The 57671-nt window shown below is 60.2% G+C and carries 52 protein-coding genes and 1 tRNA gene (2 of these 53 cut by a window edge); 26 read left to right on the top strand and 27 right to left on the bottom strand.

Translation table 11 applies throughout. The features are described from left to right. Positions 1-750: the 5' portion of a ShlB/FhaC/HecB family hemolysin secretion/activation protein gene (locus tag A0251_RS10510; protein WP_062816793.1), read on the bottom strand. Its footprint begins 930 nt before the window's first position; the window shows 750 of its 1680 coding nt (coding positions 1-750); it begins with the start codon at positions 748-750; its stop codon lies beyond the left edge, outside the window. A 247-nt stretch (positions 751-997) separates the two neighbouring features. Here A0251_RS10510 and A0251_RS10505 point away from each other — a divergent pair, with 247 nt between their 5' ends. After that, entirely contained in the window at positions 998-2047 is a 1050-nt protein-coding gene (locus tag A0251_RS10505) for a hypothetical protein (protein ID WP_062816792.1), read from the top strand. Between the two features lie 57 nt (positions 2048-2104). Next, positions 2105-2914: a putative RNA methyltransferase gene (locus A0251_RS10500; protein ID WP_062816791.1), complete on the top strand. Its 810-nt coding sequence runs from the start codon at positions 2105-2107 to the stop codon at positions 2912-2914. A gap of 135 nt (positions 2915-3049) precedes the next feature. Here A0251_RS10500 and A0251_RS10495 read toward each other — a convergent pair whose 3' ends face one another. Further along, complete coding sequence (locus tag A0251_RS10495; RefSeq protein WP_255357631.1) at positions 3050-4660, bottom strand: FAD-dependent monooxygenase; 1611 nt, start codon at positions 4658-4660, stop codon at positions 3050-3052. 115 nt (positions 4661-4775) lie between these two features. On the opposite strand from A0251_RS10495, the gene dinB reads away from it, so the two are divergent. After that, the gene (dinB, locus tag A0251_RS10490; protein ID WP_062816789.1) at positions 4776-5879 is read left to right on the top strand and encodes a DNA polymerase IV; all 1104 of its coding nucleotides are present in this window, start codon (positions 4776-4778) and stop codon (positions 5877-5879) included. Between the two features lie 148 nt (positions 5880-6027). On the opposite strand, the gene A0251_RS10485 is transcribed toward dinB, so the two are convergent. Then, positions 6028-6243, bottom strand: coding sequence for a hypothetical protein (locus A0251_RS10485; protein WP_062816788.1), 216 nt, complete (start codon positions 6241-6243; stop codon positions 6028-6030). 418 nt (positions 6244-6661) lie between these two features. On the opposite strand from A0251_RS10485, the gene ppnN reads away from it, so the two are divergent. Then, positions 6662-8029, top strand: a complete 1368-nt coding sequence (gene ppnN, locus A0251_RS10480; protein ID WP_062816787.1) for a nucleotide 5'-monophosphate nucleosidase PpnN — start codon at positions 6662-6664, stop codon at positions 8027-8029. A gap of 253 nt (positions 8030-8282) precedes the next feature. Here ppnN and A0251_RS10475 read toward each other — a convergent pair whose 3' ends face one another. Then, the gene (locus tag A0251_RS10475) at positions 8283-9053 is read right to left on the bottom strand and encodes a 3-hydroxyacyl-CoA dehydrogenase (RefSeq protein WP_062816786.1); all 771 of its coding nucleotides are present in this window, start codon (positions 9051-9053) and stop codon (positions 8283-8285) included. Positions 9054-9253: 200 nt separating this feature from the next. Here A0251_RS10475 and egtB point away from each other — a divergent pair, with 200 nt between their 5' ends. The 3 genes from egtB to A0251_RS10460 all read left to right on the top strand — a co-directional run bounded on the left by egtB (position 9254) and on the right by A0251_RS10460 (position 12159). After that, positions 9254-10459 carry an ergothioneine biosynthesis protein EgtB gene (gene egtB, locus A0251_RS10470; protein WP_062816785.1) on the top strand — a complete coding sequence of 402 codons (1206 nt, stop codon included), beginning with the start codon at positions 9254-9256 and terminating at the stop codon, positions 10457-10459. After that, the gene (gene egtD / locus A0251_RS10465) at positions 10456-11424 is read left to right on the top strand and encodes an L-histidine N(alpha)-methyltransferase (protein ID WP_062816784.1); all 969 of its coding nucleotides are present in this window, start codon (positions 10456-10458) and stop codon (positions 11422-11424) included. The genes egtB and egtD overlap by 4 nt, the downstream gene beginning before the upstream one ends. Before the next feature lie 210 nt (positions 11425-11634). After that, a complete protein-coding gene (locus A0251_RS10460) occupies positions 11635-12159 on the top strand; it encodes a thioesterase family protein (protein ID WP_035249412.1) in 525 nt (174 codons plus the stop codon). Between the two features lie 301 nt (positions 12160-12460). Here A0251_RS10460 and A0251_RS10455 read toward each other — a convergent pair whose 3' ends face one another. Next, a complete protein-coding gene (locus tag A0251_RS10455) occupies positions 12461-13054 on the bottom strand; it encodes a DUF2846 domain-containing protein (protein WP_082810836.1) in 594 nt (197 codons plus the stop codon). 374 nt (positions 13055-13428) lie between these two features. Between A0251_RS10455 and A0251_RS10450 the strand changes: the two genes are divergently transcribed. The 5 genes from A0251_RS10450 (at position 13429) to A0251_RS10430 (ending at position 18045) form a co-directional block, all read left to right on the top strand. Next, the gene (locus A0251_RS10450; RefSeq protein ID WP_062816783.1) at positions 13429-13929 is read left to right on the top strand and encodes a DUF1289 domain-containing protein; all 501 of its coding nucleotides are present in this window, start codon (positions 13429-13431) and stop codon (positions 13927-13929) included. A 263-nt stretch (positions 13930-14192) separates the two neighbouring features. Next, positions 14193-14819, top strand: a complete 627-nt coding sequence (locus tag A0251_RS10445) for a TetR/AcrR family transcriptional regulator (protein WP_062816782.1) — start codon at positions 14193-14195, stop codon at positions 14817-14819. Further along, positions 14816-15589: an SDR family oxidoreductase gene (locus A0251_RS10440; protein WP_062816781.1), complete on the top strand. Its 774-nt coding sequence runs from the start codon at positions 14816-14818 to the stop codon at positions 15587-15589. The genes A0251_RS10445 and A0251_RS10440 overlap by 4 nt, the downstream gene beginning before the upstream one ends. 14 nt (positions 15590-15603) lie before the next feature. Continuing rightward, a complete protein-coding gene (locus A0251_RS10435; protein ID WP_062816780.1) occupies positions 15604-17088 on the top strand; it encodes an NAD(P)/FAD-dependent oxidoreductase in 1485 nt (494 codons plus the stop codon). Positions 17089-17106: 18 nt separating this feature from the next. After that, a complete protein-coding gene (locus A0251_RS10430; protein ID WP_062816779.1) occupies positions 17107-18045 on the top strand; it encodes a patatin-like phospholipase family protein in 939 nt (312 codons plus the stop codon). Positions 18046-18088: 43 nt separating this feature from the next. Here the strand turns inward: A0251_RS10430 and A0251_RS10425 are convergent, their stop codons facing one another. The 7 genes from A0251_RS10425 to A0251_RS10395 all read right to left on the bottom strand — a co-directional run bounded on the left by A0251_RS10425 (position 18089) and on the right by A0251_RS10395 (position 21923). Continuing rightward, entirely contained in the window at positions 18089-18301 is a 213-nt protein-coding gene (locus A0251_RS10425; protein ID WP_062816778.1) for a hypothetical protein, read from the bottom strand. Between the two features lie 53 nt (positions 18302-18354). Beyond that, a complete protein-coding gene (locus A0251_RS10420) occupies positions 18355-18552 on the bottom strand; it encodes a hypothetical protein (protein ID WP_062816777.1) in 198 nt (65 codons plus the stop codon). 184 nt (positions 18553-18736) lie between these two features. Continuing rightward, positions 18737-18821 (bottom strand) — tRNA-Leu (locus A0251_RS10415). A gap of 45 nt (positions 18822-18866) precedes the next feature. Then, complete coding sequence (locus A0251_RS10410; protein ID WP_062816776.1) at positions 18867-19532, bottom strand: hypothetical protein; 666 nt, start codon at positions 19530-19532, stop codon at positions 18867-18869. A 57-nt stretch (positions 19533-19589) separates the two neighbouring features. Further along, a complete protein-coding gene (locus A0251_RS10405) occupies positions 19590-20465 on the bottom strand; it encodes a hypothetical protein (RefSeq protein WP_062816775.1) in 876 nt (291 codons plus the stop codon). Between the two features lie 163 nt (positions 20466-20628). Continuing rightward, positions 20629-21162 carry a hypothetical protein gene (locus tag A0251_RS10400; protein ID WP_062816774.1) on the bottom strand — a complete coding sequence of 178 codons (534 nt, stop codon included), beginning with the start codon at positions 21160-21162 and terminating at the stop codon, positions 20629-20631. A gap of 173 nt (positions 21163-21335) precedes the next feature. After that, on the bottom strand, positions 21336-21923 hold the full coding sequence (locus A0251_RS10395; RefSeq protein ID WP_062816773.1) for a superoxide dismutase: 588 nt from the start codon (positions 21921-21923) through the stop codon (positions 21336-21338). A gap of 290 nt (positions 21924-22213) precedes the next feature. On the opposite strand from A0251_RS10395, the gene A0251_RS10390 reads away from it, so the two are divergent. Together A0251_RS10390 and A0251_RS10385 are read left to right on the top strand one after the other, a co-directional pair. Then, positions 22214-23395, top strand: a complete 1182-nt coding sequence (locus A0251_RS10390) for an acetyl-CoA C-acyltransferase (RefSeq protein ID WP_062816772.1) — start codon at positions 22214-22216, stop codon at positions 23393-23395. Between the two features lie 346 nt (positions 23396-23741). Next, entirely contained in the window at positions 23742-25550 is a 1809-nt protein-coding gene (locus tag A0251_RS10385; protein ID WP_062816771.1) for a beta-ketoacyl synthase, read from the top strand. Positions 25551-25655: 105 nt separating this feature from the next. Here the strand turns inward: A0251_RS10385 and A0251_RS10380 are convergent, their stop codons facing one another. After that, complete coding sequence (locus A0251_RS10380; RefSeq protein ID WP_062816770.1) at positions 25656-28277, bottom strand: DUF6351 family protein; 2622 nt, start codon at positions 28275-28277, stop codon at positions 25656-25658. 228 nt (positions 28278-28505) lie between these two features. Here A0251_RS10380 and A0251_RS10375 point away from each other — a divergent pair, with 228 nt between their 5' ends. Further along, a complete protein-coding gene (locus tag A0251_RS10375; protein WP_062816769.1) occupies positions 28506-29933 on the top strand; it encodes a phospholipase D family protein in 1428 nt (475 codons plus the stop codon). Positions 29934-30095: 162 nt separating this feature from the next. On the opposite strand, the gene A0251_RS10370 is transcribed toward A0251_RS10375, so the two are convergent. The 4 genes from A0251_RS10370 to A0251_RS10355 form a co-directional block, all read right to left on the bottom strand. Beyond that, positions 30096-30398 (bottom strand): hypothetical protein, encoded by a 303-nt coding sequence (locus A0251_RS10370; RefSeq protein ID WP_062816768.1) that lies wholly within the window; start codon positions 30396-30398, stop codon positions 30096-30098. 2 nt (positions 30399-30400) lie between these two features. Next, positions 30401-30799 carry an MmcQ/YjbR family DNA-binding protein gene (locus tag A0251_RS10365; protein WP_062816767.1) on the bottom strand — a complete coding sequence of 133 codons (399 nt, stop codon included), beginning with the start codon at positions 30797-30799 and terminating at the stop codon, positions 30401-30403. A gap of 451 nt (positions 30800-31250) precedes the next feature. Beyond that, complete coding sequence (prfC, locus tag A0251_RS10360; RefSeq protein WP_062816766.1) at positions 31251-32834, bottom strand: peptide chain release factor 3; 1584 nt, start codon at positions 32832-32834, stop codon at positions 31251-31253. Positions 32835-32916: 82 nt separating this feature from the next. Next, the gene (locus tag A0251_RS10355) at positions 32917-33252 is read right to left on the bottom strand and encodes a DUF2834 domain-containing protein (protein WP_062816840.1); all 336 of its coding nucleotides are present in this window, start codon (positions 33250-33252) and stop codon (positions 32917-32919) included. Positions 33253-33399: 147 nt separating this feature from the next. Between A0251_RS10355 and A0251_RS10350 the strand changes: the two genes are divergently transcribed. Continuing rightward, positions 33400-33819, top strand: a complete 420-nt coding sequence (locus A0251_RS10350; RefSeq protein WP_062816765.1) for a hypothetical protein — start codon at positions 33400-33402, stop codon at positions 33817-33819. A 221-nt stretch (positions 33820-34040) separates the two neighbouring features. Here the strand turns inward: A0251_RS10350 and rimI are convergent, their stop codons facing one another. From rimI to groES, 7 genes are all read right to left on the bottom strand, one after another. Beyond that, positions 34041-34520 (bottom strand): ribosomal protein S18-alanine N-acetyltransferase, encoded by a 480-nt coding sequence (gene rimI, locus A0251_RS10345; RefSeq protein ID WP_231874210.1) that lies wholly within the window; start codon positions 34518-34520, stop codon positions 34041-34043. Beyond that, complete coding sequence (locus A0251_RS10340; protein WP_062816763.1) at positions 34510-35253, bottom strand: hypothetical protein; 744 nt, start codon at positions 35251-35253, stop codon at positions 34510-34512. The genes rimI and A0251_RS10340 overlap by 11 nt, the downstream gene beginning before the upstream one ends. A 37-nt stretch (positions 35254-35290) precedes the next feature. Continuing rightward, positions 35291-36838: a 2-isopropylmalate synthase gene (locus tag A0251_RS10335; RefSeq protein WP_062816762.1), complete on the bottom strand. Its 1548-nt coding sequence runs from the start codon at positions 36836-36838 to the stop codon at positions 35291-35293. A gap of 169 nt (positions 36839-37007) precedes the next feature. After that, positions 37008-38672: a DUF3592 domain-containing protein gene (locus A0251_RS10330; protein ID WP_062816761.1), complete on the bottom strand. Its 1665-nt coding sequence runs from the start codon at positions 38670-38672 to the stop codon at positions 37008-37010. 13 nt (positions 38673-38685) lie between these two features. Continuing rightward, the gene (gene rrtA, locus A0251_RS10325; protein ID WP_062816760.1) at positions 38686-39297 is read right to left on the bottom strand and encodes a rhombosortase; all 612 of its coding nucleotides are present in this window, start codon (positions 39295-39297) and stop codon (positions 38686-38688) included. A 340-nt stretch (positions 39298-39637) separates the two neighbouring features. Beyond that, positions 39638-41281: a chaperonin GroEL gene (groL, locus tag A0251_RS10320; protein WP_062816759.1), complete on the bottom strand. Its 1644-nt coding sequence runs from the start codon at positions 41279-41281 to the stop codon at positions 39638-39640. A gap of 96 nt (positions 41282-41377) precedes the next feature. Then, complete coding sequence (gene groES, locus A0251_RS10315; protein ID WP_062816758.1) at positions 41378-41668, bottom strand: co-chaperone GroES; 291 nt, start codon at positions 41666-41668, stop codon at positions 41378-41380. A 360-nt stretch (positions 41669-42028) separates the two neighbouring features. Here groES and A0251_RS10310 point away from each other — a divergent pair, with 360 nt between their 5' ends. The 10 genes from A0251_RS10310 (at position 42029) to A0251_RS10265 (ending at position 52475) form a co-directional block, all read left to right on the top strand. After that, positions 42029-42790, top strand: a complete 762-nt coding sequence (locus tag A0251_RS10310; RefSeq protein WP_062816757.1) for an SDR family oxidoreductase — start codon at positions 42029-42031, stop codon at positions 42788-42790. A gap of 163 nt (positions 42791-42953) precedes the next feature. Continuing rightward, positions 42954-43256, top strand: coding sequence for an MGMT family protein (locus A0251_RS10305; protein WP_062816756.1), 303 nt, complete (start codon positions 42954-42956; stop codon positions 43254-43256). Positions 43257-43333: 77 nt separating this feature from the next. Beyond that, positions 43334-44878: an AmpG family muropeptide MFS transporter gene (locus tag A0251_RS10300; RefSeq protein ID WP_062816755.1), complete on the top strand. Its 1545-nt coding sequence runs from the start codon at positions 43334-43336 to the stop codon at positions 44876-44878. 99 nt (positions 44879-44977) lie between these two features. Further along, positions 44978-45928, top strand: a complete 951-nt coding sequence (locus A0251_RS10295) for a response regulator (RefSeq protein WP_062816754.1) — start codon at positions 44978-44980, stop codon at positions 45926-45928. Between the two features lie 160 nt (positions 45929-46088). Beyond that, positions 46089-46967 carry a ketopantoate reductase family protein gene (locus A0251_RS10290; protein ID WP_062816753.1) on the top strand — a complete coding sequence of 293 codons (879 nt, stop codon included), beginning with the start codon at positions 46089-46091 and terminating at the stop codon, positions 46965-46967. Positions 46968-47187: 220 nt separating this feature from the next. After that, on the top strand, positions 47188-49092 hold the full coding sequence (locus A0251_RS10285; RefSeq protein ID WP_062816752.1) for a TonB-dependent siderophore receptor: 1905 nt from the start codon (positions 47188-47190) through the stop codon (positions 49090-49092). A 116-nt stretch (positions 49093-49208) separates the two neighbouring features. After that, positions 49209-49772: a cob(I)yrinic acid a,c-diamide adenosyltransferase gene (locus tag A0251_RS10280; RefSeq protein ID WP_062816751.1), complete on the top strand. Its 564-nt coding sequence runs from the start codon at positions 49209-49211 to the stop codon at positions 49770-49772. A 99-nt stretch (positions 49773-49871) separates the two neighbouring features. Further along, positions 49872-51224, top strand: a complete 1353-nt coding sequence (locus tag A0251_RS10275) for an ATP-binding protein (protein ID WP_062816750.1) — start codon at positions 49872-49874, stop codon at positions 51222-51224. Further along, the gene (locus A0251_RS10270; RefSeq protein ID WP_062816749.1) at positions 51221-51892 is read left to right on the top strand and encodes a response regulator; all 672 of its coding nucleotides are present in this window, start codon (positions 51221-51223) and stop codon (positions 51890-51892) included. Before A0251_RS10275 ends, A0251_RS10270 begins: the two co-directional genes overlap by 4 nt. Positions 51893-52148: 256 nt before the next feature. Continuing rightward, positions 52149-52475 carry a Spy/CpxP family protein refolding chaperone gene (locus A0251_RS10265; protein WP_062816748.1) on the top strand — a complete coding sequence of 109 codons (327 nt, stop codon included), beginning with the start codon at positions 52149-52151 and terminating at the stop codon, positions 52473-52475. 135 nt (positions 52476-52610) lie between these two features. Here the strand turns inward: A0251_RS10265 and aceF are convergent, their stop codons facing one another. The 3 genes from aceF to A0251_RS10250 form a co-directional block, all read right to left on the bottom strand. Continuing rightward, positions 52611-54275 carry a dihydrolipoyllysine-residue acetyltransferase gene (gene aceF, locus A0251_RS10260; protein ID WP_082810835.1) on the bottom strand — a complete coding sequence of 555 codons (1665 nt, stop codon included), beginning with the start codon at positions 54273-54275 and terminating at the stop codon, positions 52611-52613. 36 nt (positions 54276-54311) lie between these two features. Then, a complete protein-coding gene (gene aceE / locus A0251_RS10255; protein WP_062816747.1) occupies positions 54312-56981 on the bottom strand; it encodes a pyruvate dehydrogenase (acetyl-transferring), homodimeric type in 2670 nt (889 codons plus the stop codon). Between the two features lie 317 nt (positions 56982-57298). Further along, a protein-coding gene (locus A0251_RS10250; protein ID WP_062816746.1) for a hypothetical protein crosses the window boundary here: on the bottom strand, positions 57299-57671 show its 3' portion. It continues 464 nt past the right edge of the window; 373 of the gene's 837 nt are visible here — the last part of the coding sequence; the start codon falls outside the window, past its right edge; it ends in the stop codon at positions 57299-57301.

The following is a 57671-nucleotide window of genomic DNA, read 5'->3' as shown; positions in this document are numbered from 1 at the left end:
CCAGTCCAGCCCGGCCTGGGCAGTACCGTGGTTGATATCCCCGTAATGCTCCTGGTCTACCACCAGGGTGCCGCGATAGCGGCGCGGCCAGTCGGCCTGGCCGAGCACTACGGTACCGCCCTGCTCTTCCCCCGGCGCCAGATCCATCTTGGCGTCCAAATGCGGCAGCCGGGCGAGGGTTTCCACCGCATGCTCCAGATCACGTAGGTTGACCCGGTCACCGGGCTGCGCCGGCACGGCCCATTCCAGCACCCGCAACGGCATGCCGACGGCCTCGAAGCCTTCCACCTGGCCGGCAACCACTAGCAGCACCAGCTTGCCGGAGGACACATCCTGCTCGGGGATCAGCACCCGGCTGGTCACATACCCCTTGTCGATCAATCGGTTGGAAAGCTTCGCCTGCAAAGCCTTGATGCCGGTCATATCCAGGCAGGCACCTTCCGCCTCGCGCACTGGTTTTTCGAACCAGCGGCCAAAAGGCACAGGGGCATCGTTGAGGGTTTTCAGCTCAATGGCATCAATCTGGAAACAACGGACCGACGGTGTGGAGGTATCGGGCACGGGCAAGCGTAGCCCTGGCCGGTCACCGGGTAGCTGCATCTCTTCCAGCTGCTGCTGCTGACGCTCGCGCTCCTGCTCCTGCAGTCGATCGAACATGCGTTGCTGTGCATCCGGCGACGCCCACACGGCATTGGCCGCCAGCCCCAGCACCATGGCGCCACAGCGTAAAACAAACTTTTCCCCTAACATGGCTTTCCTTGCCCGTCATTCATCCAACGCACAGTGGTGCGACTTCATCGCCACCGAATATTTGTGTAATGTGCTGCGCTGATTAAAAAGAAAGCGGGATTCTACACTTTTATGTCTGTTAATGGCGCCAGGAGACAACGCTGACGTGAACTCCATCACATCTCTCCCACAGCGGAAAGCCGTTGTTTTTCTGGTACTTTTGTTCCTTTTTCTCCCTTTGCCAGTGCACGCGAGCCTGGCAGGAGCCATGGCCCCGCTGACGGACACCACACCGGAGAAGACGCCGAATTACAATGCTGCGTTGCGTGACGCCAATAGACTGGACCCCGCCGCCAGTTTTGTACTGAGAAACCATCTGCTACTTCGTCAGGGCGCACAAAAATTGGCTGCGGGAGATTACTCTCAGGGTCGACAACAACTGACACAGGTGGAGACCGACAGTCCTTCCGCGGTACAAGCCAGTCTGCTGATTGCAGAAAGCTACCGCCTTGAACAACAACCCGAGCAGGCCAAGGACTGGTTCTTACGCACAGCCCTTCATTACCCCTACCGCACAGAGACACTCTTCGGACTGCTCAGTGCAGCCAATGATCAACCTCCGGAAAAAACCGGCCTGGCGTTGGCACTTTATGACAAAGCCCGTGAGCAGGCTGATTTTGCTCTGACACAATTGCAGCAGCTTAAGCAAAACGACCTGATTGACCCGCTGGCGGTGATTTTCCCCTCCAGTCTGGACGAACAGGTGCGCCAGGCTTTTTTGCAACGCTGCCTGCACAATCCGGACGAAGATTTGCTCAGCGAATCCAGCCGTCTGCAGGAAGCGGTCTCCAGCCTGTTGCATTTGCAACAACAGCGGCAAGCCTTGGCCGGTCAACTTCAATCCCTGCAAGCCCAGCTGGAGGAGTACCAGCGTCAGCGGCAACATTTACAGAACCAGCTATCCCGCCTGGCCGCTCAGCAGAACGCACTGGAATCACAACTGATACCCAACAACCTGGACGATGATCAGGTCAGGATTCGCCGTCAACTTGGCCAGCTTCGTAACCAAGTCATTCGAATGGAAAACCAGATAGCCTTTATTGATCGCACTCGCCAGCAGTTACCTGCCATGGTCGACAATCTCAACGCCGAAATACGGCAACTCCATGAGCAAGCCATGACGCAGTTGAAAAGCAGTAATAAGGCGGTACAAGCCGTACTGGAAAACACTTACCAAGCCTATTATGGCGAATTGAGAAATCTGGCCGCTGAAGCCAGGCTGCAGCTGGCCGAGCGACAGGCGATGCGGAAACCATAGCCCTATATCACCGCCTGTGTTTCACTGCCTGTCTTAACGGATGCTCCATCTCTGCTTATGCCCACTCTCAAATGTCCCAGTTGCGACCTCCCCCTGCTTCTTTCCGGCAACAGCTGGCAGTGCGACAACGGTCATCGTTTTGATCGCGCCAAACGGGGTTATACCAACCTGCTGCTGGCTCAGCACCGCCGCTCCCGGGCGCCCGGCGACGACAAAGCCATGGTGCAGGCGCGCACCGCGTTTCTGGAGCTGGGGCGTTATCAACCGCTAGCCGATGCCCTGCTGGATAACCTGGACGACGAGGACCAGCCCTGGCTGGATATCGGCTGCGGCGAAGGCTGGTATACCTGCCAATTCGCCCGCCGGCTTGGCAGCGCCAATGGCGTGGGCGTGGATATTTCCAAGTTTGCCGTGGACGCGGCGGCCAAACGGGACAAGGCGCTGACTTGGCTGGTGGCCAGCGGCGCCCGCTTGCCGTTGTTTGACAGCAGTCAGCAGCGGGTCTTTGTGCTGTTCACCCGCTTGTTCACCGACGACATTGCCCGGGTTCTGAAGCCCGGAGGGGAACTGATTGTGGTCGGCACCGGTGAGCAGCATTTGCTGCCTCTGCGCGAGGCGCTCTATGAAGAAGTGCGTCAATCCGGGTTCGATGCAGGCAAGTTTCTCGATGCCCGATTCACGCAGATCGACAATCAGCATATCCACCTGGAATGGGTGCCGGATGACGAGCAGGAACTGCAGAATCTCCTGGCCATGACCCCACACCACTGGCGCGCCAAACCGGAAGCCAAGGCCGGTATTGGCAAGCTGGCGGGCCAGACCATGAATGCGCATTTTGTGATTCAGCGGTGGGGGAAAATCAATTAATAGTTAATAATGAATAGTTTCGCGGTTGGATGATTGTGGAATCCGCAAGCAAAGAGGCCGCGCCCAAAGCATGGGCGCGGCCTCTTGCGTTGCAGAACAGACAACCCATTCCGCGACGTTATTAATTATTCATTATTAACTATTAATTGCCTTCCCCAAGGCCGTATCCAGGTACTCCAGCAGGTGATTGGCATTGCTCACCGGGGCCCGGTAGGCCAGGTGGCCATCCGGGCGCATCAGCCACATTCTCGGCCCCTCCCCAAATGCCTCGCCAAACTCACCCTGGTGATCCTGCCAGATTCGCGTGGTGCCCTCCCGGGGAATCGCTTCAGTGGGAGTCCCGCTGGCCACGATAACGGTCAGATGAACCCGCTCGCGATATTCCTGCCCCAGACGGTCACTGAGCGCATACAGCACCAGCCGTTCGTTATGCTCCGGGGTCTCACCCAGTTGCAGCAACAGGTGATGGACCGGTTTCCGGAGCAGACCATGAAGCTGGTGCAGGTGCCCGGTACGTACAGAGCGCAGGGCCGCATCGGGGAGTCGGTCCCCGGGCAACGGCCCCCGATTGCGCCAACCCAGATCCGCTTCCGGACCACAGCTCACCAGCGGCGAGGATCGATAGTGCACGTCCAGCTGGCTGGCCGTGCGCAGTAAACGCCGGGACAAACCGGCACGCCCCCCCGCCATTTTCAGCAACGAATCGCGGGTACGGCGCAACATGGGCAACTTCACCAGTGAAGCCCGCGACAACAAATCCACACCGTGCAGCATTTTGTCCGCCACCGGTTTTCGCTCCTGCTCGTAACTGTCGAGCAGGGTACCGCTGCCATACCCCTTGAGATAGAACGCCAGTTTCCAGCTCAGGTTGAAGGCATCTGCCAGGCCGGTGTTCATGCCTTGTGCGCCCAGCGGGCTTTGCACATGGGCCGCATCGCCCGCCAGAAAAACACGATTGCGACGGTAGTGATGGGCCAGCCGACGTTGCACCGAAAAGCGGCTGATCCAGCGTGGTTCACCCAGGTCAGGCGTATCACCCAGTATCGGAGTGAGCCGATCCGCAAAAGGCTGTAGATCTATCTCCCCTTCCCAGGGCTCGTCCCGGGCCATGATCAACCGCCAGCCCGTGGGCAGAGGCAAGGCTATGAGCAACCCCTCTTCCTGCAAAAAACCGTGGGAGCTGTCATTGCGCCAGGGCCCCTGCCAGTCCACATCAGCCAGCAGGAAATGTTCATCGTAATCGACGCCGTTGAAGCCGATACCCAGCTGCTCACGCACGGTGGAACCCACGCCGTCGGCGCCCACCAGCAGATCGCAGCTGACAGTTTCCACGTCCGCCCCCTGGCGCAGCCGGGCGCGAACCCCTGCCCCATCCTGGGTAAAATCGAGCAATTCCGTGCCACGGACCAGTTCGCCTCCCAGGCTGCGGTAGCGCTCGGTGAGGACGCTTTCCACATCGGACTGGGGGCAGCTCAGCACCCAGGGGTACGGGGCATCCAGGCTGGTCAGATCCAGCTCGAACAGGAATCCCTTGTCGCCATAGACAGACACTGCGCTCAGGGTGCGCGAAGCCTTGCGGATCGGAGCCAGCACTTCCAGGGCGGCAAAGATTTCCAGGGTGCGGGCATGCAGCCCCAGCGCTCGGGACCAGGGAGACGGCTCGGCGAGCCGGTCGATAATGCAGCAGTGAATGCCGTGTCGACGCAGGCCTATGCCCAGGGCCAGGCCGGTGGGCCCGGCACCGATAATCAGGACCTGCGGTGTGCGGTTTGCGGTAATGCCGATGTTACACTCTCCTCAGGGCGGCCCAAGCGACACAGGCAACCCGATTGTCAATCCTGCCACATCCCAGAGTTCATTCATGGCACAGGCCTCACGCAAGATTATCCACGTGGACTGCGACTGCTTCTATGCCGCCGTGGAAATCCGTGATGATCCGTCCCTGCGCAATCGGCCCGTGGCAGTGGGGGGCGACCCCAACCGCCGTGGCGTTATCGCCACCTGCAATTACCCGGCCCGGCATTTCGGGGTGCATTCCGCCATGGCCTCATCCCACGCCCTGCGCCTGTGCCCGGAACTGGTCATTGTACCCGCCAACTTTGACAAGTATCGCAAGGTCTCGGCCCAGATCCACGATATCTTTCGCCGTTACACCAGCCTGATCGAACCCTTGTCCCTGGACGAGGCCTTTCTGGACGTGACCGACAGCGAACAGTTCGATAATAGCGCAACCCGTATTGCCGAGGCGTTAAGACAGGATGTTCGCCGGGAGCTGGGCATTACCGTATCCGCCGGCGTGGCGCCCAACAAGTTTCTTGCCAAGGTGGCCAGCGACTGGCGCAAGCCCGACGGCCTGTTTGTGATTCCGCCGGACCAGGTGGACGCCTTCGTGGCCGCCCTGCCGGTAAAAAAGATTTCCGGGGTGGGCCGGGTGACGGCCGAACGCATGGCCGGTCTCAACCTGCATACCTGTGGCGACCTGCAAGGCATGAGCCGACTGGAGCTGTCACAGCACTTCGGCAGTTTCGGCGAGCGGCTCTATCACCTGAGCCGCGGACATGATGATCGGCCCATACAAACCGGCCGCCGACGTAAATCCGTGTCCGTAGAGCGCACCTACGACCAGGACCAGCCGGACCTGAATGCCTGGCTGCGGGAACTGGATGGTCTGCTGGAAAAGCTCAAGGCCCGTTTCGCCAAACTCGATCAGCACTATTTGATCAGTGGGCTCACCGCCAAGGTGAAATACCAGGATTTTGTCAGCCTGAGCTGCGACAAGGCCGGCAACGATCTGGATCCGGCCCATTTCGAGGCACTGCTGCGACAATTGTGGGAACGCCGCCAGGGCCCTGCCCGCCTGATCGGCATCGGCGCCCGCCTGCGCGACCTGAAAGCTCCGCAGCAGCCGGATTTGTTTCCGGAAGAGAGGGAAAAGGCGTTGCGGCAGCAGCGGAACCGGCTGTAGCACCATTGGGCGGTGCTATCACCCAGTTTCGAGGTACGAGTTGCGAAAAACGAGAAGCTATCTGCCATGAATTGCAGGTTTTGATCTTCGCAACTCGCAACTGATTAATCGCGCCGCCAGCGACGCTCCTACGGGACGCGAGGCGGGGTCAATGGACCCGCTGACAGACGCGGCTGTGCAACTCGGAGGGAATCATTCCGTCCATCAGCTCCCGTCCCCGACGTTGTACCGGCTCCATCTGCGCGTCCAGGTAAGCGTCCAGGGTGGCCACGCAATCCGCGCAGCGGTTGACGGTATCCGTATCCGGGTGATCGCAAGCCGCCTTGACTGCCTGTTCCAGCTGATTCAGATATTTGAGCAACATGTTTTGCTCCTGATAAACCTCATTAACGGGACGGCCTTATGCCGGTTCCCAATCGATCAAGTATGGCCGCTGCTGAAGACAGCCAGATGACACAGATCAACCATGCAGTCAGTGTGCCAGATCTGATAAAGGATGTGACGCTTGCGGCGACAAGGCGTTCCCGGGAAATTGTAAAAGAGTCTGTCGCCACCCCGGGAACAAGGGCTTGCAACTCTTCACTCACCGGGAGTGTCATCTGGGGTACTCTTGGGAGTTGTAGCTGCTTTTGGGATGAACTGCGACGGCTTGGCCGCCCTGCGGGGGCTTCCTTGCTCAAGCAAGGTTCGCGCCTCAAGCGGCGCTCCTACAGCGGCTTCGTAGCCGCACGGGCTGGCCTGCAGCCTCTGAGTAACGATTATTTTGCGACGGACCCGACCCTATGACCGAAACGGTATCCACCATTGTTGCCCCGGAAGGCAGCCTGGAAGTTCTCAGCCAACACGAAGTTGAACGTCTGCGTGACACCTCCGGCAGCGGCCTGCATGAGCTGCTACGCCGATGCGCGCTGGCCGTACTCAACTGTGGCACCCCCACCGATGACAGCCGCCAGGTACTGGAGACCTACAAGGATTTTGATATCGAGGTGATTCAGGAAGACCGTGGGCTGCGGCTCAAGGTGGACAATGCCCCCGCCGGCGCCTTCGTGGACGGACGCATGATCCGCGGCATCCGCGAGCATTTATCGGCGGTGTTGCGCGATATCGTCTATGTGGCCAATGAGATCCAGAATAACGACAGCTTCAACCTCAATAGCAGCCAGGGCATCAGCAATGCGGTCTTCCACATTCTGCGCAACGCCGGCGTGCTCAAGGCAGGAGCCTCGCCAAACCTGGTGGTCTGCTGGGGCGGCCACAGTATTTCCCGGGAGGAATACGACTACAGCAAGAGCGTGGGCTATCAACTCGGCCTGCGTCACAAGGATATCTGCACCGGCTGTGGCCCTGGTGCCATGAAGGGTCCCATGAAAGGCGCCCATGTGGCCCATGCCAAACAACGTTTCAAGGGCGGCCGCTATCTGGGCATCTCCGAGCCCGGCATCATCGCCGCCGAGGCCCCTAACCCCATCGTCAACGAGCTGGTGATCATGCCGGACATCGAAAAGCGGCTGGAGGCGTTTCTGCGGGTCGGCCATGGCATCATCGTCTTTCCTGGCGGGGTGGGCACCACCGAGGAAATCCTCTACCTGCTTGGCGTGCTGCTGCACCCGGACAATGCGGACATGCCCTTGCCAGTCGTGTTCACCGGCCCGGCCAGCAGTGCGGACTACTTCCGCCAGGTGGATGCCTTTATTCGCGCAACACTGGGAGACCAGGCGGCGCAACGTTACCAGATCATCATCGATGACCCGGAAGCCGTGGCCCTGGCAATGTGCGTGGGCATCGACCGTCTGACCCTGTTCCGCCGCGACAATGATGACGCCTTCTACTTTAACTGGCGGCTGAACATTCCCCTGGAATTCCAGCAACCCTTCGAGCCTACCCACGAGGCCATGGCCAGCCTGGATCTGAGCCCCAATCAACCGGTCCACCAGCTGGCTGCCAACCTGCGCCGGGCATTCTCCGGCATTGTGGCCGGCAATGTGAAAGAGCAAGGCATCCATGCCATCGAACAGCACGGTCCCTATCGGCTGCATGCGCCGGGTGAACTGATGACCCACCTGGACGAACTGCTCAAGGCGTTTGTGGAGCAACATCGCATGAAACTCCCCGGGAGCCATTACGAGCCGTGTTATGCGTTGGTGGGGTGAAGGAAAGGACCTAGCAGCCAGGCAAGACTTCCGTAGGAGCGTCGCTGGCGGCGCGATTACAGGAGTCACGAGTTGCGAGAAGCGGGTTTCGAAAATCAAACCCCGAAATTCATGAAAGGTAGGCTCTCGCTTTTCGAAACTCGAAACTGATGCATCGCCCGCCAGCGCCGCATCTGCAAAAAAGAAAAAGCCCCGGAAATCCGGGGCTTTTTCTTTTCACTAGTAGCTAGCAGCTAGTCGCTCACAGCGGCTATTACCGCGGCTGCATACGGATACCACCATCGATGCGGATGGTCTCACCGTTAAGGAAGCTGTTCTCGATCATGTGGCAGACCAGCTGCGCGTATTCCGCCGGGTTCCCCAGACGCTTGGGGAACTGGGTCATTTCGATCAGCGGCATTTTCACCTTGTCCGGAGCCGCATTCATCAACGGGGTGTTGAAGATGCCCGGGGCGATGGTGTTGCAGCGAATGCCCAGCGGCGCCAGGTCACGGGCGATGGGCAGGGTCATGCCGACAACACCGCCTTTGGTGGCCGCGTAAGCCACCTGGCCAACCTGACCATCAAAGGCCGCCACAGAAGCCGTGTTCACAATCAGACCACGCTCGTTGTCTTCACCCGGCTCGTTCTCGGCCATGGCGGCGGCGGCCAGACGGGCCACGTTGAAGGTACCGATCAGGTTGATCTTGACCACCATGTTGAACACGCCCAGATCATGGGGCTTGTTCTCGCGACCCACGGTCTTCATGGCAGAGCCCACCCCGGCACAGTTCACACACACATGAATGGCACCGAATTTTTCCACGGTGGCGTCGATGGCCGCCTTAACGGATTCCTCGTCGGTCACGTCGGTCTGCACAAACGCCGCATTGGCACCCAGCTCCGCCGCCACTTCCGGGCCGCGCTTGTCGTCACGATCCAGAATCATCACCTTGCCGCCCTTGGCGATAATGGCTTCGGCCGTGGCCTGGCCCAGACCGGATGCAGCGCCGGTGATCACGGCAACTTTATCGGTAATATTCATATGCTCTCCTTGTGGTGAAAGGGCATGGGCTGTCACTGCGTCGCAGCAACAACCCACTACAAATGCTGCCCCGCAGTATACCCACACCGTTCACGCGTCACATTGTTGCTTTCGCTCAAAGTGGGTGCCACTCTTTGACAACCGGATTGGGAGGGAAAACCTTGCCAGATACCGCCAGACAAGACGTCAGCGCTACCTTGATGGCGCACTACCAGCGTATCCGGGCCTTCAGCGAACAACTCTGTGAGCCGTTACTCACCGAGGACATGGGGTTGCAGGCCTGCGCTGACGTGAGCCCACCCCGCTGGCATCTGGCCCACACCACCTGGTTCTTCGAAACCTTCCTCCTCAAGCCCCACCTGCCCGGTTACCGGGTGTTCGAACCGCAATTCGGGTATCTCTTCAACAGCTACTACAACGGCATTGGCGAACAGTTTGCCCGCCCGCAACGCCACCTGTTGTCACGCCCCACCGGCGCAGATGTCTATGCATGGCGACAGCAGGTGGATGAGGCCATGACACGGCTTATCGCGCGATATCCGGGTCTGGCGGACCTGGTGACACTGGGGCTCAATCATGAGCAGCAACATCAGGAATTGTTGCTGACCGATCTGAAATACAGCCTCTCATTCAATCCGCTGGCGCCAACCCTCGGCCAACCCCTCGACCCGTCGGGCCCGGCTGCCCCATTGCGCTTTCAAACGTTCAGTGGCGGCCTGGTGGATATGGGCGCCAGCAGCAATGGCTTTGCCTTCGATAATGAAACGCCCCGGCATCGAGTCTGGCTGGAGCCGTTCTCCCTGGCCAACCGGCCTGTCACCCAGGGTGAGTTTCGCGCCTTCATCCAGGACGGCGGCTATCGGCGTGCGGATTTATGGCTGTCTGACGGCTGGGCCTGGGTTCAGTCAAACGCTGTCCAGCGCCCTCTTTACTGGCATGAGGACCTTGACCAGCACTTCACCCTGGCAGGGCTACAACCGTTGCACCCTGGTCAGATTCTGGCCCATGTGAATTATTATGAAGCCGACGCCTATGCCCGCTGGGCGGGCAAGCGTCTGCCCACGGAACAGGAATGGGAGCACGTGGCCACCACGCAACCGCAGCAAGGCAACTTTGTGGACAACGGTCTCTACCAACCCGGCCCGGCCATTGATACCGGCATGGCACACCTGTTCGGGGATGTATGGGAATGGACCGCCAGCGCCTATTTGCCCTACCCGGGATTCCAGCCTGATGCCGGTGCCGTGGGTGAGTACAACGGTAAATTCATGTGCAACCAGATGGTGCTGCGCGGCGGCTCCTGTGTCAGTAGCCGGGACCATCTTCGCGCCAGCTACCGTAATTTCTTCTATCCTCACCATCGCTGGCAATTCAGTGGTATCCGGCTTGCGGGAGAGCCATCGTGAATCAACAACAGCTCGGCCCCAACCTGACCTTCTTCGACCTCCACCCGCCGACCACCGACATGCTTGCCGAGGTCAGTGAATCCTTGCGAGCAACCACGCCGACGCTGCACCCCAAGTTCTTCTACGACGAAACCGGCTCCACCCTGTTCGACCGCATCACCCGCACTCCGGAGTACTATCCCACTCGCACGGAAGCCCGTTTGTTGCGTCGCTATGCCGGGGATATTCAGTCGCGCCTGGAGAACACCCACACCATCGCCGAACCTGGTGCAGGCAGCTGCGAAAAAGTGCGGGTGTTGCTGGATGCCTGGCAACCGGCCCATTACATGCCGCTGGAAATCTCCCGGGAGTGTCTGCTTGGCGCCTCACGGCGCCTGGCCGACGACTTTCCGCAGATTCACATCAGTGCGGTCTGCGCGGATTATTGCCAGGCCATGGCCATGCCCGAGGGATTACAACAGCCGGGCCGTCTGGTTTTTTTCCCCGGCTCCACCATTGGCAACTTTGAACCGGCCCAGCGAGCCAGCTTTCTGCGCGGGCTGCGGGAACTGGCCGGACCCGGTGGCGCCCTGCTGATTGGCGCGGACCTGCAGAAACCCTCTGAGCAGCTCCATGCCGCCTACAATGACTCGCAAGGACTGACCGCCGCCTTCAACCTGAATGCCCTGCACCATCTGAACCGGGAACTGGATTGCGGCTTCGATACCGATACCGTGCGCCATCTGGCGTTCTACAACAGCACGCAAAGCCGTATCGAAATGCACCTGGAGTGCCTGCAGGATCAGCACATCCGCCTTGGCGACGACAGTCTGACACTTACTGCCGGCACCCGTATTCACACAGAAAACTCCTACAAATTCACCATCGAAGGGTTCTCCGCCGAACTGGTTGCCGCCGGTTTTTCCCCATCCGGGTGCTGGACGGATAGCGACAGCCTGTTCAGTCTGCATCTGGCCTGTGCGTAACCGTTGCAGCCCCCTGCACACAGGGCATCACGCGCCGAAACCCACGCCTGGCGCGGGACAGGATTGCAAAGACTGTAAAACTGAGCACTTTGATATCAGCGAATAGTGTGAACTGGCACTGGTACCGTTATACTGAATCGCGTTTTTTTGCCGATTCAGTCTTCGAAAGAATAAAAGGGGTCACGGACCACCGTGCCATAGGGAGATCGGATGCTCGAACTGATCAGCGCGGCTCGCCGTCGTAAACGGCCGCCCACACACCAGCTATTTGATGTTGTCACCCAGGAATACCGGGTGGGGTTGCTGGATATTGACCTGAACATGCATCTGAACAACGCCAAATACCTGAAGTTCATGGATCGCTGCCGGCTGGAGCACGCGGTGGTTACCGGCTTGCTCAACCGCATGATCGAAGCGCGCTGTAACGGTGTGGTTGCCAATACCGAGATTTCCTATATCCGCGAGTTGCGCCCGTACCAGCAATTCCAGGTGCATACCCGCATTCTCGGCTGGGACGACAAATACGTGTACTACGATCAGCGCTTCGAATCCCAGCGCAAACTGCACACCCATGCCCTGTTGCGGGTGGCCAATGTGTATGGCGGCAAATCCATCAGCCCCCAGACCCTGCAGGAAATTACCGGCTTCAATCAAACCTCTCCGGCCCTGCCGGAGTACGTGGAACAATGGAAGCGACTGCTGCAGACCAAGCGGCGGCTGACGGAGAGTGACTAGATACGAGCTGCTAGCTACTAGCTAACAGAAAAATCCGCTGTAGGAGCGTCGCTGGCGGCGCGATCCGAGCCTTGGCGAGGGGAGATCAAGGTCTACCCGCTATTTTTCTGGAACCTGTCGAGTTCTGAAACTCCTGATCGCCCTATGGGCGATTTCCTCGCTACGCGAGGTTCGCGGCTCAAGCGCCGCTCCTACAGCGGCTTCGTAGAAAGGTTATTCCTCTCCAGACAGCAAAAGCCCCGGCATGCCGGGGCTTTTTTGTTTCTGTTAGAAGCTAGTAGCTAGCCACTCGCAGCTGCCTTCACTCCATCGTATAGGTATAAAACGGTGCCCAGCGCGGCACCTTGCTGTCGCGGCCGGCATAGTAGACGCCAGGCTCATCCAGACGCAGATCGGCGATTTCCCGCAGTGCCACGGCACGGGGAACCTGTTGCAAGGGGCCGGCCTGCTGGTAGTTCTCCGGGTCGGCAACCAGTTCTTCCATATCCAGCGGACGGGTTTCCGAGTAGCGGAAGTAGTAATCCTTGCCCCCTTCCACTTCCAGCGGCATTTCGAAGACCATCTTCAGATAGAGCACGCTAAGCGGACGGCGGGCATAGAAGTCGTGGGTGCCGGCGGGCAATTCCAGCCAGCTGTAGGCACCGGCCTTGAGACCAAAAAGCTGCGTGGCATCCAGGAAGAACACCGGCGCCTGCACTTCTTCGTAGCCCCAGCGGGTAATCGGACGGTAGATATAGACCATGGCATTACGCGGATCCAGCGTATCCATGGGTTTGAAGGTCTTGCCCTGGGGGGCATGGATAAAAGCACCGGGGGTTGAGGGAACGCCCACACCCAGGCTGGAACATCCGGAAAGCATCCACAGGCAAGCTGCCAGCAACACAGCCAATCGCATTATTATTCTCCAGTGATGCCGCTTCCCGTTAATCCGGGGCGACCCTGTTTATTATTTCGCGCAAGACAGAGCATTTGTTCGTTGCCACCTGAGTCTGTGACTTCAGCGTGGGTGCATGGCGCAAGCATCGGTTGCCACAGGGTGCTTTCTGCAGAAGCGTCGTCGCAAATACGCTCCACTGAAGGCGCTCTTGAGAAAACAACAACTCTGTGGCGACAAAGACTTGCGTCAGGCGCCGCGATCAAGCCACGGATTCAGGTGCTAACTATGGCCGATTTGCCGACATTGCTCAAGATAGCAGCAAACGCTCAAATTCCCGCCAAACGGCGTCCCCTCGCGCTTCCCTGCCCGGGGTTTTCTGGTAGTCTTCGGCCATGGCAGTCAATCGTATCCACACCCCCTGTATCGGCGTCTGTTCCACCGTTTTCGGTGATACGGTCTGTCGTGGCTGTCGCCGCTTCAGCCACGAGGTTGTGCACTGGAACGGATACACCAACGAAGAGAAGCGAATCGTCTGGAAACGCCTGAATTTGCTGCTTTGCCAGGTAGTGGACAACTATTTCCAGGTCACCGATGCAAACCGGCTGGCGGCGGAGATGGACTTCCAGAATCTGCGTTACCAGACCCAGCTTTCCCCCCAGGGCTGGGTGCCGGAGCTGCTCAAGGCCGCCGGCAAACAACCGATTCCCTATGACCGGTTCGGCCTGCACCCCCTGCCCGCGACCCGCGGCCTGCTGCCCCGTGAGCTCTACGATCAGATCAGCGCCGAATGCCACGCCCTGGCCCAGGCCCACTACGACCGCTCCTACGCCCGCCCGGTCACCCTCGCAGCAGAACTCACCGAACTGGCCGCCCGGGAAAAGGGCTTGATCTGACCCTCCTCCTCCATTCGTAGGAGCATCGCTGGCGGCGCGATAAACCAGTTGCGAGAAGCGAAAATCATTGGGCGTTCCCGTGTTTTGGGCTTTGCCTTTCGAAACTCGCTTCTCGCAACTCGAAACTTTGGGTTATCCCGCCGCCAGCGAGGCTCCTACGGATAGCCGCTATCATTTGTCCCGAAATGACCCTTCCATACAAACATCACTCAATGGCACAGTTACGGAATGAACATTCATTCAATCACTGAGTGAGACTTGCCATGACCCTCGCTGACCGGACTGTGCCGGCCGATAACAAGGAAGCTCGCAAAGGCGACCAGATCATCCAGGCCGCGCTGCGGGTGTTTGCTGAGCATGGCCTGCACGGCACGCCGGTACCACCCATCGCCGCGGAGGCCGGAGTCGGCGTGGGTACCCTGTATCGCTATTTCGACAGTAAGGAAGCGCTGATCAACGCCGTCTTCCGGGACAGCAAGCGCCGCCTCAAGGAACGCCTGCTCAGCGATCTGGACCTGCTACACCCCTCCCGCAGTCTGTTCGATACCCTCTGGGCCCGGCTTACCGCCTTTGCCCGCGAAGAGCCGGACGCCTTTCATTTTCTGGAGATGCAGGATCACCACAGCTACCTGGATCCGGAAAGCCGCCATCAGGAGCAGGCCCTGCTGATTCCCCTGGGCATGATGGTGGTCATCGGCCAGCGCACCGGCCTGCTCAACGACATCATGAAACCGGATCTGGCCATCGCCCTGTTCTGGGGAGCTTTCGTGGGTGTCTTCAAGGCAGAGCGCCTGGGCTATCTGACCCTGGATGATGACGACCTGACACGGGCACGGGATGCCTGCTGGCTCGCCATCGCCAATCACAACAACAAAGGCACGCAATCATGACACCCACACATATCCTGATTACCGGCGGTGCCGGCGCCATTGGCGGCCAGCTCGCCGGGCAGTTTCGTCAGCATCACCCGGACGCACGCATCACCCTGGTGGACCTGAATGCCGAAGCCCTCGCCCTGGCCGCCGACCAGCACGGCGCTCACGCGGAAACCTGCGATCTGACCGATATCGACGCCCTGCCTGGCTGGTGGCAGTCGCTGATTGACCGTCGCGGGCCGGTGGATGTGCTGGTCAACTGTGCCGGCATCATGGACATCATCAGCATCACCGGCACCGGCTGGGAGCAGGGCAAACGTTTGCTGGATATCAACTTCACTGCCCCCATGCGGCTGATGGACCTGGCATTGCCAACCATGGTGGAGGCCCGCAACGGTTGCGTGATCAATGTGGCCAGCATGGCCGGGCGCATGCCAATTCGTGGCTGCAGCTACTACGGTGGCGCCAAGGCCGGCATCGGCCTGGCCTCGGAAATCGCCCGGCTGGATCTGAAGAAGCAGGGCGTGAATGTGATCACCGTCTACCCGGGCCCGATCCATTCCGGCCTGGAAAGCCATGCCCGCAGCCAGGTGAAGAAAGGCCCGGTGTCCCGCTATATCCCCACCGGCAAGCCGGAGGTGCTGGCCGAGCGCATCTACCGCACCTTCCGCAAGGGTGGCGCCCGGGTGATCTACCCGGATATCTACGCCCTGGCCAAACAGGTCGCCAACCTGAATCTGACCAACCGGGCCATGGATTTCTTCAGCCCGCAACCGAACCAGTGACCCCGGACATTCCCATGACACAGCAAGCCAACACTCCCCTTTATGACGTCCTGATTGTGGGCGCCGGCATCAGCGGCATCGGCCTGGGCATTCGCCTGCGCGAAGCCGGCTTCGATAACTTTGTGATCCTGGAAAAAGCCGCGGACCTGGGCGGTACCTGGCGGGATAATACCTACCCGGGCTGTGCCTGCGATGTGCCCTCGGCGCTGTACTCCTATTCCTTTGCCCAGAAACCGGACTGGAGCCGGGCCTTCGCCGGCCAGGCGGAAATTCTCGACTATGTGCGTGAAACGGCTAACCGCCACAACATACCCGCCTTCATTCGTTTCAATCAGGGCGTGGAACGGGCACAGTGGCGGGAGCGGGAAAGTTTCTGGGAAGTGCAGACCGGGGACCAGCTCTACCGGGCCCGTACCGTGGTGGCCTGCTCCGGCTACTTGCATGAACCCATCATTCCGAACATCCCCGGCCTGAAGGATTTTCAAGGCAAGCTGTTCCATTCCTCCCGCTGGGACCATGACCACGACCTGAGTGGTGAACGGGTGGCGGTGATCGGCACCGGCGCTTCGGCAATCCAGTTTGTGCCGGAGATCCAGCCCAAGGTGCAGCACCTGACCCTGTTCCAGCGTACCCCGCAATGGGTGCTGCCCAAGCCGGATCACCCCATCCCGAAAATCGAGGAAAACTTCTTCCGCCTGCCGTTCACCCTGAACGCCTGGCGCAAGATGCTTTACGGCGGCTTTGAAACCTTCGGCATCGGCTTTCGCAAACCGGCCCTGCTGCGGCAGATCCAGAAACTGGGCGAGGCGCATATTCGCCTGGCCATCAAGGATCCGGCCCTGCGCGCCAAGCTGACCCCGGATTACACCCTGGGCTGCAAGCGGGTGCTGATGAGCAACCAGTATTACCCGGCGCTCAATCAGGACAATGTGGATGTGTTCGCCACCGGCCTGAAAGCGGTGCGCGGCAATACCCTGGTGGGCCAGGACGGCAGCGAGTGCGAGGTGGACACCATTATTCTGGGTACCGGGTTCTTCGTCACCGAGCCGCCCATTGCCGATCACATCTATAACGATGCTGGCGATTCACTCAGCCAGATGTGGAAGGACGGCATGCAGGCCTACCGCGGCACCACCATTGCCGGCCTGCCGAACGCCTTCATGGTGCTGGGGCCCAATCTGGGTATCGGCCACAATTCTGCCTTTATCGTTATTGAAGCGCAGATCAACTATATCCTCAGCACCCTGACAACCATGCGCGAGCAGCAGCTGAGTCGGGTGGAAGTCAAAGCCGATAGCCAGAAAACCTACAATCGCAAGGTCCAGAAAGACCTGCAGGGCACCGTCTGGAACACCGGCGGCTGCTCCAGCTACTACCTGGACAAGAACGGCTTCAACAGTGTGGGCTTTCCCTGGAGTACCCTGGAAATGCAGCGTCTGCTCAAGGACTTTGATGCGGAAAACTACTCGCTCACCCCCGCCAGCCAACCCGTCTTTTAATGTGAACAGGCCCGAATAATGACAAACAACACTCCATCTCCCCGTCGCGCCCTGGTACTGGGCTGCGGCGGTGTCGCCGGCGGCGCCTGGTCCATTGCCGCCCTGCACCATCTAGAGCAGAAACTGGACTGGGACGCCCGCGACGCCGATATCCTTATCGGCACCTCGGCAGGCGCGGTGCTGGCCACCTTGCTGGGGAGCGGCGTCAGCGTGGATCAGCTGCTGGCCTGCCAGCAGGGCACCCGTCAACAATGCCGCTGGAATCACGACAGCGATACCGGCGGTGCCCTGCCACCGCTACCCGCGGCCAGTCTCACCGGCGCCAAACTTGCTCTGAAGGGCTTGCGTGGAGACGTCTCGCCATTGACCGCCTTCTGCGGCCTACTGCCCCGGGGCCAGTTTGACATGACGCCCTTTCGGAAATTGGTGGACGACGCCACCGGGGGCGCGGACTGGGTGGCCCACCCGGCCACCTGGATCATGGCCGTGGATACCACCAGCGGCAAACGGGTGCCCTTCGGTAAAGGCGGCGCGCCACAGGCGAATATCCGCGATGCGGTTTGTGCGTCCTACGGGGTCCCCGTCTGGTGTCCGCCGGTAAGCCTGGGCAGCCGCACCTACATCGACGGCGGCGTGGCGTCCCCCACCTCCGCAGACCTTCTGGTGGATAGTGCCGTGGATGAGGTCATCATTCTTGCTCCCATGGCCTCACGGCAACCGGACCGGCCGCGCTCCCCCCTGGCCGCCATCGAGCGGCGGGTACGCCGCTACATGACCCGCATCGTGGATAAGGAAGTCAACAAACTGGAAAAGGCTGGCAAGCGGGTGATTCGCCTGGAACCCAATGCCGAGGACCTGAAGGCTTTCGGGTTCAACATGATGGATCCAACCCGGCGGCGTCGGGTATTGGACACGGCGTTGGAGACCACGGCCAAAACGGTTCAGGCCGCGCTGTAGTCAGGAAACGTGGGGGGGGGCTCGCCGGGCTCCCCACATCATCCTAGAGTGAGTTCACCGACTCCATGAGCGACGCCTTGATCTCATGCAGGGCCCCCTGGGTTGCCTGCCCCTCTGCATAGATCAGCCCACCCAGAATTAACGCCCCCGCCGCCAACACGACCAGCGCCAACAGGCGCACACGATCGGCTTCAAGCTTTCGTGCCGCAGGAAAGTGACCGGCGTTTCGATGTTTATCTTGTGTGTGCTCTCGCATAGTACACCTCCCCTTTAGTTCTACGCGGCGAGGGGTGAACCTGCAAGCGGGGGTCAGGTGTTGATGGAACATTCCGGACAAAAGCGCAAGCTACGGAAATACAGCTTTGCCACCGGCAAGGCATGAATACAGTGGGAAAAATCGCCCAGATAAATTCGCTGGTCATTTTCCTTGGGCAAGTGACGGCAATTCACCGTGTGAATTTCCCAAGTGTCATCATCAGCCTGGATCTTGCTGAGGTAATACCGCATACCCTTCCCCGATTCGCGGATTCGACAGCGGGGAATAGTAGGGATCTGAGCGGCGAAAAGAATGAAAAGAAGGTAAAACCTGGAAGGTAATGAAATTAACTTGATAGCAGCAATGCCGAGGCGCTGCAGCGCCCAGAAAAGCAAAAGGCCGTAACAGCAATGCCGTTACGGCCTTTCGTTGAGATGGTGCGCCAGGAGGGAGTTGAACCCCCACACCTCTCGGCACCAGAACCTAAATCTGGCGTGTCTACCAATTCCACCACTGGCGCAATGGGCGGCTATTCTAGCAGGCTAATCGTTAATTACCAGCGGCATCAGCCGCCCTGGAGAATCCGGTAAAGTGCCTGCAGGTCCTTGTCGACTTTCTCCACCTTGCTCGCCAGAGCCGATAGCTCGGCGCTGTTGTCTGATACCGGTTGCGCCACCGGTGCAGCGGGTTGCGGCCGGGCAGCCAGGTTGCTGATCCGTGAGGACAAACCGCTCAATCTGCTGTCCAGCGCATCCAGCCGGGTTTCCCATTCGCGACTTTCCGGGCCATTGCCTCGCTGTTTGGCCAATGCCACGGTCAGACCACGCACCTTGGCATTTAGCTCACGCAGGTCTTCACGAAGGGGAGCCAGAGCAGGAGAGGTTTCCAGGTTTGCCGTCGCCGGCAATGTTGCCATGCTGCGCTCCTCCTGCTGCTGGCGTTCAGACGCCAGTTGGTAGTATTGCTGACGCAGCTCGCTGAGCTCATGGCGGATGTCACCGTGAGCCATCCATTGACTGACCGCCAACAACAGGGCAATCACCGCCAGCACCAGGGACAGCCAAAGCAAGCCGGAATGGCCGCCTTCGCTGACCGATACCGGCTTGCTCTTGTTCTGGGGACGCAGCGCTACCGGTTCCCTATCCGGCCCCGGTAGTGGAGCGGTTACCGCCAGCACATCCTGATTCAATCCCTGTAGACGCCGCTCTTTATTTTCCGGCAACTTGGCCATGGCAAGACGCTCTTTATCATTATTGTTTTTCGCTGATCCCTACCCCCCCGGGTTCGATCAACGCCCTTCCAGTTTATCCAACCGACTATTGACCTGGAGCCGATAAGCGTCAAACGCCGCAATGGCTGCCTCGGTTTCATCCACCCGGTCTTTCAGCGCAGCCAACCCGGCCTGGCCTTTCTCCACTTTGGCCAGCGCGTTTTTCAGGTTTTGCTGCTGGCTTTCCAGCTGATTGATGTTTTCCACCAGCACATCCAGCTGGGTCTGCATCTGACTGATGCGGGTCTGCCACTGCTCGCTGCTTTTGTTCACTGCGGCGACCGCACTGTCCACCTGCTTTTTCAGGGCGGCGGTGTCTTTACCGATACCCTGGAGTTTGCCATCGACACCGGCCTGGGCCTTTTTTACCTCGTTTATCGTGGAGGACAGGGCATTCAGTTTCTTGCTCTGCTCGGCAATATCCGCCCGATTGCGTTTATTGCTCAGGTCCCAGAGTTTACGGATTTCTGTGTTGTTTTCTTCCAGCTTCTTGCCCTGGGCACGGACCGTGTCCTGCAGCTGACCGGAGGACTGATTCAGACTCTCGTCGGTGGCAGATAGCCGGGACTGGAGATTGCCCAGTTTCTGGCTGGATTCCGAAATGCGCTCATCCATCTGAGCCTGCAGCACGGTCATCTGTTTCTGGAACCAGACCCCCATCACAGCAATCAGAACCACCAGCACCAGACAGGCGATCATCCATCCACCGCCACCGCCTCCGTTGCTATGGGCTTTCGGGGCCGGTTTTTTGGGGGCCTTGGGAGGCTTGCCTTTACCCTCGCCCTTGCCGTTGTTGTCGGCTCCGGCGGGGGAAGAGCGGCGACCGGTATCACCATGGTCATCCACGGTGACGTCATTCAAGTTACCCAGATTTACTTCACGATCTCGCGTCATTCCAGTGTCCTGCAATCCCGGCTAATGGCCCTGTTGATAGCGATGGTTGGATAGTGCCGCAGGCGGGGCCGCATAGCTGCCAAGCAGCCCCCATTTCATCCGGGGAGCCCCTGGAGAACGGCTGGCGCTCACCGCGGTCCCTGGTCTGCCTGTTTTTGAAAGTTTATTCGCCGCCTTTCTCGAACAGCGGCTGCTCGGTGGCGTAGTAGACCATATCACCGAGCTCATGCTTGCCTGCCTCATTTTTCAGCAGCGGCAGAAAGATCACCCAGGGGCGAACATCGCGGTGATCCACCTGGGCCCACACCCCGGTGACTTTGTCGCCATTTTCAGCGGTAATCTCATGGAGACGGAACAGCGCCATCAACTCGATGTCCGGCTGCTCTTTACCGATCTTGCGCAACTGCATGAACAGGCCCTGTGCCCACTCTTCCGCGCTGGGCGCATCTTCCTTATCCCCGGAATAGCCCACCGCCCGAACCGTATCGCCAGACTGAATCATACCGAAAGGATAGAGCCCGCCGGAGCGCTGGATGGCTTTCAGCGCCTGGCGAAGGCCGGCTTCAGCCAGCTGGTCCATGGCTTGCTGTTCAGGGCTTTTCTGTTGCTTTTCAGCCGCTGCGGCAGGGGCCTCCTCAGCCGTGACACTGGTTGCCCACAGCCCCATTACAAGAAAAAAGATTCCCAAAAAACGCATACATTACACCTGTTATTTTCATTCGCTTGGGGGTTGGACCACACAACGGCCGACAATATCCCAGGCTGGGGACGCTACCAAACTTCCCTGATCGCCGCCATATGGACACAAAAAAGGCCGCGAAGGCGGCCTTTTTCGTTACCTGAACGGTATCCCCGCAGGGATAGACCGTCTTAACCGGCAAAGTTGCTGGCGGCAAAGTCCCAGTTGATCAGGTTCCAGATGGATTCCAGATACTTGGGACGGGCATTGCGGTAGTCCACGTAGTAGGCGTGTTCCCACACGTCCACAGTGAACAGCGGAGTCTGGCCCTTGTCGTGGGCGATCGGGGTATCCGCATCGTCGGTGTTGACGATTTCCAGGCTGCCATCGCTGTTCTTCACCAGCCAGGTCCAGCCGGAGCCGAAGTTGCCGGTAGCCTTGGCGTTGAACTGGGACTTGAACTCGTCGAAAGAACCGAAGGCCTTGTCGATGGCCGCAGCCAGATCACCGGTGGGGGCGCCACCGCCGTTGGGGCTCAGGCTATTCCAGTAGAAAGTGTGGTTCCACACCTGGGCCGCCTGGTTGAACAGACCGCCTTCAGCGCTCTTGATGATCTCTTCCAGGGATTTGCCTTCGTTGTCAGTGCCGGCAACCATTTCGTTCAGCTTGGTCACATAGGCATTGTGGTGCTTGCCGTGATGGTACTCGAGAGTCTCTGCAGAAATATGCGGTTCCAGTGCATTTTTCTCGAACGGAAGCGGCGGTAATTCAAAAGCCATAGTCATTTCCCCTGACATCATGTTGTTCTGTTGCGGCTCGGCAACAGAAAGAAATTCCCCGCTGGCGGCATGCCTGTCGCCAACGGCTGAATGATAATAACAAGCTACCGGCGGCAATCTCCACCACGGACCAGGGGTTTACCATGATTGCCTTTGGCTGCAATAGACGATTTCTATCGCCAATGCCTGATCCGTGACCGGCAGGTCCCTGTGAGATGGGGTGTCTGCCCCTTGTTTCAAGTACAATGCGCCCCAAATTTTGATAACTGCGTGCTTGGCAGGAGAAAACGATGTCTGATGATGCTGTAGTAATTGTAAATGGTGCCCGTACTGCCATGGGTGGTTTCCAGGGTTCCCTGTCTGCGGTCTCCGCTCCCGAACTGGGCGCCGCCTCTATCCGTGAAGCCGTGTCCCGTGCCGGCCTGAAGCCGGAAGACGTACAGGAAGTCATCATGGGCTGTGTACTGCCCGCTGGCCTCAAGCAGGGCCCCGCCCGCCAGGCCATGCGTCTGGCCGGCCTGCCGGACAACACCGGCGCCACCACCATCAACAAGCTGTGTGGTTCCGGCATGAAGGCCACCATGTTCGCCTACGATTCCATCAAGGCCGGCACCAACGACATCGTCGTTTCCGGTGGTATGGAATCCATGACCAATGCGCCCTATGTGCTGGACAAGGCCCGCAGCGGCATGCGCATGGGTCATGGTCAGGTCTATGACCACATGTTCCTGGACGGGCTGGAAGATGCAGAAACCGGCCGCCTGATGGGCTCCTTCGCCCAGGAAGTGGCGGACAAGCGTTCCATCAGCCGGGAAGACATGGACAACTACGCCATCGAATCCCTGAAGCGTGCCCAGGCAGCCATCGAGAACGGCTGGTTCAAGGACGAGATCGTGCCGGTGACCGTGAAAACCCGTAAGGGTGAAGTGGTTGTCGACACCGACGAGCAGCCCGGCAACGCCAACATCGACAAGATCCCGACCCTGCGTCCGGCCTTCGCCAAAGACGGCACCGTCACCGCCGCCAACGCCAGCTCCATCTCCGATGGCGGCTCCGCGCTGGTACTGGCCCGTGAGTCCGTGGCCAATGAACGCGGCCTGAAACCGCTGGCCCGCATCCTGGCCCACGCCACCAACAGCAAACACCCCAGCGAGTTCACCATTGCGCCCATCGGTGCCACCGAAGCGGTCATGAAAAAAGCCGGCTGGACCGTGGACGATGTGGATCTGTTCGAGATCAACGAAGCCTTTGCCATGGTGGCCATGATGCCGATGATTGACCTGGGCATTCCCCACGAAAAGGTGAACATCCACGGCGGCGCCTGTGCCCTGGGCCACCCGGTGGGCTCCACTGGCTCGCGCATCATCCTCACCCTGATCCACGCGCTCAAGCGCACCGGCGGCAAGCGCGGTGTGGCCAGCCTGTGTATCGGCGGCGGCGAAGCCACTGCGGTGGCTGTTGAGCTGCTGTAATAGGTACAACGCTCGATGCCAGACCAAACGGGGCCTTCGGGCCCCGTTTTTGTAGGGAAATGACCAAGTAGCGAGTGACGAGAAGCGAGTGACGAAACCCGTAAAAGCTTTTCGCTACTCGAAACTCGTACCTCGCGATCCCCTTGATTCCTCACCACCGACCGCCGGAACCGCATTCGCCATCGACTATCAACAGTCCCCGCTCCTGAAACATCCGCTTTCACTTTCAAATTCTGTTGCACTTTCCTGACCGGATTCGCCCTCCGTCGTATACGCAAAACAGGGTTTCATCTGTACCCTGACCGGCTAGTCACCGTTTTGGATTGGGCGCAGGCCCGGGAGCACCATGACAGCATTACCCGTGATCACCGCCATGGGCGGCATCAATGCGGCCGGCCGCAGCGCCCTGCATTTCGGCTTTCAACGGCTGGTATTTGACGCCCTGCCGGATGCCGGCCGCCAGGACACCCTGCGTTCGCTGGGCCAGTTGACCGGCCGCAGCATGGACCAGCAGCTGGCCGCCACGCTGATTCGCGCCCTGCCCGACTCCCACCGTCTCCACGCCGCCATCAGCGGCACCAGCGACATTCCCGTTACCCTGGAAATGCGCAACATGGACCTGCCTGACCCGCTACCCGCTGGCTGGCAGGTCTCCCCTATCGACAAGCGCCGCTGCCAGGTCACCCTGCCCGCGGGGCTGGATCTGCGTGTTCCCCATGACGGTCCGCGCCGGGTCAGCGCTGCCGGGCAATTGCCGGATGGCTTCGACCCCGGCGCCCTGTATGCCTCGCGCAACCACCCCCGGGCCCTGCAGATGGCCATCTTCGGTATCAGTGATGCGCTGGGGGATCTGGGCATGGACTGGGCCACCGTGGCCGGCAAGGTGCGCCCGGATCAGGTCGCCGTTTACGCCAGCAACGCCATGTCCCAGCTGGACGACAATGGCCTGGGCGGCGTCATGCGCTTTCCGCCCAATGGCCAGCGCATCACCTCCAAACAGGTGCCGCTGGGGCTGGGCGAGATGACCGCGGATTTTCTCAATGCCTATGTGCTGCACTCGGTGGGTACCACCGGCGGCATGCTGGGCGCCTGCGCCACCTTCCTCTACAACCTGGAAAAAGGGGTGCAGGCCATTCGCAGCGGCAAGGTACGGGTGGCCATCGTCGGCACCAGCGAAGCCCCGCTGGTGGCAGAAGTCATGGAAGGGTACCGGGCCATGGGTGCGCTGGCAGAAGACCAGGACCTGGCCGCTCTGGACGGTGCCCAACAAGCAGATGTGCGCCGCGCTTGCCGGCCGTTTTCCGACAACTGCGGCTTTACCATGGCCGAGTCCGCCCAGTTCACCGTGCTGATGGATGATGCCCTGGCCCTGGAACTGGGTGCCGATATTCTCGGCGCCGTACCGGATGTGTTTATCCATGCGGACGGGGCCAAGAAATCCATTTCCGCCCCCGGCGTGGGTAACTACCTGACCGTGGGTAAAGCCGCCGCCCTGACCCGTCAGCTGATCGGCGACAAGGGCCTGCGCGAGCACAGCTTTGTTCATGCCCACGGTACCGGCACCCCCCAGAACCGGGTCACCGAATCGGTGATTCTGGACCGGGTGGCCGAGGCCTTCGGTGTCCGCCAGTGGCCGGTGACGGCCATCAAGGCGTTTGTGGGACACTCCCTGGGCAGTGCCGGCGGCGACCAGCTGGCCGCGACGCTGGGTAGCTTCGCGCAAGGGATATTGCCGGGCATCCGCACCATCGACCACATTGCCAGTGATGTGCACCGCCAGCACCTGGACTTCGCCATGGACCACGTCCCGCGCGACGACTTGCAAGCCAGCCTGATCAACTCGAAGGGGTTTGGAGGCAACAACGCCACTGCTGTGGCGTTGTCCGCTCGGGTCACCGAGGCCATGCTGCAACAACGCCATGGCAGCAAAGCCATCAGCCATTGGCAAACTGCCCGTGACACGGTGCTGCAGGCCAAGAGCCGTTTCCGCGACCGCTGCCTGCACGAAGCCCCCAAACCGGTATACCGGTTTAACGAGGGGGTAATGGGAGATGAAGCGGTGACGCTGACCGGGGATGCGATGCAACTCAATGGCGGCACCACCATGCCCTTTGACGACGACAACGGCCTGGCGGCTTACCAAATCAATCTCTAGCGCTACTCGGATGGGAAAGGGTGAGTAACGAGGTATAAGTTACGAGTTACGAAAACCTTTCCCGGTCTTCGCAACTCGTCACTCAGCATCCCCAGCGACTGAAAATCAGCGAATCTCCACCTGGAAGGCCGGCGACGCCCAGCCCTGAGGACGGGTGGCCATACCATCAGCCAAGGGGGCACCGCCGTAAATGACCTGCTGCGCATCACCGTACTGCAACCAGGTCCGGGTAGGCATGGTCCCCTCGCCGGGCTTGCTGTAATCGCAGACGCCCTGCGGGAAGATCTCCGCCACCTGGTCCGCGAAAGCCTGCGGATCCAGCACCGTGGGGTAATCCGCCGGATCCACCGGTTTCAGCTGGCACTTGTTGGTCAGGGTCTGGATGCTGTCACCGGCCACGGTCCGTGGCGTCCCGAAACGGGTCTGCACCACGGTCTGTTGCAGGCCCAGAACCGGATCGGTCAGCGGTGCCAGCAACTCACCCAGGGTGCCCAGTAACTCACCCAGCACCGGCAGCTCGGACACCACCGGCAGCGCGCTGATATCCAGACCACATACCTGACCGGTGAGCGCATCCACCACCACCCCGGCTTCCGCCGGTGCCGGCGGCAGCAGGGACAGATCCAGCCCCGGCAGGATCGGGTCCGGGTACAACAGATTGCCGGTCAGCGGCACGATGGGACCTTCAGGGCCGAACAGGGACGACACGGAAAGGCACCGGTCGCGGGCATAAACCGGCTTGTTGGCGATCACCTTTTCGGCCACCGGCGTGGCCGTGGCATCCTGCTCGATGCCGGACAGCCACAGGTCCATGACCAGCAGGGCTTCGGTGGTGAAAACCGAATCGCCAAACAGCGGCGCCGGGCCATACCAGATCACATGGTTATCGGCGTGTCCCTGGGTCTGCTCCAGCCGCGCACGCATCTGCCAGGAATGGTAGGCGTCATGGGCAATGCCCGGGTCCGGGCCACGCAGATCAATGATCGGCACATTGGCCAGATGCTCAGCGGTGTTGATGGCGCCGGTCCGATAGGCATTTCGCAAGGCTTGCGGGTCCGCCACGGTGCGCTCGGCCTGATAGTCGATATCCACACTCAAACCGCCGATTTCCCGATTCACCTTGAGAAACTGTTCGCCGCTGATCACCCCGTTCTGCAATGCTTTCAACCCATACTGGACGCCCACATTATCCAGCGGAATACCACCAAAACCGCGACCGAGCAGCTGTTCATTGCGGGTCCATACCGACGGTTCACGGGGCCCAAACTGGTTGATCATGTAATCCAGCAAGCCGCAACGCAGTCCGTCCGGCTGCGACTCGGCGTCATAGACCGCCACCCCTTCCTGCAGACCCGGACAATCCTCCTGGTCCGGGTAGGCGGACGGGAAGAATGCCAGGTCGGACACCACCGGATTCAACGGCAAGTGGCCATAGAAGGCGGACCACTGCGCGGCCGGAATCACCCCGGAGGTCAGCAGCGAGGTAACCACCTCCTGAAACCCTTGCGGATCGGTAGGCAGCTGGTTGCCGAAGTAATTACTGAGCAGGTTGTAATCCGCGAACTGGGTGGCGGTGGTCCAGACATCCGGGTAGGAGCATTGCACGATCAGGCCCTGATAAATGCCCGGGTAGGCATTGGCCACGTGGTGCTGGGTAATGGAACCACCGGAACAACCGGTGCCGATGGTGTAACGGATTTCCCCATACTGTTCGATGATCCGCTCTTTCCCCATCATCAGGGACTCCGCCGCGGTTGCCAGATTGGCGTTATGCCCCAGGTTGGCCTGGGCCGTGGACAGGGTCATGAACCCCCGCGCCAGGGCGGTAGTGATGCTGTCACCCAGCAACAGCTCGGCGCCCGCGGGGGCAGTGCCGGCGATATCACCACGGGGCACCTCCCCCATGCCATAACTGACGCCCACGTTACCGCCATGATGAATCAGCAGCTTGCCGTTCCATTGCGGTTGCGGGTCCAGGGCGGTCCAGGGCTGATCCGGTTGATAGAGCGTCATGATCAGGTAACGGTCACGATTCATGACCCCTTCTTCCATGCGCACGATAAAGGGCATTTCCATACCTTCATCCGTGGTAATGCGGGCAATGCTGTCATCGGCAGGCGGATTTGCCGGGTCGTAGGGCTGGAAGGCTTGCGGCAAGCCGGGGTTTTCCGGATCAAAGTTGGTCAGCAGGTTTTCCAGCTTGTTGGCCGGCACATACTGAAAGGTGTATTCCGGCGGCTGATTACACTGGGCATCCACCGCCTGTTCATTGGTGCACTGCCAGGGCTGCAGCTGGGGCCCGGAAAACACCGGACCGCCGTTGGGGTGGTTGATGATCTGCCGCTCCAGCACCGACGCATCCGCCAGCACCACGGTGACCGTGTTGGCCCCCAGCGCCATGCCTTCCAGCAAGCCCTTGAGGGTGCCCTCGCTGGTTGTCGTCAAGTGCTCGGTCACCTCCCGATCACCCAGCATGACCTTTGCCCCGCTCAACAGGGCGCTATCGTCTACCGTAATTTCCACCAGGGCATCACCGCCGCTGATCAGGTCCGCGCGATTGGACAGCACACGGATATCGCCTTCTCCCGCCTGCGGCGTTTCGGGAAGGTCCGGATCGGGGGTATTCGGAACCGGATTACTGGCCGCCGGCGACGACGAACCGCCACCACCACAAGCCGCCAACAGGGCTACCAGGACGGCCGCCAGCAAACGAGACAGGGATTTCATGGGAGACTCCAGGCCGGCGCGCTGACCGGCTTATTGTTATTAACATCAGTGTTAACCCATTCTCGAGGACCGGGGGCCGACTTACTGTTGATGTGCGGTTGCGCGATAGTTAACAGGAGGGGACATTCTTTGCAGAATGTTGCACGAATGTACCACACTATAATCCGCCAAGGTTCAGCCCCACGAGCCAGGCTGTTAAGGTAGCCGCAACCTCTGGATGGACCGCCCATGATCCGACTGAAACTTGCCCTGCTCTTGCTGCTGGCGCTGATCGCCTGCACCGCCCTCTGGCACCGGTACAAACCCCTGCCGGACGGTCTCGCCCATGAATCACCGCTGCTCCCTGCCATGGGGCTGAATCTGCTGGTGGATGACACCTGGGAAACCGCCGATGGCGGCCGGGGCATGCGTCAGCGCATTTTCGACGAGGCCCTGCGGTTGATCGAACAGGCCCGGCAACTGGTGGTGGTGGACATGTTCTTGTTCAACGCCTTTCAGGGCGCCGATGATGCCAGTTACCGGCCCCTGTCCGAGCAGCTGACCCGGGCACTGGTGGCCAAGAAACAGCAGCAACCGGATCTACCCGTTGTCATGATCACCGATCCCATCAACACCCTCTACGGCGGCCTGCACAGCGAGCACCTGGAGCGCCTGGAAAACGCCGGGGTGGTGGTGGCCACCACGCCCCTGCCACGGTTACGCGACTCCAATCCGAGCTGGTCCGGGATCTGGCGGATCTGCTGTCAGTGGCTGGGCAACAGCAACGAGGGGGGCTGGCTGCCCAACCCCATGGGGCCCGGCCAGGTCACCCTGCGCAGCTACCTGACCTTGCTCAATTTCAAGGCCAACCACCGCAAGACCCTGGTGGTGGATGAAGGCGACCGGTGGACCGCTCTGGTCACCACCGCCAACCCCCACGACGCCAGCAGTGCCCACAGCAATCTGGGCCTCACTTTCCAGGGCCCGGCCGTGGCGGAACTGCTGGACAGCGAACTGGCGGTGGTTCGCATGGCAGGCGTTCCGCTCCCGGATCTGCCCCCCGTCCCCACCGGTCCCACAGCGGACACCACCGCCGCCCAGCTGCAGGTACTCACCGAGGGCGCCATCCGTGACGCCTTGCTGGCCGCCGTGTCCCGCAGCCAGCGCGGTGAAGCGCTGGATGTGTCGGTGTTCTACCTGTCCCACCGTCCCCTGGTGAAGGCGCTATTGGCAGCCCATGAGCGAGGCGTTGCCGTACGCGTGCTGCTGGACCCCAACAAGGATGCATTCGGCCGCCAGAAAAACGGCATCCCCAACCGCCAGGTGGGCGCAGAACTCCATGCAGCGGGCATTACAGTGCGCTGGTGCAACACCCAGGGCGAGCAGTGCCATACCAAGATGTTGTTGCGCAGAGGCGCTGAACGCTCGGAAGTGATCATCGGCTCCGCCAATTTCACCCGCCGCAATCTGGACAACCTGAACCTGGAAAGCAGCGTGCGGGTGCTGGCGAAAACGGATCACGCGTTCATGGTGAATGCCCGATCCGCCTTTGCCAGACGTTGGGACAATCGTGACGGGGAGAAGCACAGTACCGATTACGGGGTGTACGCGGACGAAGCAAGCTGGAAGTACTGGGTGTATCGGGTAATGGAGTTTACCGGGTGGAGCAGTTTCTAGGGCAAAGGCGATTTTTTTACCACAGAGGGCACAGAGGACACTGAGGAAAAACAAGGCGCGTTCTTTGTAATCGCAAAGGCCCCAGTAGGAGCGTCGCTTGCGGCGCGATTCCATACGCTGGGTTATCGCGCCGCAAGCGACGCTCCTACAGAAAACGAGGATCTATTCCGTCGCCGAGGATTCTTTCACCGGGCGGTTGCGGTGCCAGTCGAGGCCAGAGACCGCTCCATTGATCAACCAGGCGGCGGCAACCAGGCCGCCGGCCATGGGCCAGCCCGAGGTTTCCGGCAGCAGGTCGGTGCCGGGTACAAACACCAGGAACAGCACGGTCTCCAGTACTGCCAGCAACAAGGGGGCCGCCAACCGAGCCGGGTAATGCAGCTCAATGCCCAGCCAGCGCAGAACGGCGCCGCCCATGCCAAGGCCAAGCCAGATAACGATCAGACCACCAATAATCACTGCCACCGTTAACGCTCCTGTTCCTGTTGTCCGTAGAGTGCCTCACGGCCGTGCCGGACCGCCATGCCTTCGCGCACTTTTTTCGGCAAGCCGCCCACCACCAGGGCGTAGGAATGGTCGATCATGCGCTCGATTTCCCCGCGCGGGATGGAGCCATCCAGCTTGAGGGTATTCCAGTGTTTCTTGTTCATGTGGTAACCGGGAGTCACCGCCGCGAAAATATCCCGCAGCGCCTGGGCCTGGTCCGGGTCGCACTTGAGATTCATGCGCCCTTGGCCCTGCTCTTCACTCAGCGTCGCGAACATCTTGTCACGGACTTTCATGACCGCCACATCCGGCCCAAAGGGAAAATCCTTGCGCGCTTCCGGCTTGCTCAGCAGGTAGGCTTCAGCGGCTTTTACGTCCATGATTCCGGTGTCCTGGTTGGCCGGCCATTGAGAAACCGTCGCCTGTCCGTGTCGCGTTGGCAGCAACGGCCATGGAGATGATACCGCCCCTGTTACCCACCGCCTACCGCACAACCGGTCGTTTGCACCGGAACAACAGGTGGGCACTGATGAGCATGTTGCCCGGGCCCCGGGCGCATCCGCCCAATAAAAAACCCCGGCGGGTAGCCGGGGTCTTGAGCTTCGACAGTACCCTTGTGAGGTGGGGCCGAAACAGGCCGAGAGTTTACCCGCTTGCGGAAAGGATCGCGACAACCCTGCAGCGGGGAATGCCCGGGTTAATGAAAAATAATGTCACCCGATGAACAGCCTCGCGCCATGAAAGCCATGCTCAAAACACCACCGCAAGCCCATTGGCGCCCCGGAACTGGCACGCCGCAGGCTCGCGATGGGGCAGGCATGCGCCCCGTTATCAGGAAATTTCCCGGGTTTCGCGGAACAGAATCTCCGGATGGCGTTCCTGGGCCAGCTGCAGGTTCACCCGGGTCGGCGCCAGATAGGTCAGGTGACCGGCGCCATCGCGGGACAGGTTGTCATAAGCTTTGCGTTCAAAGGCCGCCAGCTCTTTATCACTGTCGGCTTCGATCCAGCGGGCAGTGGCCACACTCACCGGCTCATAGCGGCAATCCACGCCGTATTCGCCTTTCAGCCGCGCTGCCACCACATCGAACTGCAGGGTGCCCACGGCGCCGAGAATCACGTCGTTGTTACGCAGCGGGAAGAACACCTGGGTGGCCCCCTCTTCCGCCAGCTGGGTCAGCCCCTTGTGCAGCTGCTTGCTCTTCAGGGGATCGTTGAGCACCACGCGCTGGAACAGTTCCGGGGCGAAGTGGGGAATGCCGGTGAAGGCCAGTTCTTCCCCTTCGGTGAAGGTATCCCCGATCTGGATGGTGCCGTGATTGTGCAGGCCGATGATATCGCCGGAGAAAGCCTCATCCACGTTGTCCCGCTCACCGGCCAGGAAGGTCAACGCATCGGGGATGCGCACGTCCTTGCCGGTGCGTACCTGTTTGAGCTTGATCCCTTTCTGGTACTTGCCGGAACAAATGCGCATGAAGGCAATACGGTCCCGGTGACGGGGGTCCATGTTCGCCTGGATCTTGAACACGAAGCCGGTCATCTTGGGTTCGTCGGCGGCCACCGTACGTGCGGTGGCGTCCCGGGGCTGGGGCGGCGGCGCCCAGTTCACCAGACCATCAAGCATGTGATCCACACCGAAGTTGCCCAGGGCGGTACCGAAGAACACCGGGGTCAGCTTGCCGGCCAGAAAACGCTCCAGGTCGAATTCGTGGCTGGCACCCTGCACCAGTTCCAGTGTCTCGCGCAGTTCTTCCGCGTAGTCCGCGCCGACGGCCTGGTCCAGCTCAGGATTGTCCAGCCCTTTCACTTCGCGCACGTCCTGCACGGTGTGGCCCTGGCCAGTCTTGTAGAGAACGGTGGTGTCGGTGAGCAGGTTATAGACGCCCTTGAAGCTCTTGCCCATACCGATGGGCCAGGTCACCGGGGCGCACTCGATCTTGAGCACGTCCTCGATTTCATCCAGCACTTCAATGCCGTCGCGGACATCCCGGTCCAGCTTGTTGATGAAGGTCAGGATCGGCGTGTCACGCAGGCGACACACTTCCATCAGCTTGACGGTCCGCTCCTCCACGCCCTTGGCGGCATCAATCACCATCAACGCTGAATCGACGGCGGTGAGGGTGCGATAGGTATCTTCGGAGAAGTCGGCGTGGCCGGGGGTATCCAGCAGGTTGACCGTGGCCCCCTTGTAGGGAAACTGCATCACCGAAGTGGTCACGGAAATGCCCCGCTCCTTCTCCATCTCCATCCAGTCGGAGGTGGCGTGTTTGCCGGACTTCTTGCCCTTAACGGTACCGGCGCTCTGGATCAGGTTTCCGTACAGCAGCAGCTTTTCGGTAATGGTGGTTTTACCGGCGTCCGGGTGCGAAATGATCGCGAAGGTGCGGCGCTTGGCCACCTGGTCTTGCAGGCTCATGGGGTTCCGACTCTGACTGGATATTTGCGAGGCGCGAGTATAGCAGCCTTGCGAATCCGTATCAGCGGGTAGCACCGCGCTGTCAGACGATACCGGAGCCCTTGAGCTGGCGCTGGCGCATCAGCAGATAGAGGGCAAAGCCCACCGCAACCCCGGGCACCACCCCCAGCAGCAACGCCAGCCAGCCACCGCGAATCTGGTAGCGCTGGCGCTCGAAGATCACCCAGATGGCGAGCACCACCCAGCACAGAATCACATCCGTGGCATAGCCCGCGGCAAAAGGATTCACAAACCCCCCGGCGGCAGCGGCGATAATGTCCGGGTTGGCCAGCAGCGGTGGAATGATCAGCACCGCAAACACCGCGCTAAAACTCAGTGCCACCAGCAATAACAATCGACGAAACAGTTTCTCTGACACAGGCTTGGTCCTCATTAACAGGTCTTCCGTGATAACCGTATCCTTGTGGATTTACTCTCGAGTGTCTACTGCAGGCTCCCAAACACTTCAGGGCAAGCGGAAAGCAGTGCTAGAGTGTCGGTTCCAGAACAACAAGGATGCCTGACCATGCCCGTTTATCTTCGCGCCTTCGCTGCCCTCTTTCTTGCCACGCTGTTGGTGGCCTGCAGCCGTACCCCGGATGCGGGTGATGCCCGCAACGCACTGGAGGCGGAATTGGACAATGCCCACCTGGCCGGCCTGCTGGCGGTCACCGATGTGGAAAAGCGCAATGGTTACGACGATGGTGATGGCCGTTACACGTTAGAGGTGGATTACCAGTTGAAGGCGAAAGAGGATTTGAGCGGCTACACCGACCAGATCAAGGGCCAGGAAGACCTGTCCGGCATGGATCGCTTTGCCATGATCATGACCCTTAGTGCCCTGCGCATGGAGCACGGCAACTTCAAGAAGGGCGATACTTTCCAGCGCCAGCGCGTGATCACCTTCCGGGATTCCGAAAACGGCTGGATGCCGATCCAGGAATAACGAGAAGCGGCAAGCCTCAAGCTACACGCTGCAAGGCGGGTTGGGCCGTACTAATCGAATCGTGCCATGCCCGCGCTCAACGTCACAACACCGAATCCAGGAGCGCCGCTGGCGGCGCGATTCGAGCCTTGGCGAGGGTTATGGTCTTTCTGTAGGAGCTTCGTTGAAATGCCAATGCCCAAGGAACCTTTCCCTATCCAGCGAGCGTAGCTCGTAGCTTGTTATTTATGCCCGCCGGAGAGCAGGCATTGCATCAGTACCGCATTCTCGTGGCCCTCTCCCCTGCGGTAATAATTCTTGCGCACACCACAGACCTCAAACCCCAGCTGACGATACAGTGCCTGGGCGCTTTGATTGCTTTCGCGCACCTCCAGATATACCACCGACATGGCATCGGCCCGGGCGGACGCCAGGGCCTGTTGCAACATCCTTCGGGCGATACCTCGGCGTTGCCAGGCGGGCGCCACTGTAATGTTGAGCACATGGGTTTCGTCGAGGATGCGCGAGAGGATCAGGAAGGCGACCAGCACATCGTCCACGGTGGCCACCTGACACAGATAGTTGTCGTTGCCCAGACAATCGCGAAAGTGGGCGCTGCTCCAGGGAGTCAACTGGGCCGCGGTTTCGATGGCCATGACCGCATCCAGATCTTCCAGCTCCATGGCGCGGATGAGCTCCTCGCGGGCGGGCTCACTCGCCATGGAAACCATTGGCCTGCATGGCTTGCCAGCTGGCCTTCTTGTGCTCGGCGGGCTCTGCCAGCATTTCCGCCAGGCTACTGACCACCAGCGCCGGTCGGCCCCCCAGCTGGAAGGGCTGATAGCGAGGCTGCTGAAACAGGGCATCACAGAGGCTGTCCGGCAGGCACAGCAGCACCCGCTCGCCACCAGCCTGTTCACAGAGGCCAGCAATAAACGCCGAGAGGGCCTGTGAGGCTTCTGCTGCCGGCATGGGCTGGTCGGTCAGCGGACAGAAGAAACGTCGCGGACGCTGGGGGCGCGCCTGAAACAGCGCCAGCAGGTTGGCCATCAGCGGCGCTTCAAACCGCCCCAGCCCCGGTGCCTGGCTGTCTTCCTGGGCGCACAGCAACCAGGTATCACCGCCAAGATGGGCCTCCAGGGTAAAGGTCAGCCCCCTGCCTTTCTCGACCGCGGGTGCCGCCGAAACGGGCTCCGGGGCCTCCGTGGGGGCTTCCGGGCTCTGGCTTTGTGGAGCCGTCGCAACCGGTGCCTCGCTGACCACCGGCGCCGCGGTCTGCGGCTGTGCCGGAGAAGGTGCAGCCTCTGCTGGCGATGCCGCCGGCGTCACCGGCTGATCGTTTTCCTCGTCCCAGTCCAGCAGCGGCGACGATGCCGCACCCGGCAACGGGGACCGGGCCACCCAGGGGGTCAGCCCCAGGGCTTTCAGGTAATGTTGTCGCTGGGCTTCATTCATAGGGCGCTCCGCACCGGTCGGATGTCCGACCAGAGACTCATACATCCGCCGCCTGCGGGTGGGCCCGTTCCAGGCCCGCCGCAAAATGGTTCAGCGCATTCAGGTAGGCCTTGGCCGAGGCAGTGATGATATCCACATCGGCACCGTGACCATTGACGATTCGCCCGCCCTTTTCCAGCCGCACCGTTACCTCACCCTGGCTGTCGGTGCCGGCGGTAATCGCGTTCACCGAATACAACTGCAGGGTGCTGTGGCTTTCCGCCAGCATCTCGATGGCCTTGAAGGCCGCGTCGACGGGACCGGCGCCGGTGGAGGTGGCCTCACGCTCCTGACCATCAATGGTCAGCACGATACGTGCTTCCGGGGTTTCGCCGGTGCGCGCCGTGGCTTCCAGCAGCACCAGTTTGAAACGTTCTTCTTCGGCGGCTTTCTTGGTATCGCTGACCAGCGCCTGCAGGTCCTCATCAAACACTTCGTGCTTCTTGTCGGCCAGATCCTTGAAGCGCTGGAAGGCCTCGTTCATGGCGGCTTCCGACGCAAAGGTGATGCCCAGCTCGTCCAGGCGAGCGCGGAAGGCAGCGCGGCCGGAATGCTTGCCCAGCACCATCCGGTTGGTATGCCAGCCCACATCCTCGGCGGACATGATCTCGTAGGTTTCCCGGTGTTTGAGTACCCCGTCCTGGTGGATACCGGACTCGTGGGCGAACGCGTTGGCGCCGACGATGGCCTTGTTGGGCTGCACCGGGAAGCCGGTGATCTGCGACACCATTTTCGAGGTGGGCACGATCTCTTTGGCGTTGATGCCGGTGTCCACGTTGAACAGATCCTGGCGGGTACGGACCGCCATGACGATTTCTTCCAGTGAGGCATTCCCCGCCCGCTCACCGAGACCGTTGATGGTGCACTCCACCTGCCGGGCACCGGCCTGGACGGCGGCCAGTGAATTGGCCACCGCCAACCCCAGGTCATTGTGACAATGGACAGAGAACACCGCCTTGTCCGCGTTGGGAATGCGGGTGAGCAGCTTGCCGATGGTGTCACCGAACTGCTCGGGAATGGCATAGCCCACTGTGTCAGGGATGTTGATGGTGGTGGCGCCGGCATCGATCACTGCCTCGATGATGCGGCACAGGAAATCCAGCTCGGAACGGCCCGCATCCTCACAGGAAAACTCCACATCCCCCATATGATTGCGGGCATGTTTTACCGCCGCCACCGCATGCTCGACCACCTGATCCGGCGCCAAGCGCAGCTTGTGCTGCATATGGATCGGGCTGGTCGCCAGGAAGGTATGAATGCGCCCGGATTCTGCCCCGGCCAGGGCTTCTGCCGCCCGGTCGATATCCGACGCCTTGGCACGGGCCAGGGAGCAAATGGTGGATTCGCGCACGGTGTCGGCAATGGCCTTCACCGACAGAAAGTCCCCCTGGCTGGCGATGGCGAAGCCGGCTTCGATCACATCCACCTTCATCCGTTCCAGGGCCTTGGCGATACGCAGCTTCTCGTCCTGGTCCATGGTGGCGCCGGGGCTCTGCTCGCCATCGCGCAGGGTGGTATCGAAAATAATCAGGCGTTCTTTGCTCATCGGGGTCTCTCTCTGGCGGGTGAGCCATCCAGCTCACCGAGCTGTAGGAGCTATGCTTGCAGGGCGAACGACGGTGGCAAGTTTCCTGCCACACAGTTGCCAACCCGAAGCCTCTTTGCCATGCGAGCATGGCTCCTACGGTGATTTGTCGTTGGGGTTTCCCTGAATTCTACACCAGTCGCAGGGTGCGCAGCACGGCTTCACGCAGGGCCTCTCCCGCCTCTCGCCCGGCGATTCCCTCTGCCAACCGAATCTTTTTGCCATCCACCTCGGCGATCAGCGTCATGTACTCGGTGCGGCGGCCATTGGTGGTGCTGCTCATGCCACTCTTGAGCACGACCTGCTCCGCCCTAAGCAGCTGTCCCTTGCGGGTAAACAGGGGCACACCCAGCCAGCGGCGCAGGCTGCGCACTTCGCCACCGCGAATCCACACATCCAGTCCGCGCCCCAGCGTAAAGAGGGTGCTGCCGACAATGGCATAGCCAATCAACCCGAAGATGCTGCCCATGACATACAGCATGAAACCTTCGCTGGCGGCAGCGATAAACAGCCCGGTGCCCACGGCGGCGAAAATACCCCCAAACACCAGTAGCGCCAGCTTCATGCCCAGGTGTCGGCCCGGACGACTTTCCAGGTGCAGACCCTGGCCGGTCTGCGCCACCCGGATCTGTTCGTTGGCGGACTCCAGCGCGTCCACCTGACGCTCGCGCTGGTCGGCCATGACATGGGATTCCGGCAGACGGAAACGGCTTTCCCCCTGCCCTGCCACCACCGGGATATCCCAGCTGCGTTTCAGCTTGCGCTCTTCTACCCTGCCCTCCAGCTCTACGCGCCAGCAGATATAATTGCGGCCACTCCCGGAGGTCGGTGGCTGCTCCGCCGGCACATCGAAACAGAACTGAATATCACTGCCTTGCTGGGTGGGCTGGCAAAAGGCCCGCTGGTCAATCTGCCAGAGAATGTCTTCCACGGTCTTGCGGTCCTTGCCGCTGCCGCTTTCCCGGCCACGGATACAGCTTAGCCATACGTCCATGTCCGTCTCCCGGGGCAGTGCCTTGCCCAGGCGGATGACGCCACCCACCTGCCCCCCGGCATGGCCCGGCTCCGGGTCAAGCTCCAGGGGAGTGGGGCCGAAAAACCGGTAATTACGGCGCATTTTCCAGCCTGCCCAGGCAATGCCGGCGCCCACGGCGGGAAACAGCAGCACCATCAGAATCGCGTAGTCACCCCGGCTGACCTTGTCCCAGACAGCCAGATACGCTGGCGACGGCAGCAGGATGAAAATGGCGCCAAACCCCACCAGAAACCAGTGACCGGATTTCTCATTGCTGTGGTACTGGCCGCCATCTGCCAGCTCGGCCTTGCCCTTGCTGTCCCGGTTAAACAGAAACATCAGGCCGCCGCCCACCAAGGCAAAGACACCACCGAAGGCCAGGCCAAACACCAGTGAGCCCCAACGCAGAGTGCGATCCAGAAACGCCTCGGAGGGATTCGCCGGGTTGACCCAGGCCAAGACAGTGCGTCCGTGGGTGCGAGCCGACTCCAGACGGCGGGCCAGACGCTGCCAGTAATCGTCGAAATTATCGCTGCCGCCATACTGGCTCACCGTATCGCTGGCGTAGCTTCGCCCGTTATAGTCATAACGATAGCGGGCGCTGACGCTGTAAGTGGTGGAACCGTCAGAATAACTGCGATTGAGAGTACTGCTAAGCACGGTGGCCGGCACCCTGTCCCAGCTACCGGACTGCCAGTATTGAAAGACGGGTTTGAGTCCCACAAAGAACATCACCGCCAGGCCTGCCACCAGGAAAACTCCGGGAAACAGGATGGTCATACACCCTGATCCCTTATCGTCTTTCTGCGTGTCCTGTTCTGTTTTTTCTGCGGTATTCGACACCGGTGATTCCCCCAAACAACAATACTCCGGCCAGGGCACCGTACAGGTGGGCATTCACATAAACCCGCCCGTCGATCCAGCTACGGAGATAATCCACGTCATAGCCTGCCTGCTGCTCAGTGACAATGCGCCCGGCGATCACCAGTAACACCAGCGAATGCAACCAGGGGTTACCCCGCCAGCCGATTAACAGACAGAAAACCAGCAAGCCATGAAGAATACCGGACAGGCCCACATAGTGCTGTAAACCGGTATCCAGAAAATACAACGCCAGGCCGGTTGCCAACCCACAGAACAGCAGCCAGCCCCAGAAACGCCCTCGATCCAGCAGGTCCGTGAAGAAATAACCGCACAGCACCAGCCCGGCCAGATTGAGCAGCATATGCCAGTGATTGAGATGCACCAGATGGCAGGTCAGCAGCCGCCAGATCTGACCCTGCTCGATGGCCCCACGGTCAAACCCCAGCCAGGGGTTAACCCATGCATGGGCCAGACCCAACACCACCATGAGGATCACCATCAGGGCGAAGTGCAGGCGGAGTTTGTTGTCTCTGGGTTGCATGGAGGTACCGGCTGAAAGAGAGCAGACATTATGGGGAGGCGGCAATAGAAGGTGCAACCCAAGCCGAGCCCCAACAGCCTCCCTGTAGGAGCGTCGCTCGCGGCGCGATAACCCAAAGTCTGAAAATACAGATTTACCACAGAGCGCACAGAGATCACCGAGTAAAAGAACAGGTTTGCTCGGTGATCTCTGTGCGCTCTGTGGTAAAAGTGCTTTTGGTCCAGAGCTGGTTATCGCGCCGCGAGCGGCGCTCCTACGGTGGGTTCAGGACAGATGCCCCATAAAAGAAAACCCCGCACAAGGCGGGGTTTTCTGTGGAGCGTGTGACGAGGGGGATGATTTACATCATGCCGCCCATACCGCCCATTCCACCCATGCCGCCCATATCCGGGGCGCCACCGCCGTTTTCTTCCGGCTTGTCCGCCACCATGGCTTCGGTGGTGATCATCAGGCCGGCGATGGAGGCCGCTGCCTGCAGTGCGGAACGGGTTACCTTGGCAGGATCCAGGATACCCATTTCCAGCATGTCACCGTATTCACCGGTGGCCGCGTTGTAACCGTAGTTACCTTTGCCGTTACGCACTTCCTGTACGATCACGGAAGCTTCAGCGCCGGCGTTGTAGGCGATCTGACGCAGGGGCATTTCCAGCGCACGGAAAGTCAGGGCAATACCGGCGTTCTGCTCGTCGTTGTCACCCTTGATGGTGCCGACGTTGGCCAGAGCGCGAACCAGGGCCACACCGCCGCCCGGTACCACACCCTCTTCTACCGCCGCACGGGTCGCATGCAGGGCATCGTCCACACGGGCTTTCTTCTCTTTCATTTCAATCTCGGTGGCCGCACCGATCTTGATCACCGCAACACCGCCGGCCAGCTTGGCCACGCGCTCTTGCAGTTTTTCCTTGTCGTAGTCAGAAGAAGAGTTCTCGATTTCCTTGCGGATCTGCTCCACGCGGGCATCGATATCAGCCTGCTGGCCAGCGCCATCAACAATGGTGGTGTTTTCCTTGTCGATGTTCACTTTCTTGGCGGTACCCAGATCTTCCAGGGACGCATTTTCCAGGCTCAGGCCCACTTCTTCGCTGATCACGGTACCGCCGGTGAGGATGGCGATGTCCTGCAGCATGGCCTTGCGACGGTCACCGAAGCCCGGCGCTTTCACGGCGGCGCACTTGATGATGCCGCGCATGTTGTTCACTACCAGGGTCGCCAGCGCTTCGCCTTCGATGTCTTCGGCGATGATCAGCAGCGGCTTGCCTGCCTTGGCCACATTTTCCAGGGCCGGCAACAGCTCGCGGATGTTGGAGATCTTCTTGTCCACCAGCAGGATGTAGGGGTCTTCCAGCTCGACCTGCATCTTCTCCTGGTTGTTGATGAAGTAGGGGCTCAGGTAACCGCGGTCAAACTGCATGCCCTCAACCACGTCCAGCTCGTTCTGCAGGGACTGGCCTTCTTCAACGGTGATAACACCTTCCTGGCCCACTTTTTCCATGGCCTGGGCGATGATCTCACCGACGGATTTATCGGCGTTGGCGGAAATGGTGCCCACCTGCTCGATGCTCTTGGTGTTGTCACACGGGGTGGACAGCTTCTTCAGCTCTTCCACCACGGCGGCCACAGCCTGGTCGATACCGCGTTTCAGGTCCATGGGGTTCATGCCGGCGGTGACAGACTTGAGGCCTTCGTTAACAAACGCCTGGGCCAGCACGGTGGCGGTGGTGGTGCCGTCGCCAGCTTCGTCGTTGGCCTTGGACGCCACTTCTTTCACCATCTGGGCGCCCATGTTCTCGAACTTGTCTTCCAGTTCGATTTCCTTGGCTACGGATACGCCATCCTTGGTGATGGCAGGCGCGCCAAAGGATTTTTCCAGTACCACGTTACGGCCTTTCGGGCCCAGGGTTACCTTGACCGCGTCGGCCAGGATGTTAACGCCTTTGGCCATACGCTGACGGGCTTCGTCACGGAACAGAATTTCTTTCGCCATGGTTCTTTACCTCTGCAAATCTTTACCCCGGAATGGGGTGAATACCCTTGCGGGCGTTCGTGTTCTTTCTTGGCTCTCGTACCCGGTCTTCAGCGCTTAGCCTTCGACCACGGCCAGAATTTCGGATTCGCTCATGATCAGCAGTTCTTCGCCGTCCACCTTCACGGTGTTACCGGCGTACTGACCGAAGATCACCTTGTCACCGGCTTTCACGTCCAGCGGACGTACATCACCGCTATCGGTGATCTTGCCGTTACCCACTGCGATCACTTCGCCGCGGGACGGCTTCTCGGCAGCGGAACCGGGCAGCACGATACCGCCAGCAGTCTTGGTTTCTTCCTCTTCACGGCGAACCAGCACGCGATCATGCAAAGGACGGATGCTCATTTTTCCTTAAACTCCCAGTTAGTTCGGTTGACACCCGAGCCGCTTCCCCAGCGGGCAGGGCTCGACAGTCGCAATTAGCACTCTAACGAGTCGAGTGCTAATCATAGTAATGATGCCAGAGCAGTCAATAGGGAATGTGACCTTTGAAAGCGCCGGTCCCGCGACCGCCTGCAGGACACAGGAGTGGGGCCGCAGCCCCGGGTTTCAAGGGGGCGGCGAAGAAAAATACTTTGCCGGACAAGGTAGCCCCGGCGTGCCGTTTGCCGTTTTTGCGAGTCTCTGAGCAATCCGGTCATTGGCCCGACCGGGGCTGCCCACCATAATCCGGGCCATCGTGAACCGACATTGCAAGGAATCACCATGGATCTGAAGCAGAAAGTGGTTGTTGTCACCGGCGCCGGCCGAGGCCTGGGCCGGGGTATTGCCACCTACTTTGCCGGCAAGGGCGCCCGCCTGGCCTGCGTGGACCTTAGCCAGGAAGACCTGGACGCCACTGTGGCGGCCTGCGAAGCCGCTGGCGGTGAAGCCCGTGCCTACCTGGCCAATGTGGCCAAGGAGGAAGAGGTAGAGAAACTGTTCAATGATGTGGTGGCCGACTTCGGCACCCTGCACGGTGTGGTCAACAATGCCGGCATCACCCGCGATGGTCTGCTGGTAAAGGCCAAGGACGGAGAAGTGGTCAGCAAGATGAGCCTGCAACAATGGCAGGCGGTGATCGACGTGAACCTGACCGGCGTGTTCCTGTGTGGTCGCGAAGCGGCAGCCAAAATGCTGGAGCTGGGTGTCGAGGAAGGGGTCATCGTCAACATTTCCTCCCTGGCTCGCCAGGGCAGCTTCGGCCAGAGCAACTATGCCGCCGCCAAGACCGGGGTGGTTGCCCTGGCCGAGGTGTGGGCGAAGGAACTGGCTCGCTACAACATCCGTACCGGCGCCGTGGCCCCCGGCACCATCAACACCGACATGCTGGCCGCCATGAAGCCGGAAGCCCGTGAACGCCTGATTCAGGCCGTGCCCCTGCAGCGTCTGGGTGAAGCGGAACACATCGCCCGCTCCGTGGCCTTTATTTTCGAGACCGATTACTTCACCGGCCGTTGTATCGATATGGATGGCGGGTTGCGGTAACACACCAGGTTCGAGTAACGAGTAACGACAGGCCCCGCAGAACAGAGTGACTGCGTTTCGAAACCCGCTTCTCGTTACTCGCCTTGCTCCAGGCCAAGCTAGTTTCTACGCCACTGCCTGATTTCAGGTTGCAGCATCCTGCTTTGCACGCAATGCTCCCCCCATGGACCCTGCATTCCGAGACGCCGTCTACCAGATTGTTGCCGCCATTCCGTCTGGCGCGGTGAGCAGCTATGGCGCCGTGGCCCGGCAGGCGGGCTTTCCCCGCCATGCCCGGTTTGTGGGTCGGCTGATGAGCCAGTTGCCCAGCGACACCCGTCTGCCCTGGCACCGGGTCTTGCGTGGAGACGGCCGGATAGCACTGGCAGGCACGCCGGCAGGGGAAGAACAGGTACAGCGACTGCGCAACGAAAATGTCACCGTCCTGAGCGGCCGGGTACCCCGCCAGTATTTCCTGGGCCGGTAATGCCCCCGCATCGCTCCTTGCGGACAAAGTGTCTATGATGAGCCCTTCGCCCATCGGCAACATCCGCCAAGAGACTTATGCCCCCACAATCGACCAGTTGGCAGCAATCCCTGAAAGCCTTCCTGCACCCCCGTGTAGTGACCATGTTCTTCTACGGGTTTTCTGCAGGCATTCCGTTACTCCTGATCTTCTCGTCGTTATCCTTGTGGCTTCGCGAGGCGGGCATTGATCGCTCCACCGTCACCTACTTCAGCTGGGCCGCGCTGGCCTATTCCTTCAAATTTCTCTGGGCGCCGCTGATTGACCGCTTACCCATCCCCGGCCTGACACGCTGGCTGGGACGCCGTCGCGCCTGGCTGCTGGTAGCCCAGGCCACGGTGGCCATTTCCGTCTTCAGTATCTCTCTGGTGGATCCCACACAACCCGGCGCGCTGAATCTGATGGCCTTTGCCGTGGTAATGCTCGGGTTTACCGCAGCCACGCAGGATATTGTCATTGATGCCTATCGCATCGAGTCTGCCGGGGCAGAATTACAGGCGCTGATGTCCTCGTCCTATATCGCCGGCTACCGGATAGGCATGCTCACCTCCGGTGCCGGCTCCCTGGTACTGGCAAGCTGGCTGGGCTCAACCAGCGAGGCCTACAGTTATCCCGCCTGGCAAACCACCTATGCGTTAATGGCCCTAACCATGCTGGTTGGCGCCATTACCACCTTGATTATTCGTGAGCCTGACAATCCCAGAACATCGCCCTACCAGTACAGCAGCAGCCAATACCTGAAATTCCTGACCATCTTTGTGGCCGGTATTGCCACATTTATCAGCGTCTACGTCATGACCGCCGAGCTCGCCACGGCCCTGCGCACCACCCTGACTGACCTTCTCCACAATGGGGTCTTGTCCGGGCTGATCGTGGAGACACTTCGCCTTACCCTGGCCATTCTGACGGTTGCCGTGGTAATCAAGGCCCTCTCGCTGACACCGTTGTATGAAAAGCGTCTGGTCACCGAGAGCTACCTGGAACCGGTGAGAGATTTCTTCCAGCGTTACGGCAAACGATTGGCGTTACTGCTGTTGGTGTTTATCGGTTTTTATCGCATCTCGGATATTGTTCTCGGGGTGATTTCCAATGTCTTCTTTGAAGATATTGGCTTTACCAAAACCGAGATTGCCGGGGTGGTAAAAACCTTCGGGTTGTTTATGACCATCGCAGGCGGTTTTCTGGGGGGGCTGCTGGCGGTCCGACACGGGGTCATACGCGTGCTCTACCTGGGGGCATTCCTGACCGTGGCCACCAATTTGCTGTTTCTCTGGCTGGCCTTCGCGGGCCACGATATCCGCATTTTGTATGCGGTGATCTCTGCCGATAACTTGACCGCTGGCCTGGCCAGCGCCGCCTTTGTGGCCTTCCTCTCCCAGCTGACCAATGTGTCGTTCACCGCCGTCCAGTACGCCATTTTCAGCTCCCTGATGACGCTCCTGCCCAAAACCATTGGCGGCTATTCCGGCAGCATGGTGGATAATCTGGGTTATCCCGGTTTTTTCCTGCTGGCCAGTCTGATGGGCGTGCCGGTGCTGGGATTGATCTATCTGATCCAGCGCCATGAGGCCTTCCGGCAGTAAGGCTGCGCCCCGACCCGGCAGGGAGACAGTATACTTTTCAATCAATTGACAAACCGGCTATAGTGGACACTTACAAAAAACAACAATAAGAACACACGGATGAGTGACTCGGAACTCGATATTCTGGTGGTGGACGATGCCCGCTTCTCGGCGGCGGTGGTCAATCGTACCCTCGCCACTGCCGGTTATACCCGCATTCGCCACGCCCACAGCGCCCAGGACGCTCTCGGCCAATTGACCGAACAACCCGCCGACCTGGTGGTGGCGGACTGGCTGATGCCCGGCATGGACGGCCTGGAATTGACCCGTCGCATTCGTCAAAACGACGAAGCCAGCAATCGCTACACCTATGTGCTGCTACTCACCGCCCGCGAAGGCGTGGCGGCCTTGCAACAGGCCTTTGACCAGGGCGTGGACGATTTTGTGTCCAAATCCGCCATGACCGAGCAACTGCATCACCGGGTGATGGCGGCAGACCGGATCATTCAGCGTCACAACCGCATACAAACCGACTACCAGCGCATGCTGACCGTAAACCGTCAGCTCAAACGCCACGCCCTCATCGATCCCCTCACCGGTTTCGGTAATCGCCAGGACGCCCTGCGCGCCCTGCAGAATACCCTCAAGCAGGCAGAAAAACGGGGCGGCGCCGCCTGCCTGTTGATGCTGCGCCTGGAAGACTTCGAGGCCCTGCGTGCCCAGCGGGGCGACAAGGTAATGCAGCAGGGGGTCCTGGCGTTCAGCCGGCGCCTGCGCCAGTCGGTGCGTCCCATGGATCATCTCTGCCGGTTGCAGACCGACCAGTTTGCCCTGATCACCTGGCAACCCCAGTTGAGCCATTGCGATCCCACCGGTTTCCGGCGCTTGTATGAAGGGCTCAACCACCGGGCCTACCAGACCGCTGCCGGCTTTCTGAGCTTGCAGGTAAGCATGGCAATCGCTGCCTCCGAAGGCCATGGCAGTGCCGAGCAGATGTTCGACCAGGCCCTGGTGGAGCTGGATCAGTCCCTCAGCGAACGACGCATTGTCTCGGCCACCGCCAACGTGTGACTTGACGCCGCCCCACCGCGTCCCGATTTGAGCGTCGACACCCGGTTCCCGCTTCCAATCTGATATTGCCGCTCACGGCCATCCGCCGACAACAATCTCCCCGATCTCTGTGCTCTCTGTGCCGGCTGTGGTACAAAACCATTCTTTGCGGTTGGACACCATGCCACACACTCTTCCCCACTGGTTTTTGCTCGGGGCCGGCAATATGGGCTCGCTGGCGGCCTGGTATCTGACCCGGGCCGGGCACCGGATCACCGTGATTCGTGACGCCACCGCCTCGCCATTGAAAAAAACGCTCTGGCTGCCGGACGGACAGCCGCACGCCTTTTCACTGCCTGTGCTGGCGCCTGCCGCCCTGCCCGACCGGATCGACCATTTACTGGTAGCCGTCAAAACCCCATATACCCGCCAGGCGATGGCGACCGTGGCTGACCGTCTCGATAACGGCGCCCGGGTATTGCGTTTTCAGAACGGCATCGGCGCCCTGGACGGTTTATTGCCAGCGGGCTGTCAGCTGATGGAGGCGATCACCACCAGCGCCGTCAAAGGGCAACATCCCACCCATACCGTGGTGGCGGAAAATGCCACCTGGCTGGGTGGCAGCAGCCCCCCGCCTGACTGGTTTGCCACCCTGGCCAAACACTGGGCCCACCTGCACTGGGAGGACGATATCCGCCCGCGCCAGTGGCACAAGCTGGTCGCCAATGCGGTAATCAATCCGTTGACCGCCCTCCACGATGTGCCCAATGGCCGGGTGAGTGACGACCCGGTCCTGCGCGAACAGGCCCAGCAACTTTGCCGGGAAGCAGATCAGATACTGCAGCACCTGGATCCGGCATGGCCCGGTCATTCCATGGACAATGTGCTCGCCGTGGCCCGGGCCACCGCCGGCAACACCTCCTCCATGCGCGCTGACCGGCAACGGGGCGCTCCCACGGAGGTGGATGCCATCAATGGCTGGCTGGTGAAGCAGGCAGAGAAACTGGGCTTGGCAGTTCCCGCCAACAGGCAGGTGGTCACGGCACTAACGGTGCGCTAAAACCGTGACGAAATATGCGGTTCGAGAAGCGACAACCAGGCTTTCCCGGCGGTCATGGTTTTGCTCTTCGAAACTCGCTTCTCGAACCTCGAACCTCAATGCCCCCCGCCCTACCCTTTCTGAGTCATCCCGACCGCTGCGGCTTTTACCCATCAGCACTGGAATTAGACGCGGTTTTTCGCCATCGTAGCGGGCACTTCTCCGGATTCGTGGAACACCGATGCAACCTCGACATCTTCTGGCCATAGGCCTGATTGCCTCCAGCGGCCTGACCCTGGCTGATAACGAAATCAAGGCGGTAAAAGTCAGTGGCGCCAGTCATCCCAGCCTGGCCGGGGAGCTGCCCACCGGCACCCTGACCTTGGACCGGGAAACCCTGGCCAGCATGCCCGCCAGCAACCTGACGGAAGTGCTGGATACCGTGGGCGGCCTGCAGGCCAGTCAGCTCTTTGGCATTAACGGCAGCGAGGCCAGCCTGGACCTGCTGGGCTTTGGCGCCACCGCCAACCAGAACACCCTGATCCTGCTCAATGGTCGCCGCCTCTCGAATATTGATCTGGCCAGCCCCTTCCTCAGTGGCATTCCCCTGGCCGCCATTGAGCGTATCGAGATCCTTCCTGGCGCGGGTGCAGCCTTGTACGGCAATGGCGCCGTGGGCGGGGTGATCAATATCATCACCCGCCGCCGCTATGAAAACAGCGCCGGGCTGGAAGTGAATGGCGGCAGCTATGGCACCCTTGGCGGCAGCGGCTATGCCACTGGCCAGCAGGGCAACCTGAGCGGCGCCGTGGCCATCAGCACCCTGGACAGCGACGGGTACCGGGACAACAACGCGGTGCGCAATCACAGCGCCTTCGCCGATGTGCGCTACCAGGAGGAAGGTATCGAAGCCTACTTCACCGCCAGCGGCGAAGACCAGGAACTGGGCCTGCCCGGCGGTCGCACCGACGCGCAATTTCGCAATGACCCACAGGGGACCGACACTCCCTTCGATAATGCCGAACAGGACAATTACTGGCTGATGCCGGGCCTGCGCATCGCCTTGCGCGGTAACACCGCGCTGACCCTGGAAGCCAGCAAACGCCGCCAGCAGCAGGCGTTTGAATACGTTTCCAGCGGCAGCGTGGGGGAAACCGTGGTTGAGAGCATCAGCGTCACCCCCAAACTGGAAGGTCAGCACACCACCGGTAGCGCAGTGCACAACTGGACCCTGGGTCTGGATCTGAACGAATACGACTACGACAGCCAGACCAGTTTCGGTGACCGGGAACTGGAACAGAGCCAGCGGGCCTGGTATCTGCACAACCTGGTCAGCCTGACCCCGAAACTTTCCGTCAGCGCCGGGGCCCGCAAGCTGGAAAGCACCCTTAGCGGCGAAGGACAAGACAAGGAGCAGGACGGCGAAATGTACGAGGGCGGGATTCGCTATACCTTCACCGGCAACCTGGCCCTGTTCGCCGGCGCCCAGCGCAGTGTGCGTATTGCCAATGTGGATGAACTGAGTCCTTTCAATCCCCCCATTGATCCGCAAACCGGCAAGGGCTACACCGCCGGGGCCAGCTGGTCCCAGGGACGTCAGCACTCCACCCTGACTTTCTGGCGGGCCGAGATCGACAACGAGATCGTCTTCGACCCAACCGTCGGTGCCTTTGGTAGCAACCGTAACCTGGAAGATCGCACCGTGCACAAGGGCGTCAGCATCAACTCCCGCTGGCGGCTGGACAAGGACCTGATGCTGACCATCAATGCCAGCGCCCAGCAGGCCCGCTTCGACGGTGGCCCCTTCGACCGCAACGACGTCCCGCTGGTGCCGGAACAGACGATGCAACTGATTGCCGACTGGCAGGCCCTGTCCTGGCTGTCCACCCAGATCAGCCACCGCTATGTGGGGGATCGACGGTTCGACGGGGACCTGGACAACCGCTTCCGCAAACTGGACCACTACCGCACCACGGACCTGCAGCTGACTGCTCGCTACCGGGCCATGTACCTCAAGGCCGGGGTCTACAACCTGGAAGATCACCAGGTGGTGGATTACGGTAACTTCAGCAACACCACAAACACGGCCACGCTGTATCCGTTACCGGAACGTCATTACCGCGCCGCGTTTGGCATGGAATTCTAAGGTCATACCCCAACCCCGTTGGAGCCTTGCTCGCAAGGCGAATGAGGTTAACGCTTCGCCTTGCAAGCAAGGCTCCAACGGGAAAAGAGTGATACGCGCCCCCATCAGGAGCCACCATGAGCGACAAGGACAAGACCCGCATCAACCGGGTAATTACCCGCACCGGCGACCGTGGCGACACCGGGCTTGCCGATGGCAGTCGGGTGAGCAAATGGCATCCGCGCATTCAGGTACTGGGTGAGCTGGATGAGCTGAACAGCGCCCTGGGGGTACTGCGAGCCCGGTCCCTGGATACGGATCTGGATACCGTGCTCGGCCTGGCCCAGCAATTGCTGTTCGATATCGGTGGCGAGCTGGCGATCCCCGGTCGCCGGGTCATCGACGATCACGATCTGGTGGAACTGGAATCCCGGGCGGATACCTTCAATGCGGAGCTGCCGCCGCTGAAAGAGTTCGTTCTCCCCGGGGGCCACCCGGATGCCGCCTGGTGCCATCACTGTCGCACGGTCGCCCGGCGCACCGAACGCCACCTTGTTGCCCTTCTGGAAGCCGACGAAGACGCCGTCAATCCGGTCAGCCTGGCTCTGATCAATCGCCTTTCTGATCTGCTATTCGTGATGGCCCGGGTGATCAATCTGCGCCAGGAATCACCGGAGACGCTTTGGACGCCGAAAGGCTGAGGAACAAGTTGCAACGGCCATTGTGAAAACATTGTGCAACCCTGACGCAAAAGCAGAGGCCCAGGCTACACTGTAAGCCCGGATTGATGATGTTTTGCCATGGGCATCCGCAACAAACTCTTTGTCATTTTCCTTTCCACCTTCCTGGTGCTCACCCTGGCGGCCAGCGGTTTCTATTACCTGGCCTTTCTGGGCAGCCTGGAAACCTATCTGGATGAACGCCAGCAGGCCCAGGTAGAAAGGCTGGCAGATCATCTGGGTCTGCTCTACCAGCAACGTGGCGGCTGGCAATTCCTGATGGACGATCCCCGCCTGCTTAAACGACTCTACCGGCTGGCCGGCGACCGGGATGATGACCGGGACAGCCGTGCTGATCACCGCCACCTGCAACTGCTGGATGCACATCGGCAGCGGCTGCTGGGCCCACCGGTGCCACCGAAATTCCGTTCGGAAATCCCCGTCCAGGTCGGCCCTGGTATCGTTGGCTACCTGACTTACCCGGACCAGGAAGCCATCCGCGACAAGCTGGACCAGCGCTTCATGGGCCGCCAACTGCGCTTCATCGGCTGGATGCTGTTTGTCGGTGTCTTGCTGTCACTGCTGGTCTCCTGGCTGCTGGCTCGCCACCTGGTGGCTCCGATTCTGGCCCTGTCCAAGCACACCCGCGATCTCCAGGAAGGCCATTACAGCGCCCGTCTGGAAAGCCGGCGCCGGGACGAACTGGGTACGCTCACCGACCAGGTGAATCAGTTGGCACAACGACTGGATCAGGGGCAGCAAGCCCGTCAACGCTGGTTCTCGGACATTGCCCACGAGCTGCGCACCCCGGTGGCAATCCTGCAGGGGGAACTGGAAGCCATCAGCGATGGCATTCGCCCCTTGAGCCCGGCGTTCATCAAGTCCCTGGAAGGAGAAGTGGCCCAGCTCACCCACCTGATCAACGACCTGCACGATCTGGCGCTGGCCGACGGTGGCAATCTGCGTTACCAGTTCCATCGAGACGATCTGGCGGACCTGCTTGGCGAGGTGGTCGACAGTTATCGCAACAGCTTTAGCCAGCAGAGCATCAGCCTGGAAACCCATCTTCCCGACCGAGCCGTTATCGATATGGACCCGGTGCGTATTCGCCAGTTGCTGGACAACCTGATGCAGAATTCGCTCAAGTACACGGCCAGCGGCGGGACCTTGAGCCTGTCCCTGACACAACAGTCAGGCCAATGGGAACTCCTTGTCGACGACAGCGCCCCCGGCGTGCCCGACGATGCCCTGCCCCGCCTGTTCGATCATCTCTACCGGGTGGAAAGCTCTCGCAACCGCCGCACGGGGGGGGCCGGCCTGGGGCTGGCTATCTGCCAGCGGATTATTGAAGCCCATGGCGGCACCATTGCGGCAGCACACAGTCCTCTGGGCGGCGTTCGCATCTGCATTACCCTGCCGGGAGGCGCCCCATGAATCGCATCCTGATCGTGGAAGACGAGCCCCGCCTGTCACAACTGATGGCGGACTATCTCCAGCACGCGCACTTTCACACCGAGCAGACTGACAGCGCAAGGCAGGCTATGGCGTTGGCAAAAAAGGAACACTTTCAGGCCATTCTGCTGGATCTGATGCTACCGGATGGTGATGGTATGGAAGTGTGCAAGGCCATTCGCCAACACAGCCAGGTGCCGATCCTGATGGTCACCGCCCGGGTGGATGAAGTGGATCGTCTGCTGGGCCTGGAGCTGGGCGCCGATGATTATATCTGCAAGCCCTTCAGCCCCCGGGAAGTGGTGGCCAGGGTCAAGGCGGTATTGCGCCGGGCCAATCCGCAACAAGACAGTTCCACCCCCACCCTGACTCTGGACGAGGAGCGTTATGAGGCAGTCATGGGTTCACAGCGGGTCGCTCTCACCGCCATTGAGTTTGCCCTGCTTGCCACCCTGGCCCGCCACCCCGGCCGTATCTGGTCCCGGGACCAGTTGATGGATGAAATCTACCAGGATCACCGGGTAGTGTCCGACCGCACCATCGACAGCCACATCCGCAAACTGCGCCGCAAACTCAGCGACGGGGATGACGCATCCCATGACTGGATCGGCAGTGTTTACGGAGTGGGATACCGGTTGGAGCAGCCATAACAGCCGCAAGCGACAAGCCTCAAGCTGCAACATGGTGAAAGGTTTTATGATCGAAAACCGCTGAGGCCGCGCCCCTACTTTGGGCGCGGCCTCAGCGCTGAAAAGCACAGAATCCAGGATTCGCGTTTTAGCTTGCAGCTTGAGGCTTGTAGCTTGTCACTGCTTCTTCCTTTTTTCCTGCATATTCCTTGCACGCTTCCCGCCCATACTGATCCCACACATTCACAGGGACTCACAGAGTCACAAGGAGAGCATCATGAAAAAACTGGCTATCGTTGCCCTGGCTATCTTTACCACTTCCGCTTTTGCCTATGGCCCCGGTCATAAAGGCGGGGAGCAAATGGTTGAGCGCCTGGAAAAGAAACTGGAACTGAGCGAAGCGCAAAGCACCCAGCTCAAAGCGATTTTTCAGGAGCAGGGCGAAAAGATGAAAGCCTTGCACGAAGAAACACAAAGCAAGATGAACCAGGTATTGACCCCGGCGCAGCAGGAAAAGCTGGCTGAGATGAAAGAGCAACGCAAGGCACGCTGGGAAGAACGCAAGGAAAACTGGAAGGAAAACAAGGGCAAGCGCGGAGAGTAATCCGCGCTAATGCCTTATCCCGCGCGATACACAAAACCCGGCCATTAAAGACCTGGGATAATGTCCGTTCTTTGCCGTAGGAGCATCGCTCCCGGCGCGATTCCAACGTAGCCAATCGCGCCGCCAGCGACGCTCCTACAGCAACGCCCGTCGCATATCTGTCAACAACTGGCTCAGGTAGGTCGTGAACCGGGCCGCATCGGCCCCATCAATCACCCGGTGATCATAGGACAGGCTCAACGGCAGCATTAGCCGGGGCTGGAACTGCTCACCATCCCAGACCGGCTGCAGGTCGGACCGGCTCACCCCGAGGATGGCAACTTCCGGCCAGTTCACGATGGGGGTAAAGGCCGTACCGCCAATGCCTCCCAGCGAGGAGATACTGAACGTCCCTCCCTTCATGTCCGCCGGTGTCAGTTTGCGGTTACGCGCCTTTTCCGCCAGCTCGCCCATTTCCAGGGCAATGGCCTTCAGCCCCTTCCTGTCTGCATCCTTGATCACCGGTACCACCAGCCCATTAGGCGTATCCACGGCGATGCCGATGTTGATGTAGCGCTTCTGGATCAACGCCTCACCACTGTTTTCCAGGGAGCTGTTGAAACGGGGGAATTCCTTCAAGGCCCTGGCACAGGCACTGACCAGAAACGCCAGCATGGTCAATTTGACGCCCTCTTTTTCCAGGGCCTTGTTCTGCTGTTTGCGGAAAGCTTCCAGGTCAGTGATATCCGCATTGTCATGCTGGGTGACATGGGGAATGGTCAGCCAGGAGCGCGTCAGGTTCTGGGCGGACACTTTGCGCAGCTTGTTCAATTCCTGCCGTTCAACCTCACCAAACTGGCTGAAATCAATTTCTGGCAACGCCACGGCCGGGCCACCACCGGAGGCAGCCGGCGCACCCTCAAGGCGCTGTTTCACCCAGGCATGCACGTCTTCCTTGAGGATACGTTCCTTGGGCCCACTGCCATGGACCTGGGCCAGATCCACGCCCATTTCCCGGGCCAGCTTGCGCACCGCGGGTCCGGCATGCACGGATTTGGAAGGAGCCCCGGAATCTGCCGCTGGCGACGATGAGGCTGCCGGTGCCGGCTTTTGCGTCTGCGCAGTTTGAGCTTGCTGTGAAGCCGGCGCTGTCACGGGTTCCTCTGGCTTCTCGTCTGCCTCGCCTTGCTGGTCCGCTGTCGGCTGGCCGCCGGACACAGCCATGGTCAGCAATGTATCACCGGTACCCACCTTGTCTCCGACTTTCACGGCCACCGATTCGACCTTGCCGGCGGAGGGTGCAGGAATTTCCAGGGACGCCTTGTCCGATTCCAGTACCACGATGACCTGTTCCGCCTCCAGACTGTCCCCGACAGCCACATTCACTTCGATGATTTCGGCGGAATCAATATCGCCCAGATCCGGCACGGTAACGGTCTCGCTGCCACCACTCCCTTGTGCTTTCGGCGTGTCAGGCGCATCCGTTTCCGGCGGCGTTGATTCCGGCTCTGTTTTGTTCTCCGTGGTTGACGACTCATCACGGGTCGCATCGGATTCTGCGGAAGAGGCATTCTCCGACTCGCCGTCGGCCTCTACTTCCATCAGGTCATCGCCCTCCTTGACCCGGTCGCCCACCTTGACGCTGATGGCGGTAATTTTCCCCGCTTGCGGTGCGGGCACTTCCACCGTGGCCTTGTCAGATTCCAGGACGATAATGGTGTCCTCTGCGGCGATGGTATCGCCGACTTTCACGCTGATCTCGATGACGTCAACAGGATCACTGCTGCCCACATCGGGAACACGAATCATGGTCTTACTCACACCGGTCTCCTTTTATGAGATCACGTTGGGGTGCGATCAATGCATCACCGGATAGGGTTTATCCGTATCAATGCCGTATTTTTCGATGGCCTGTTTCACGGTCGCCACATCCACCTTGCCTTCCTTGCGTAACGCATTCAGTGCCGCCAGCACCACAAAGTAGCGGTCCACTTCAAAGAAGTGTCGCAGTTTCTGACGGGAATCACTGCGGCCAAAACCATCCGTGCCCAGCACGGTATAGGGCGCATGCACCCAGGGGCGAATCTGATCGGCGAAGGCACGCATGTAATCGGTGGATGCAATCACCGGACCTTCGCGGCCATCCAGGCATTTCTCTACCCAGGTAGTCTCACGCTCCTGATCCGGATGGAGGATGTCGTCCCGATCCAGACGCAGACCTTCACGGCGCAGTTCGTTGAAGCTGGTGACACTCCACACATCTGCCGCCACACCGAAGTCATCCCGGAGCAGCTCCGCCGCTGCTTCCACCTCGCGCAGAATGGTGCCGCAACCCAGCAACTGCACGCGGGGGGATTTTTTGGTTTTTCCCTTGCCTTCACGCAACAGGTACATGCCCCGGCGAATACCTTCTTCGGCCCCCTCCGGCATGGCACCGTGCACGTAGTTTTCGTTCATCAGCGTCAGGTAATAGAAGACCTTTTCATTGTCTTCATACATGCGTTTCAAGCCGTCATGGAGGATCACCGCCAGCTCATAGCTGTAGGTCGGGTCGTAACTGACACAGTTGGGGACCGTGCTGGCCAGGATGTGACTGTGACCATCCTGATGCTGCAGCCCTTCCCCATTGAGCGTGGTGCGTCCGGCGGTGGCGCCCAGCAGAAAACCGCGGGCCTGACTGTCGCCAGCGGCCCAGCACAGGTCTCCCACGCGCTGGAAACCGAACATGGAGTAATAAATGTAGAACGGGATCAGGGTGAAATCGTGCACGCTGTAGCTGGTGGCGGCAGCCAGCCAGCCGGACATGGCGCCCGCTTCGTTGATGCCCTCTTCCAGGATACGACCCTTCTTGTCTTCCCGGTAATACATGACCTGGCCGGCATCCTCGGGCTCGTATTTCTGACCACCGGAGGAGTAGATCCCCAGCTGCCGGAACAACCCCTCCATGCCAAAGGTACGCGCCTCATCGGGCACGATCGGCACCACTCTCTCGCCGATCTGCTTGTCCTTGATCAGCGCGCTCATCATGCGCACAAACGCCATGGTGGTGGAAATTTCCCGATCGCCACTGCCTTCCAGGAAGTTGGCAAAAATATCCAGCCCCGGCAGAGTCAGCGCCTGGCTGGCCTGCTGGCGACGCACCGGCATATAACCGCCCAGCTGGTCGCGCTGCTCTTTCATGAAGCGCATTTCCGGAGAGTCGGCGTCCGGCCGATAATAGGGCACGTCCTTGAGCTGTTCGTCGGTGAACGGCATATCGAAGCGATCACGGAATTCCTTGAGACTTTCCAGATCCAGCTTCTTCATCTGGTGAGTCTTGTTGACCGCTTCACCGGCACCGGTGGCGTACCCTTTTACGGTCTTGGCCAGGATCACCGTGGGCCGACCGGTGTGGTTCACCGCCGCATGGTAGGCCGCGTATACCTTGAACGGATCATGCCCACCACGATTGAGGCGGTACACTTCATCGTCGGACATATGCTCCACCAGCTTCTTCAGCTCCGGGTACTCACCGAAGAAATGCTCACGGGTGTAGGCGCCGCCGTTTTTCTTGTAGGCCTGGTATTCCCCGTCCACGCACTCTTCCATGCGCCGGCGCAGCAGGCCCTGGTTATCCCGTTCCAGTAGCGGATCCCAGAGTCGTCCCCAGACCACCTTGATCACATTCCAGCCGGCTCCACGGAATACGCCTTCCAGTTCCTGAATGATCTTGCCGTTACCGCGCACCGGGCCATCCAGCCGCTGCAGGTTGCAGTTGACCACAAAAATCAGGTTATCCAGTTTCTCCCTGCCAGCCAGGGCCAGGGCACCCAGGGACTCCGGCTCGTCCATTTCGCCGTCGCCCAGGAAGGCCCATACCTTGCGGTCATCCTTCTGGATCAATTCACGGTTTTGCAGGTATTTCATGATATGGGCCTGATAGATGGCCTGGATCGGCCCCAGCCCCATGGACACGGTGGGAAATTGCCAGAAATCCGGCATCAACCAGGGGTGCGGGTAGGAGGACAGGCCCTTGCCATCCACTTCCCGACGAAAGTTGTCCAGCTGCTCTTCGCTGATGCGCCCTTCCAGGTAAGCGCGGGCATACACCCCCGGCGCGGAATGGCCCTGGAAAAACACCAGGTCCCCTTCGTTTTTATCGCTGGGGGCCCGGAAGAAATGATTGAATCCCACATCGTAAAGGGTGGCGGAGGACGCAAAGGAGGCAATATGGCCCCCCAGTTCGTCGTCATTCATGTTGGCCCGCATCACCGTGGCCAGGGCATTCCAGCGCACCAGAGAACGCACCCGGCGTTCCATGAAAATATCACTGGGAATCGGCACTTCGTCCTTGGCGGGAATGGTATTGAGGTACGGGGTATTGAGGTGGGTTCGGTGGATGCCCTGTTCCTGGGCCTCATTGGTGATGGTATCCAGTAACCAGGCGGCCCGCTCCGGGCCTTCGCGCTCGACGACGGACTCCAGGGCTTCAAGCCACTCCCGGGTTTCCGCCGGGTCCATATCATCAAAGAAACTTCTTTTGTGCATGGGCGTGCGTCCTTTTTCGCGTTGCCAGGCGGCACGACAGGATCACTGCAGCACCGCAGAAATAAACGCCCGGGGGTGTTGGGCGAGCCACTACAAGCACTTTCCATACTAGCCGCAATGACTGGCCGGTCAAATGACGATAATCACCAGAGGCGGGTCACAGGCGGATGTTTTGGTATGGCAAGATCCCTTTCAGCATGACCACTGCCGCTACAGGACGAAATCAGACCTAAGTCTGATCGAGAGAAAAATATTTCGACACTTCCCGTAGGGTGCACTGAGCCTAAGCATGTCCAGAACACCTTGGGTAATTATCGTCAGATCACGATGATCCACAGCGCTGACAGGATCAGCCAGATGGCAACACAGCGCAGCAGCAGCCCCTGCAGTGACTCCAGATGATCCAGGGCAGCAGACAGGGAGCCTGGCTCCCCTGACGGTGACGTTTCCAGTGCCACATTGACCACCTGCTGAAGGGAGTCGCCGCTATGCTCCTGACGCAGCCAATGGCCCCGCATTTTCTCCATCACTGCGGTGAAGTCGCCGGCCAGCGCCATGCTCAACACCAGCAATCTGTTCGCCGGCCAGCAGGCCCAGCCATCCAGGCGGGCCTGCCAGCTATTGCCCTGCTCTTCACCGGCCCGGCTCAACCAGGCCCGGTTCAGCACCACCAGAAATGCCGCACCGAAA

It is taken from the genome of Alcanivorax sp. NBRC 102024, from assembly GCF_001602235.1.
Lineage (GTDB): Bacteria > Pseudomonadota > Gammaproteobacteria > Pseudomonadales > Alcanivoracaceae > Alcanivorax.
The sequence above is the reverse complement of the archived record's forward strand: the minus strand, read 5'-3'. Positions and strand labels throughout refer to the sequence as shown.

Excerpts from the sequence above, each read along its gene's own strand:
- A0251_RS10505 (WP_062816792.1), top strand. The coding sequence starts at position 998 with ATGGCCCCGCTGACGGACACCACACCGGAGAAGACGCCGAATTACAAT.
- A0251_RS10500 (WP_062816791.1), top strand. The coding sequence starts at position 2,105 with ATGCCCACTCTCAAATGTCCCAGTTGCGACCTCCCCCTGCTTCTTTCC.
- dinB (WP_062816789.1), top strand. The coding sequence starts at position 4,776 with ATGGCACAGGCCTCACGCAAGATTATCCACGTGGACTGCGACTGCTTC.
- A0251_RS10485 (WP_062816788.1), bottom strand. The coding sequence starts at position 6,243 with ATGTTGCTCAAATATCTGAATCAGCTGGAACAGGCAGTCAAGGCGGCT.
- ppnN (WP_062816787.1), top strand. The coding sequence starts at position 6,662 with ATGACCGAAACGGTATCCACCATTGTTGCCCCGGAAGGCAGCCTGGAA.
- A0251_RS10475 (WP_062816786.1), bottom strand. The coding sequence starts at position 9,053 with ATGAATATTACCGATAAAGTTGCCGTGATCACCGGCGCTGCATCCGGT.
- egtB (WP_062816785.1), top strand. The coding sequence starts at position 9,254 with ATGGCGCACTACCAGCGTATCCGGGCCTTCAGCGAACAACTCTGTGAG.
- A0251_RS10460 (WP_035249412.1), top strand. The coding sequence starts at position 11,635 with ATGCTCGAACTGATCAGCGCGGCTCGCCGTCGTAAACGGCCGCCCACA.
- A0251_RS10455 (WP_082810836.1), bottom strand. The coding sequence starts at position 13,054 with ATGCGATTGGCTGTGTTGCTGGCAGCTTGCCTGTGGATGCTTTCCGGA.
- A0251_RS10450 (WP_062816783.1), top strand. The coding sequence starts at position 13,429 with ATGGCAGTCAATCGTATCCACACCCCCTGTATCGGCGTCTGTTCCACC.
- A0251_RS10445 (WP_062816782.1), top strand. The coding sequence starts at position 14,193 with ATGACCCTCGCTGACCGGACTGTGCCGGCCGATAACAAGGAAGCTCGC.
- A0251_RS10440 (WP_062816781.1), top strand. The coding sequence starts at position 14,816 with ATGACACCCACACATATCCTGATTACCGGCGGTGCCGGCGCCATTGGC.
- A0251_RS10435 (WP_062816780.1), top strand. The coding sequence starts at position 15,604 with ATGACACAGCAAGCCAACACTCCCCTTTATGACGTCCTGATTGTGGGC.
- A0251_RS10430 (WP_062816779.1), top strand. The coding sequence starts at position 17,107 with ATGACAAACAACACTCCATCTCCCCGTCGCGCCCTGGTACTGGGCTGC.
- A0251_RS10425 (WP_062816778.1), bottom strand. The coding sequence starts at position 18,301 with ATGCGAGAGCACACACAAGATAAACATCGAAACGCCGGTCACTTTCCT.
- A0251_RS10420 (WP_062816777.1), bottom strand. The coding sequence starts at position 18,552 with ATGCGGTATTACCTCAGCAAGATCCAGGCTGATGATGACACTTGGGAA.
- A0251_RS10410 (WP_062816776.1), bottom strand. The coding sequence starts at position 19,532 with ATGGCCAAGTTGCCGGAAAATAAAGAGCGGCGTCTACAGGGATTGAAT.
- A0251_RS10405 (WP_062816775.1), bottom strand. The coding sequence starts at position 20,465 with ATGACGCGAGATCGTGAAGTAAATCTGGGTAACTTGAATGACGTCACC.
- A0251_RS10400 (WP_062816774.1), bottom strand. The coding sequence starts at position 21,162 with ATGCGTTTTTTGGGAATCTTTTTTCTTGTAATGGGGCTGTGGGCAACC.
- A0251_RS10395 (WP_062816773.1), bottom strand. The coding sequence starts at position 21,923 with ATGGCTTTTGAATTACCGCCGCTTCCGTTCGAGAAAAATGCACTGGAA.
- A0251_RS10390 (WP_062816772.1), top strand. The coding sequence starts at position 22,214 with ATGTCTGATGATGCTGTAGTAATTGTAAATGGTGCCCGTACTGCCATG.
- A0251_RS10385 (WP_062816771.1), top strand. The coding sequence starts at position 23,742 with ATGACAGCATTACCCGTGATCACCGCCATGGGCGGCATCAATGCGGCC.
- A0251_RS10380 (WP_062816770.1), bottom strand. The coding sequence starts at position 28,277 with ATGAAATCCCTGTCTCGTTTGCTGGCGGCCGTCCTGGTAGCCCTGTTG.
- A0251_RS10375 (WP_062816769.1), top strand. The coding sequence starts at position 28,506 with ATGATCCGACTGAAACTTGCCCTGCTCTTGCTGCTGGCGCTGATCGCC.
- A0251_RS10365 (WP_062816767.1), bottom strand. The coding sequence starts at position 30,799 with ATGGACGTAAAAGCCGCTGAAGCCTACCTGCTGAGCAAGCCGGAAGCG.
- prfC (WP_062816766.1), bottom strand. The coding sequence starts at position 32,834 with ATGAGCCTGCAAGACCAGGTGGCCAAGCGCCGCACCTTCGCGATCATT.
- A0251_RS10350 (WP_062816765.1), top strand. The coding sequence starts at position 33,400 with ATGCCCGTTTATCTTCGCGCCTTCGCTGCCCTCTTTCTTGCCACGCTG.
- rimI (WP_231874210.1), bottom strand. The coding sequence starts at position 34,520 with ATGGCGAGTGAGCCCGCCCGCGAGGAGCTCATCCGCGCCATGGAGCTG.
- A0251_RS10340 (WP_062816763.1), bottom strand. The coding sequence starts at position 35,253 with ATGAATGAAGCCCAGCGACAACATTACCTGAAAGCCCTGGGGCTGACC.
- A0251_RS10335 (WP_062816762.1), bottom strand. The coding sequence starts at position 36,838 with ATGAGCAAAGAACGCCTGATTATTTTCGATACCACCCTGCGCGATGGC.
- A0251_RS10330 (WP_062816761.1), bottom strand. The coding sequence starts at position 38,672 with ATGACCATCCTGTTTCCCGGAGTTTTCCTGGTGGCAGGCCTGGCGGTG.
- rrtA (WP_062816760.1), bottom strand. The coding sequence starts at position 39,297 with ATGCAACCCAGAGACAACAAACTCCGCCTGCACTTCGCCCTGATGGTG.
- groL (WP_062816759.1), bottom strand. The coding sequence starts at position 41,281 with ATGGCGAAAGAAATTCTGTTCCGTGACGAAGCCCGTCAGCGTATGGCC.
- groES (WP_062816758.1), bottom strand. The coding sequence starts at position 41,668 with ATGAGCATCCGTCCTTTGCATGATCGCGTGCTGGTTCGCCGTGAAGAG.
- A0251_RS10310 (WP_062816757.1), top strand. The coding sequence starts at position 42,029 with ATGGATCTGAAGCAGAAAGTGGTTGTTGTCACCGGCGCCGGCCGAGGC.
- A0251_RS10305 (WP_062816756.1), top strand. The coding sequence starts at position 42,954 with ATGGACCCTGCATTCCGAGACGCCGTCTACCAGATTGTTGCCGCCATT.
- A0251_RS10300 (WP_062816755.1), top strand. The coding sequence starts at position 43,334 with ATGCCCCCACAATCGACCAGTTGGCAGCAATCCCTGAAAGCCTTCCTG.
- A0251_RS10295 (WP_062816754.1), top strand. The coding sequence starts at position 44,978 with ATGAGTGACTCGGAACTCGATATTCTGGTGGTGGACGATGCCCGCTTC.
- A0251_RS10290 (WP_062816753.1), top strand. The coding sequence starts at position 46,089 with ATGCCACACACTCTTCCCCACTGGTTTTTGCTCGGGGCCGGCAATATG.
- A0251_RS10285 (WP_062816752.1), top strand. The coding sequence starts at position 47,188 with ATGCAACCTCGACATCTTCTGGCCATAGGCCTGATTGCCTCCAGCGGC.
- A0251_RS10280 (WP_062816751.1), top strand. The coding sequence starts at position 49,209 with ATGAGCGACAAGGACAAGACCCGCATCAACCGGGTAATTACCCGCACC.
- A0251_RS10275 (WP_062816750.1), top strand. The coding sequence starts at position 49,872 with ATGGGCATCCGCAACAAACTCTTTGTCATTTTCCTTTCCACCTTCCTG.
- A0251_RS10270 (WP_062816749.1), top strand. The coding sequence starts at position 51,221 with ATGAATCGCATCCTGATCGTGGAAGACGAGCCCCGCCTGTCACAACTG.
- A0251_RS10265 (WP_062816748.1), top strand. The coding sequence starts at position 52,149 with ATGAAAAAACTGGCTATCGTTGCCCTGGCTATCTTTACCACTTCCGCT.
- aceE (WP_062816747.1), bottom strand. The coding sequence starts at position 56,981 with ATGCACAAAAGAAGTTTCTTTGATGATATGGACCCGGCGGAAACCCGG.